The organism is Ideonella aquatica (assembly GCF_018069755.1).
Lineage (GTDB): Bacteria > Pseudomonadota > Gammaproteobacteria > Burkholderiales > Burkholderiaceae_C > Ideonella > Ideonella aquatica.
This window is the reverse complement of the sequence record NZ_JAGQDE010000015.1, coordinates 1-55,976: the sequence shown is the minus strand read 5'-3', so window position 1 is coordinate 55,976 and position 55,976 is coordinate 1. Positions and strand designations below refer to the sequence as shown.

General features: G+C 71.3%; 53 protein-coding genes and 1 pseudogene (1 of these 54 running past the window's edge). 25 read left to right on the top strand and 29 right to left on the bottom strand.

Going from position 1 to position 55,976, the window contains the following annotated elements; genetic code table 11:
- Positions 1–488 carry the end of a malate synthase G gene (locus tag KAK06_RS16410; protein ID WP_210803217.1) on the top strand. The gene continues 1,705 nt to the left of window position 1, outside the view, so only the last 488 of its 2,193 coding nucleotides appear in the window; its start codon lies beyond the left edge, outside the window; its stop codon occupies positions 486–488.
- Positions 489–560: 72 nt separating this feature from the next.
- Here KAK06_RS16410 and KAK06_RS16405 read toward each other — a convergent pair whose 3' ends face one another.
- Positions 561–1,055 carry a hypothetical protein gene (locus tag KAK06_RS16405; protein WP_210803216.1) on the bottom strand — a complete coding sequence of 165 codons (495 nt, stop codon included), beginning with the start codon at positions 1,053–1,055 and terminating at the stop codon, positions 561–563.
- A gap of 137 nt (positions 1,056–1,192) precedes the next feature.
- Positions 1,193–1,675 carry a hypothetical protein gene (locus KAK06_RS16400; RefSeq protein ID WP_210803215.1) on the bottom strand — a complete coding sequence of 161 codons (483 nt, stop codon included), beginning with the start codon at positions 1,673–1,675 and terminating at the stop codon, positions 1,193–1,195.
- Between the two features lie 500 nt (positions 1,676–2,175).
- On the opposite strand from KAK06_RS16400, the gene KAK06_RS16395 reads away from it, so the two are divergent.
- The 3 genes from KAK06_RS16395 to KAK06_RS16385 all read left to right on the top strand — a co-directional run bounded on the left by KAK06_RS16395 (position 2,176) and on the right by KAK06_RS16385 (position 4,022).
- Positions 2,176–2,607 (top strand): hypothetical protein, encoded by a 432-nt coding sequence (locus tag KAK06_RS16395; RefSeq protein WP_210803214.1) that lies wholly within the window; start codon positions 2,176–2,178, stop codon positions 2,605–2,607.
- A complete protein-coding gene (locus KAK06_RS16390) occupies positions 2,604–3,056 on the top strand; it encodes a hypothetical protein (RefSeq protein ID WP_210803213.1) in 453 nt (150 codons plus the stop codon). The genes KAK06_RS16395 and KAK06_RS16390 overlap by 4 nt, the downstream gene beginning before the upstream one ends.
- Before the next feature lie 111 nt (positions 3,057–3,167).
- Complete coding sequence (locus tag KAK06_RS16385; RefSeq protein WP_210803212.1) at positions 3,168–4,022, top strand: TIR domain-containing protein; 855 nt, start codon at positions 3,168–3,170, stop codon at positions 4,020–4,022.
- A 234-nt stretch (positions 4,023–4,256) separates the two neighbouring features.
- On the opposite strand, the gene KAK06_RS16380 is transcribed toward KAK06_RS16385, so the two are convergent.
- The 3 genes from KAK06_RS16380 to KAK06_RS16370 form a co-directional block, all read right to left on the bottom strand.
- Positions 4,257–4,466, bottom strand: coding sequence for a hypothetical protein (locus KAK06_RS16380; RefSeq protein ID WP_210803211.1), 210 nt, complete (start codon positions 4,464–4,466; stop codon positions 4,257–4,259).
- Positions 4,467–4,530: 64 nt separating this feature from the next.
- Positions 4,531–5,817: a serine hydroxymethyltransferase gene (gene glyA / locus KAK06_RS16375; protein ID WP_210803210.1), complete on the bottom strand. Its 1,287-nt coding sequence runs from the start codon at positions 5,815–5,817 to the stop codon at positions 4,531–4,533.
- Positions 5,818–5,842: 25 nt separating this feature from the next.
- Entirely contained in the window at positions 5,843–6,457 is a 615-nt protein-coding gene (locus tag KAK06_RS16370) for a chalcone isomerase family protein (RefSeq protein ID WP_210803209.1), read from the bottom strand.
- Between the two features lie 376 nt (positions 6,458–6,833).
- On the opposite strand from KAK06_RS16370, the gene trpE reads away from it, so the two are divergent.
- On the top strand, positions 6,834–8,309 hold the full coding sequence (gene trpE, locus KAK06_RS16365; protein ID WP_210803208.1) for an anthranilate synthase component I: 1,476 nt from the start codon (positions 6,834–6,836) through the stop codon (positions 8,307–8,309).
- Positions 8,310–8,330: 21 nt separating this feature from the next.
- Here trpE and KAK06_RS16360 read toward each other — a convergent pair whose 3' ends face one another.
- Genes KAK06_RS16360 through chlG form a run of 5 tightly spaced genes read right to left on the bottom strand, consistent with a single transcriptional unit; the run spans position 8,331 to position 12,479 of the window.
- A complete protein-coding gene (locus KAK06_RS16360) occupies positions 8,331–8,576 on the bottom strand; it encodes a hypothetical protein (protein ID WP_210803207.1) in 246 nt (81 codons plus the stop codon).
- Positions 8,576–9,058, bottom strand: a complete 483-nt coding sequence (locus tag KAK06_RS16355) for a TspO/MBR family protein (protein ID WP_210803206.1) — start codon at positions 9,056–9,058, stop codon at positions 8,576–8,578. The genes KAK06_RS16360 and KAK06_RS16355 overlap by 1 nt, the downstream gene beginning before the upstream one ends.
- Complete coding sequence (locus KAK06_RS16350) at positions 9,055–10,230, bottom strand: geranylgeranyl diphosphate reductase (protein ID WP_210803205.1); 1,176 nt, start codon at positions 10,228–10,230, stop codon at positions 9,055–9,057. The genes KAK06_RS16355 and KAK06_RS16350 overlap by 4 nt, the downstream gene beginning before the upstream one ends.
- A complete protein-coding gene (locus KAK06_RS16345; protein WP_210803204.1) occupies positions 10,227–11,564 on the bottom strand; it encodes a BCD family MFS transporter in 1,338 nt (445 codons plus the stop codon). The genes KAK06_RS16350 and KAK06_RS16345 overlap by 4 nt, the downstream gene beginning before the upstream one ends.
- 30 nt (positions 11,565–11,594) lie before the next feature.
- Positions 11,595–12,479: a chlorophyll synthase ChlG gene (gene chlG, locus KAK06_RS16340; RefSeq protein ID WP_210803203.1), complete on the bottom strand. Its 885-nt coding sequence runs from the start codon at positions 12,477–12,479 to the stop codon at positions 11,595–11,597.
- An 87-nt stretch (positions 12,480–12,566) separates the two neighbouring features.
- On the opposite strand from chlG, the gene KAK06_RS16335 reads away from it, so the two are divergent.
- Positions 12,567–12,755, top strand: a complete 189-nt coding sequence (locus KAK06_RS16335) for a hypothetical protein (protein WP_210803202.1) — start codon at positions 12,567–12,569, stop codon at positions 12,753–12,755.
- A 22-nt stretch (positions 12,756–12,777) separates the two neighbouring features.
- On the opposite strand, the gene ppsR (KAK06_RS16330) is transcribed toward KAK06_RS16335, so the two are convergent.
- Positions 12,778–14,244 (bottom strand): transcriptional regulator PpsR, encoded by a 1,467-nt coding sequence (ppsR, locus tag KAK06_RS16330; protein WP_310741108.1) that lies wholly within the window; start codon positions 14,242–14,244, stop codon positions 12,778–12,780.
- Positions 14,241–15,113 (bottom strand): cobalamin B12-binding domain-containing protein, encoded by an 873-nt coding sequence (locus KAK06_RS24590; RefSeq protein ID WP_210803201.1) that lies wholly within the window; start codon positions 15,111–15,113, stop codon positions 14,241–14,243. The genes ppsR (KAK06_RS16330) and KAK06_RS24590 overlap by 4 nt, the downstream gene beginning before the upstream one ends.
- Before the next feature lie 358 nt (positions 15,114–15,471).
- Here KAK06_RS24590 and bchF point away from each other — a divergent pair, with 358 nt between their 5' ends.
- The 14 genes from bchF (at position 15,472) to bchJ (ending at position 32,454) form a co-directional block, all read left to right on the top strand.
- Entirely contained in the window at positions 15,472–15,981 is a 510-nt protein-coding gene (bchF, locus tag KAK06_RS16320; protein WP_210803200.1) for a 2-vinyl bacteriochlorophyllide hydratase, read from the top strand.
- Complete coding sequence (locus tag KAK06_RS16315) at positions 15,978–17,252, top strand: ferredoxin:protochlorophyllide reductase (ATP-dependent) subunit N (protein ID WP_210803199.1); 1,275 nt, start codon at positions 15,978–15,980, stop codon at positions 17,250–17,252. Before bchF ends, KAK06_RS16315 begins: the two co-directional genes overlap by 4 nt.
- A gap of 13 nt (positions 17,253–17,265) precedes the next feature.
- A complete protein-coding gene (gene bchB, locus KAK06_RS16310; RefSeq protein WP_210803198.1) occupies positions 17,266–18,837 on the top strand; it encodes a ferredoxin:protochlorophyllide reductase (ATP-dependent) subunit B in 1,572 nt (523 codons plus the stop codon).
- Positions 18,812–22,651 carry a magnesium chelatase subunit H gene (locus KAK06_RS16305; RefSeq protein WP_210803197.1) on the top strand — a complete coding sequence of 1,280 codons (3,840 nt, stop codon included), beginning with the start codon at positions 18,812–18,814 and terminating at the stop codon, positions 22,649–22,651. The genes bchB and KAK06_RS16305 overlap by 26 nt, the downstream gene beginning before the upstream one ends.
- A complete protein-coding gene (gene bchL, locus KAK06_RS16300) occupies positions 22,648–23,568 on the top strand; it encodes a ferredoxin:protochlorophyllide reductase (ATP-dependent) iron-sulfur ATP-binding protein (RefSeq protein WP_210803196.1) in 921 nt (306 codons plus the stop codon). The genes KAK06_RS16305 and bchL overlap by 4 nt, the downstream gene beginning before the upstream one ends.
- 11 nt (positions 23,569–23,579) lie before the next feature.
- On the top strand, positions 23,580–24,305 hold the full coding sequence (bchM, locus tag KAK06_RS16295; RefSeq protein ID WP_210803195.1) for a magnesium protoporphyrin IX methyltransferase: 726 nt from the start codon (positions 23,580–23,582) through the stop codon (positions 24,303–24,305).
- Complete coding sequence (locus tag KAK06_RS16290; RefSeq protein WP_210803194.1) at positions 24,302–25,744, top strand: BCD family MFS transporter; 1,443 nt, start codon at positions 24,302–24,304, stop codon at positions 25,742–25,744. Before bchM ends, KAK06_RS16290 begins: the two co-directional genes overlap by 4 nt.
- 23 nt (positions 25,745–25,767) lie before the next feature.
- The gene (puhA, locus tag KAK06_RS16285; protein WP_210803193.1) at positions 25,768–26,541 is read left to right on the top strand and encodes a photosynthetic reaction center subunit H; all 774 of its coding nucleotides are present in this window, start codon (positions 25,768–25,770) and stop codon (positions 26,539–26,541) included.
- On the top strand, positions 26,538–27,212 hold the full coding sequence (gene puhB / locus KAK06_RS24435; RefSeq protein ID WP_210803192.1) for a photosynthetic complex putative assembly protein PuhB: 675 nt from the start codon (positions 26,538–26,540) through the stop codon (positions 27,210–27,212). The genes puhA and puhB overlap by 4 nt, the downstream gene beginning before the upstream one ends.
- A 7-nt stretch (positions 27,213–27,219) precedes the next feature.
- Positions 27,220–27,732, top strand: a complete 513-nt coding sequence (gene puhC, locus KAK06_RS16275; RefSeq protein WP_210803191.1) for a photosynthetic complex assembly protein PuhC — start codon at positions 27,220–27,222, stop codon at positions 27,730–27,732.
- Positions 27,733–27,765: 33 nt separating this feature from the next.
- Positions 27,766–28,842 carry a magnesium-protoporphyrin IX monomethyl ester (oxidative) cyclase gene (gene acsF / locus KAK06_RS16270; RefSeq protein WP_210803190.1) on the top strand — a complete coding sequence of 359 codons (1,077 nt, stop codon included), beginning with the start codon at positions 27,766–27,768 and terminating at the stop codon, positions 28,840–28,842.
- A 15-nt stretch (positions 28,843–28,857) separates the two neighbouring features.
- On the top strand, positions 28,858–29,658 hold the full coding sequence (puhE, locus tag KAK06_RS16265; protein ID WP_210803189.1) for a putative photosynthetic complex assembly protein PuhE: 801 nt from the start codon (positions 28,858–28,860) through the stop codon (positions 29,656–29,658).
- 568 nt (positions 29,659–30,226) lie between these two features.
- Positions 30,227–31,861, top strand: a complete 1,635-nt coding sequence (gene bchE, locus KAK06_RS16260) for a magnesium-protoporphyrin IX monomethyl ester anaerobic oxidative cyclase (protein ID WP_210803188.1) — start codon at positions 30,227–30,229, stop codon at positions 31,859–31,861.
- Positions 31,858–32,454 carry a bacteriochlorophyll 4-vinyl reductase gene (gene bchJ / locus KAK06_RS24240; RefSeq protein ID WP_310741107.1) on the top strand — a complete coding sequence of 199 codons (597 nt, stop codon included), beginning with the start codon at positions 31,858–31,860 and terminating at the stop codon, positions 32,452–32,454. The genes bchE and bchJ overlap by 4 nt, the downstream gene beginning before the upstream one ends.
- 173 nt (positions 32,455–32,627) lie before the next feature.
- On the opposite strand, the pseudogene ispH reads toward bchJ, so the two are convergent.
- The 13 genes and pseudogenes from ispH to KAK06_RS16195 form a co-directional block, all read right to left on the bottom strand.
- Positions 32,628–33,470 (bottom strand): annotated as a pseudogene (ispH, locus tag KAK06_RS16255) (4-hydroxy-3-methylbut-2-enyl diphosphate reductase); the annotation flags it as partial.
- Positions 33,471–33,515: 45 nt separating this feature from the next.
- A complete protein-coding gene (pufC, locus tag KAK06_RS16250; RefSeq protein WP_210803186.1) occupies positions 33,516–34,586 on the bottom strand; it encodes a photosynthetic reaction center cytochrome PufC in 1,071 nt (356 codons plus the stop codon).
- Positions 34,587–34,655: 69 nt separating this feature from the next.
- On the bottom strand, positions 34,656–35,618 hold the full coding sequence (gene pufM, locus KAK06_RS16245; RefSeq protein WP_210803185.1) for a photosynthetic reaction center subunit M: 963 nt from the start codon (positions 35,616–35,618) through the stop codon (positions 34,656–34,658).
- A gap of 41 nt (positions 35,619–35,659) precedes the next feature.
- Positions 35,660–36,484 carry a photosynthetic reaction center subunit L gene (gene pufL, locus KAK06_RS16240; protein ID WP_210803184.1) on the bottom strand — a complete coding sequence of 275 codons (825 nt, stop codon included), beginning with the start codon at positions 36,482–36,484 and terminating at the stop codon, positions 35,660–35,662.
- Between the two features lie 178 nt (positions 36,485–36,662).
- Complete coding sequence (gene pufA / locus KAK06_RS16235; RefSeq protein ID WP_210803183.1) at positions 36,663–36,845, bottom strand: light-harvesting antenna LH1, alpha subunit; 183 nt, start codon at positions 36,843–36,845, stop codon at positions 36,663–36,665.
- Between the two features lie 15 nt (positions 36,846–36,860).
- Positions 36,861–37,082 carry a hypothetical protein gene (locus KAK06_RS16230; RefSeq protein ID WP_210803182.1) on the bottom strand — a complete coding sequence of 74 codons (222 nt, stop codon included), beginning with the start codon at positions 37,080–37,082 and terminating at the stop codon, positions 36,861–36,863.
- Positions 37,083–37,118: 36 nt separating this feature from the next.
- Complete coding sequence (pufB, locus tag KAK06_RS16225; protein ID WP_210803181.1) at positions 37,119–37,268, bottom strand: light-harvesting antenna LH1, beta subunit; 150 nt, start codon at positions 37,266–37,268, stop codon at positions 37,119–37,121.
- Between the two features lie 117 nt (positions 37,269–37,385).
- Positions 37,386–38,864, bottom strand: coding sequence for a chlorophyllide a reductase subunit Z (gene bchZ / locus KAK06_RS16220; protein WP_210803180.1), 1,479 nt, complete (start codon positions 38,862–38,864; stop codon positions 37,386–37,388).
- 3 nt (positions 38,865–38,867) lie between these two features.
- Positions 38,868–40,394 carry a chlorophyllide a reductase subunit Y gene (gene bchY, locus KAK06_RS16215; RefSeq protein ID WP_210803179.1) on the bottom strand — a complete coding sequence of 509 codons (1,527 nt, stop codon included), beginning with the start codon at positions 40,392–40,394 and terminating at the stop codon, positions 38,868–38,870.
- A 7-nt stretch (positions 40,395–40,401) separates the two neighbouring features.
- A complete protein-coding gene (locus tag KAK06_RS16210) occupies positions 40,402–41,409 on the bottom strand; it encodes a chlorophyllide a reductase iron protein subunit X (protein ID WP_210803178.1) in 1,008 nt (335 codons plus the stop codon).
- A complete protein-coding gene (gene bchC / locus KAK06_RS16205) occupies positions 41,406–42,350 on the bottom strand; it encodes a chlorophyll synthesis pathway protein BchC (RefSeq protein WP_247652924.1) in 945 nt (314 codons plus the stop codon). The genes KAK06_RS16210 and bchC overlap by 4 nt, the downstream gene beginning before the upstream one ends.
- Positions 42,351–42,416: 66 nt before the next feature.
- Positions 42,417–43,604, bottom strand: coding sequence for a methyltransferase (locus tag KAK06_RS16200; RefSeq protein WP_210803176.1), 1,188 nt, complete (start codon positions 43,602–43,604; stop codon positions 42,417–42,419).
- Positions 43,574–44,455, bottom strand: a complete 882-nt coding sequence (locus tag KAK06_RS16195) for a polyprenyl synthetase family protein (RefSeq protein WP_210803175.1) — start codon at positions 44,453–44,455, stop codon at positions 43,574–43,576. Before KAK06_RS16195 ends, KAK06_RS16200 begins: the two co-directional genes overlap by 31 nt.
- Before the next feature lie 151 nt (positions 44,456–44,606).
- Between KAK06_RS16195 and crtD the strand changes: the two genes are divergently transcribed.
- Together crtD and KAK06_RS16185 are read left to right on the top strand one after the other, a co-directional pair.
- Positions 44,607–46,172 (top strand): 1-hydroxycarotenoid 3,4-desaturase CrtD, encoded by a 1,566-nt coding sequence (gene crtD, locus KAK06_RS16190; protein ID WP_210803174.1) that lies wholly within the window; start codon positions 44,607–44,609, stop codon positions 46,170–46,172.
- 23 nt (positions 46,173–46,195) lie between these two features.
- Complete coding sequence (locus KAK06_RS16185; protein ID WP_210803173.1) at positions 46,196–47,038, top strand: carotenoid 1,2-hydratase family protein; 843 nt, start codon at positions 46,196–46,198, stop codon at positions 47,036–47,038.
- Between the two features lie 96 nt (positions 47,039–47,134).
- Here KAK06_RS16185 and KAK06_RS16180 read toward each other — a convergent pair whose 3' ends face one another.
- Together KAK06_RS16180 and KAK06_RS16175 are read right to left on the bottom strand one after the other, a co-directional pair.
- Complete coding sequence (locus KAK06_RS16180; RefSeq protein ID WP_247652923.1) at positions 47,135–48,211, bottom strand: phytoene/squalene synthase family protein; 1,077 nt, start codon at positions 48,209–48,211, stop codon at positions 47,135–47,137.
- Positions 48,192–49,706, bottom strand: coding sequence for a phytoene desaturase (locus tag KAK06_RS16175; RefSeq protein ID WP_210803172.1), 1,515 nt, complete (start codon positions 49,704–49,706; stop codon positions 48,192–48,194). Before KAK06_RS16175 ends, KAK06_RS16180 begins: the two co-directional genes overlap by 20 nt.
- A gap of 261 nt (positions 49,707–49,967) precedes the next feature.
- On the opposite strand from KAK06_RS16175, the gene ppsR (KAK06_RS16170) reads away from it, so the two are divergent.
- Together ppsR (KAK06_RS16170) and KAK06_RS16165 are read left to right on the top strand one after the other, a co-directional pair.
- Positions 49,968–51,434 carry a transcriptional regulator PpsR gene (ppsR, locus tag KAK06_RS16170; protein ID WP_210803171.1) on the top strand — a complete coding sequence of 489 codons (1,467 nt, stop codon included), beginning with the start codon at positions 49,968–49,970 and terminating at the stop codon, positions 51,432–51,434.
- Between the two features lie 16 nt (positions 51,435–51,450).
- On the top strand, positions 51,451–53,688 hold the full coding sequence (locus KAK06_RS16165) for a GAF domain-containing protein (RefSeq protein WP_210803170.1): 2,238 nt from the start codon (positions 51,451–51,453) through the stop codon (positions 53,686–53,688).
- Positions 53,689–53,705: 17 nt separating this feature from the next.
- On the opposite strand, the gene KAK06_RS16160 is transcribed toward KAK06_RS16165, so the two are convergent.
- Positions 53,706–54,353 (bottom strand): biliverdin-producing heme oxygenase, encoded by a 648-nt coding sequence (locus KAK06_RS16160; RefSeq protein ID WP_210803169.1) that lies wholly within the window; start codon positions 54,351–54,353, stop codon positions 53,706–53,708.
- A 62-nt stretch (positions 54,354–54,415) separates the two neighbouring features.
- Between KAK06_RS16160 and bchO the strand changes: the two genes are divergently transcribed.
- Entirely contained in the window at positions 54,416–55,240 is an 825-nt protein-coding gene (gene bchO, locus KAK06_RS16155; RefSeq protein WP_210803168.1) for an alpha/beta fold hydrolase BchO, read from the top strand.
- Here the strand turns inward: bchO and KAK06_RS16150 are convergent.
- On the bottom strand, positions 55,216–55,976 hold a 761-nt coding region (locus KAK06_RS16150; RefSeq protein WP_210803167.1), incomplete at its 5' end, for a VWA domain-containing protein. The two genes, bchO and KAK06_RS16150, sit on opposite strands and share 25 nt — an antisense overlap.

Below are 55,976 nucleotides of genomic sequence, written 5' to 3'. Positions count from 1 at the left end.
AAAAGACCGATGTCGATGCGGTGCGCGAAGAGATCCTCACCGGCCTGCTGACCATCCCCGTGGTGAAGAAGGCCAAGTGGAGCGATGCCGAGAAGCAGCAGGAGCTGGACAACAACGCCCAGGGCATCCTGGGCTACGTGGTGCGCTGGGTGGACCAGGGCGTGGGCTGCTCCAAGGTGCCCGACATCCACAACGTGGGCCTGATGGAAGACCGCGCCACGCTGCGCATCTCCAGCCAGCACATGGCCAACTGGCTGCTGCACGGCGTGGTCACCAAGGACCAGGTCAAGGCCACGCTCAAGCGCATGGCCAAGGTGGTGGACCAGCAGAACAAGGGCGACAGCGCCTACACGCCGATGGCCAAGAACGCCAAGGGCGCCGCCTACCAGGCCGCCTGCGACCTGGTCTTCAAGGGCGTGGCCCAGCCCAGCGGCTACACCGAGCCGCTGCTGCACGCCTGGCGCCTGAAGGTGAAGGCCGGCGCCTGATCACGGCGGCGACCTGAGCACGACAACGGCGCCCTGCGGGGCGCCGTTGTGCTTGGGCGATGGCCCAGGCCGTCAGGGGGCGACCGAGCAGGTCGAGCCCAGCACGCCCTGGCCCTCGCCACCGTCCAGCACCACGCTGGCGATGCGCTCGGTGGCGGGCGGCACCAGGATCACGTCGAAGACGTTCTCGTTGTTGACCAGCTCGCTGCTCAGCGTCTGGCCGGCATCGTTGAGCGCGCGCACCCGCACCACCTCGGTGGGCGACAGCAGCAGGCGCATCCGCACCCGCATGCCGGCCACATGCGACTCGGGCATCGTGATCACCAGCCCGCGCGGGTCGAAGCTGAAGCCATGCAGCACCTGGCCGTTGACGGCCGTGAGGTCGCGCACCGTCGGGGCGACGCCGCCGCTGCGGTCCTTGAAGCGAAAGCCCTTGATCCTGAACTTGTCGGGCATCACGGTGCCAGCGTCGACGGCGTCCACGTTGGCGCAGCGGGTGGCGGCCTGGGCAGGCGCCAGCGCGGACAGGGCCAGCAGCGTGGCGGCGAGCAGGGCGGGGCGGATCATCGGCATCTCCTCATGCGTGGGTGGGTGATACCTCAGAGAACGTGATCCGAGCGCCGATCCGGACACGCGGCGGCCAGCGCCACAGCCCGAAAAGACACAGGCGCCCCGCAGGGCGCCTGGGCGGGGGGCAGCCGGGCTCAGCGCATGGCGCAGACGCCGTTGACCACGCCCTCGTTGGCGCCGCCCTTGACCTGCACCATCGTGATCGGCGCGGACACGGCGCTCAGCGTCACCGTGTGCATGATGTCGTCGCTGGGCAGGATCAACACGTCCTGCACGCCGCCCGCGGCGTCCAGCGCCTCGATCTGCAGACCCGCGCCGGCAAACGCGCCGATGCGCAGCTCCACGGCCAGCGACGGACCGGGCAGCGTGATGCGCAGACCGCGCGGGTCAAACTGCATGCCGTGCACCGGCTGGCCGATCAGGTCGCTGAACACGTTGACGAAAGGCGCGAAGCCGCCGCTGCGATCCTGGAACTTGAACTTGTTGAGCTTGAACTTCTCCATCAGCGGGAAGTTGTCGGGGAAGGCGAGGAAGTCGGTGCAGCGCACCGCCGCCTGGGCGGTGGGCAGCGCAGCCAGGGCGAGCAGGGCGGCGGCGATCAGGGTGCGGCGGGACATGGCGGACTCCTCAAGAAGTGGGTGGATACCTCAGAGAACGCGATGGGAGCGCGGATCCGGACATGGGGCCAGCGGGGTGATCCACCGTGCCCCCAAATTTGCAGGTGCCATTGGGGGCGATGGCGCTACCGCGTGGGCGGAGCCGTCTGGCGCGGCGGTCAAGCTTAGGACTCGAGAGAGAGCCAGGCGATTGGGGGCGATCGCGATGTCTTTTGGCAGGCTGGCTCCTCGCGATGCGAAGACGTCATTCATGGATCGCCACCCCTTGGCAAGAGCCGCTTAGCGCCGCCACAATCAGCTGCAACAGACATCCGGTTTTCCGGGAAGAATGAACTGCATGGGGATGCAGTTCGCGAGGAAAGAGTCATGTGCGACAACGGCCGCTCGACGGATGACCGCTAAGTGATAAAACGGAAGCGATCAGCGATCGCAGGATGCTGCGCCCTATGACAAGACGTTTTGCCCCTTTCGGCGGGACGCGCCGCTAAACTTGCCGAGTCATGTCCGATTCTCACCGTGTGATTGAAGGCGAACGGTTTGACTCACCACTGATGCTGCGTGGTGCGATCGATGCCGAACCAGAGCGCTACATCGCCGAGAAGCCCTACGAACTAACGAAGTTCGAATTCGCCGTGCTTCGTCGACGTACGTCCTCTGAATTTTGGTTCACCCTGTGCGCCGGCGCGACTGCGGGTGTTGTCATATCGATCGCGGGCAAGGCTCTTTCGGCGCTTCTTGACAAGAAGGCTCCCACGATTGAATCGTGGGAACTCTGGGCAATTGCAGCCGGCGTGCTTGCCTCGCTCGTTATTAAGTTCGTCCACTCGCAGGAAGATAGTGATCGGTTCAAACTCGAAGAAGTTATCGACGGCCACTTCACAATTAATAAGCTTCGCCGGGTACACCTCACTGCGAACCCGGATTTACAATGACGCCCCTCGACCTGCCATCGCAATACGAGCCGTTCACTAGGGTGCGCATCGGCTCGAACATGCTTGAGAACGTGAAGGCGCTCGCCACGGTGGGCGGCAACGTCCCTTTGCTCATCGGCAACGGGGCTACTCCACGTGTCTGGCTTTCCATACCAGCAGACAGAACGGGTTCGCGCTGGTATCCACTAGTTAAGGACAACTTCTCATCGCATCCTGACGTCAAGGTTGAGGCATTCCCAAAGAGAATCGTTGTCCGCACACCGCAGGGAGTTGTGCTTAGCGCCCTACGCGGAAACGAAACGGTACTCAATGTGCAGAAATTGGATCTTCGACCCTTCGGATTGAACATTTACTCCGACGAGAGTGCACTCTACGTCATGGGGAACACATTGGCGAAGAATCAATTCCGCAATGTGTCTGTTGTCATCGGTGTCGAAACAGGGGCATGACACCTCAGTCGAGGCGAAGAATTTCAGCAAGCTGCAATTTGCACGTCACCTCGAACGTCAGGCCCAAAATTAGAAGTGGCGCTCCATCTCAAAATACTCACACCACAAACCATGAAAATATTTATCTCTTGGTCGGGCGAAAAAAGCAGACAAATTGGCGAGGCATTCAGAAATTGGTTGCCAGAAGTAATTCAGTCGGTGCGACCATACTTCACCCCTGATGATGTGGCAAAAGGCCAACGCTGGGCAACAGAGATTGCGGAGAATCTGCACAATAGCCAGTTTGGTCTATTCTGCCTTACTGCCGAAAATCTCACGGCGCCTTGGCTGTTATTTGAGGCGGGTGCAGTATCGAAGGATAGTCGAAATGGAAAGGTCTGCCCTCTGCTCTTCGGGGTAGATTCAGCGCAATTGGCTGGGCCATTGCTGCAATTCCAAGCCACGCCATACTCAAGAGACGAGGTGTTCAAGTTTATGAAGGTGGTGAACGCTGAGACTGCCACTCCATTAACCGAGGTGCAATTGGAGAGAGCCTTTGATCGATGCTGGAACGAGCTCGACGATAACATTCAAAGCATCCTTAGCTCAAAATCACCGGACCTAACTCCGGCCCCTCGAAGCCTCCAGGATATGGTCGAGGAAACATTGAGCATCGTTCGATCCATATCCTTTAACCCCGCCCCTCCAGTAGATGACGGGTCGGTCAATCACTGGCTTGTATTGCTACAGAATGCAATAGATTATGGCTACAATACACTGAGGGTAACTGAAAAAGCAGAGCAGGCTGTAGTATTGGATCAACTCAACTGTTTACAGGCGTACTTGAGGCTAACAGCGAACCTAATAACTCCAAAAATCAAACCTGCAAAGACATTTCCAAAATACTCGGCTCAAATGACCAAATTAATGGCAAGTCTTGATGAGCGCATAAAGAGTCTGACGATTGCGCTAGATATTCCCTTTTAGGAAGGTTTTGAGGGTGTGCCATCAAGGCCTGACAGGCCGTTCAACGCGGAGGCCAATATGGTCCATGCTTCCGGACGGACCAAAGTTACTCCGAAGGAACTGCCTGAAGTGCTGGGTGGTCTGATGCGTAACACGACATCATCTTGTGCTCACGGCGCGACCACCCTCCCCATCTGCCTGACCACCAAGCCCAGCACCCCCACCGTCAGCACGTTACACATCAGCGCCGGGGCATCAGCACTTCCACCGCGTCCATGACCTCGGCGCCCAGCACGCGGCCCAACAGCGTGCTCTGAGCCTCACTGGCAGCAACAGCTGGCAGGCCAGTTCGCCGAGGGTGCTGAGCAGCTGCAGCAGCGGGATCAGCGACACGGCCAGCACCATCAGGCTGGCGCCGGCCTGGGCCTCCTTGACGCCGCGGCCGTGGATTGCCAGGGCCATCATCACGGCGGCCGGCAGGCCCGCCAGCGGCAGCAGCAGGGTCAGGAAGGCGGCAGCAGCAGCCCGCTCAGCCGTAGGTCGGAAACGGCGCCACGATATCCCGCACGGCGGCGCGCACCCGCGACTCGGTCGCTGCCTGGTCGTCGGATCGGCTGCGCAGGCCCTCCAGCACCTCGGCGATCAGGTCGCCGACCTGCTCGACCTGCGCCTGCCCCAGGCCCCGCGTGGTCGCGCCCGACAGGCCGAAGCGCAGCCCCGACATCACCTTCAGATCGGCCGCGTCCGAGGGGATGGGGTTCATGTTGGCGATGATGCCGGCGCGCTCCAGGCTCTGGGCGGCGGGTGCGCCGGTCAGGCCCTGGGCGCGCAGGTCCACCAGCATCAGCGGCGTGTCGGTGCCGCCGCCCACCAGATCGAAGCCGTGCTGCTGCAGCCGCCGCGCCAGCGCGCGCGCATTCGCCAGCACGGCCTGGGCGTAGTGGGCGAATGAGGGCTGCAGCGCCTCGCCCAGCGCCACCGCCTTGCCGGCGACGATGTGCAGCGAGGGCGTGCCCTGCAGGCCGGGGAACACCGCGTTGTTGATCGGCTTGCGCAGGGCCTCGTCGTTCCACAGGATGATCGCCCCGCGTGGACCGCGCAGCGACTTGTAGGTGGTGGTCGTGACGATGTCGGCGTGGGGGAAGGGACTCTCGTGCGCGCCGCCCGCCACCAGGCCCGCGAAGTGCGCCATGTCCACCAGCAGCTTGGCCCCACCGGCGTCGGCGGCGCGCCGCAGCGCCGCGAAATCCAGCGCCCGCGGGTAGGCCGAGCCCCCGGCGATCAGCAGCCTGGGCCGGTGCTGGCGCGCCAGCGCGATGACCTCGTCGTAGTCGATCAGGCCGTCGTTGGCGCGCACGCCATAACTGACGATGCGGAACCACTGGCTGCTGGCGTTCGCGTCGGCGCCGTGGCTGAGGTGGCCGCCGGCGTTCAGGTTCATCGACAGGATGGTCTCGCCGGGCCGGGCCACGGCATGCAGCACCGCATGGTTGGCCTGGCTGCCCGAATGCGGCTGCACATTGGCAAAGCGACAGCCGAAGAGCTGGCAGGCGCGGTCGATGGCCGCCTGCTCGATGACGTCGACGTTCACGCCGCCCGCGTGGTAGCGCTTGCCGGGATAGCCCTCGACGGTCTTGTTGGTCAGGATCGAGCCCTGCACCTCCAGCACCGCCCGGCTGACGATGTTCTCCGAGGCGATCAGCTCGATCACATCGCGGGTGCGGGTCTTCTCGCGGGCGATGGCCTGGGCGATCAGCGGATCGGTCTGCTCGACCCCGGCGCTGAAGTAGCCGTCGGGCAGGAGGGCGGGCGGCATGGCGGGGTGCTCCGGGGGATGGGCCTCAGGCGCCGAAAGCGCGGCCCTTCAAGCCCAGCAGGGCGTCCTTCAGGCCCGCATCGGCCGGCGCCTGGCCCAGCCAGATGCTCATCAGCACGTTGAAGAACTCGGGCTCCTTGATCGGCTCGATCTCGGGCTTGCCGTTGACCACCACCACCGTGCCCTGGCCGGGCAGGAAGTCGACGCTGAAGGAATCGCCGGCCGCCAGCTTCTTCTTGCGGGCGAACAGCTCGGCCAGCTTCAGCGTGCCCGGGATGGACTTGGCGAACTCCTGGCGCGAGGCGTTCTTCTCCATGCCCTGGGTGAAGAGCTTGCCCAGCTCGTTGGCGTCGATCTCGCGCAGCATCACGATGTGCAGGCGGCGCGGGCCGGGCGTGGTGTAGACCGCCTCTGGCGTGGTGGCCGGCCGGCCCAGGTACAGGCCGGCGGTGTAGACCTTGAAGATGGCCTTGTAGCGGATGCCCGCGCCGTTGAGCTGCAGCCGGCTGCCGGCCACGGTCTCGAAGGCGTCGTAGCGCACGCCGGCGAGCTCCACCGGCGGCGGATCGGCCGCGCGGACGCTCCAGGGGGACAGGGCCAGCGCCGCCGCCAGGGCGGGCAGCATCGAACGACGTCTCATGGTGGGCACTCCTCGGGTACTGCCGGTGCTCTGTGGTGGCCGCGGGCCCGGTCGGCCTGCAGCGGGCGCGAGTGTCGCCAATGCCGGGCGGCCTGTAAACCGGGGGAACGCAAGAGACCCTGGGAGTCGCTGCGCTACACTCGGGCGCATGTTCACCTCGCGCACATGGATGGCGTCGTCGATCGACCGGGGAGCCTGGCCCTGGCGTCGCTGGCTGGCCTGATCCTTTGCCGCCTGCCTGAGCGCCCGTGACCGGGCCCGCCAGCGCGCCGGTTTCCTGCCGCGGCCCCGCACGCCGCCGCCCCCGACACCTCTGCCCGAGCCGTTACCTGCTGCCGCCTGCGCAGCCGGCCGGGCCCCGTCAAGGACCCGACCCGTGATCACCGAACTCGAATTCAAGAGCCTGGCCGACGAGGGCTACAACCGCATCGCGCTGATCGCCGAGGCCTTTGCCGACCTCGAAACCCCGCTGTCGCTGTACCTGAAACTGGCCGGCGGCCACAAGCACAGCTTCCTGCTCGAATCCGTCGTGGGCGGCGAGCGCTTCGGCCGCTACAGCTTCATCGGCCTGCCGGCCCGCACCCTGCTGCGCGCCACCGACGGCGTGACCGAGGTGGTCACCGACGGCGCCGTGGTCGAGCGCCATGAGGGCAACCCGCTGGACTTCGTGGCCCAGTACCAGCAGCGCTTCAAGCCGGCGCTGCGCCCGGGACTGCCGCGCTTTTGCGGCGGCCTGGCCGGCTACTTCGGCTACGAGACCGTGCGCTACATCGAGAAGAAGCTGGCCGGCGTGAAGAAGCCCGGCGGCATCGGCACGCCCGACATCCTGCTGCTGCAGACCGAGGAGCTGGCGGTCATCGACAACCTCTCGGGCCGGCTGTACCTGATCGTCTGGGCCGATCCGTCGCAGCCCGAGGCCTACTTCAAGGGCAAGAAGCGCCTGGCCGAGCTGAGCGACAAGCTGCGCTACAGCGTCACCGCACCCCAGGTGAAACGCGGCGCCAGCCACGCGGTGGAGCGCGAGTTCGCCAAGGCCGATTTCGAGCGCGCGGTGCTCAAGGCCAAGGAGTACATCGCCGCGGGTGACTGCATGCAAATCGTCATCGGCCAGCGCCTGAAGAAGCGCTACACCGAGAGCCCGCTGTCGCTGTACCGCGCGCTGCGCTCGCTGAACCCCAGCCCCTACATGTACTACTACGACATGGGCGACTTCCAGATCGTCGGCGCCAGCCCCGAGATCCTGGTGCGGCAGGAAGCGCGGCCCGAAGGCCAGGTGGTCACCATTCGTCCGATCGCCGGCACCCGCCCGCGCGGCGCCACGCCCGAGCAGGACCGCCAGCTCGAGGCTGATCTGCTGGCCGACATGAAGGAGCGCGCCGAGCATGTGATGCTGATCGACCTGGCGCGCAACGACGTGGGCCGCATCGCCCAGACCGGCAGCGTCAAGGTCACCGAGGCCTTCGGCATCGAGCGCTATTCGCACGTGATGCACATCGTCAGCAACGTCGAAGGCCTGCTGCAGCCGGGCCTGAGCGCGCTGGATGTGCTCAAGGCCAGCTTCCCGGCCGGCACGCTCAGCGGCGCACCGAAGATCCATGCGATGGAGATCATCGACGAGCTGGAGATCTCGCAGCGCGGCATCTACGGCGGTGCCTGCGGCTACCTCAGCTTTGCCGGCGACATGGACGTGGCCATCGCCATCCGCACCGGCATCGTCAAGGACAACACGCTGTACGTGCAGGCCGGCGCCGGCGTGGTGGCCGACTCGGTGCCCGAGCTGGAATGGAAGGAAACCGAGGCCAAGGCGCGCGCGGTGATCCGCGCGGCGGAGCTGGTCGAAGAAGGCTTCTGATTGCCGGGCGCGGTGGTGCGCTCAGCGCCACCACCAGGCGCGCAGGTGCGACAGCCCGGCGGCGCCCAGGCAGGCCGCCACCACCAGCGGCGCGGCACCGGCTTCGTGCAGTCGCCAGGCCAGCACCAGACCGGCGCCGGCCAGCACCGAGCGCAGGCGCTGAGGCGGCGCGGGTGAGCGCCACAGCAGCCACGCGGCCTCAGCGGCCATCAGCACCAGGATGAGGTTGAGCAGCCAGGGCAGCCAGAGCGCGGGCAGGGCGGGCATCACGGGCCGAACGGCGGATTCAGATCCACCACCGCGCGGTTGAGGGTGGCGGCAAAAGCCACCCAGGCCAGGTAGGGCAGCAGCAGCAGCGCCGCCCGGCGCGAGCGCGGCCAGCTGATCACCACCAGCAGCGCGATCGAGGCCCACAGCCAGCCCACCTCGGCCAGCGCCCAGTCGGGCCGGCGCAGGCGGAAGAACAGCAGGCTCCACCCCACGTTCAGGCAGGCGTTCAGGCTCCAGGCCAGCAGCAGGTTCAGGCGCTGCGCGCGGGTGCTGCTGGCTTGCCAGACCTCGGCGGCAGACAGCGCGCACAGCGCGTAGATCAGCGTCCAGACCGGGCCGAACCAGGCGTCGGGCGGCTGCCAGGGCGGGCGCTGCAGGCTGGCGTACCAGGGGCCGATGTCGGTGGACAGCCCGCCCAGCGCGGCCACAGCCAGCGCAGCGGCGGCGGCGGCCAGCCGCGCGCGGGTGACAGGACTCATACGCGCGCCAGACCCAGCAGGTGCGCCACGTCCTTGGCAAAGATGCGCAGATGCGCCATGGGCTTGGCGCGCACCAGGCGCTTGTTCATGTAGGCGTCAAAGGTGAGTTGCTGCACGTCGCGGTCGCGGCAGATGCTGACGAAGCGCTCGCGCAGGCGGTCGTTGCGGTACCAGAACCACTGCATCGCCCCCAGCACCCAGAACACCCGGCCGTGCTCGCGCAGGAAGCGCGCGCGCGCCTGGCGCAGGTCGCGCACGTCGCCACTGGCCAGGAAGGCCAGCGCCGCCTCGGCCGCCAGGCGCCCGCCCAGCATCGCGTAGTAGATGCCCTCGCCTGAGGCTGGCGCCACCACGCCAGCGGCGTCGCCGGCCAGCAGCACGTCCTGGCCGTCGTCCCAGCGCGGCAGCGGCTTGAGCGGCAGCGGCGCGCCCTCGCGGCGCAGGGTGGCGGCCGCGGCCAGGCCGCTGGCCTCGCGCAGCCGGCCCACCGCAGCGCGCAGCGAGAAACCCTGCTCGGCACTGCCGGTGCCCACGCTCATCGTGCGGCCGTGCGGGAAGATCCAGGCGTAGAAATCGGGCGACAGGCTGCCGCGGTAGATCACGTCACAGCGCTCGGGGTCGACGCCCGGCGGCGTGTCGATGATCTCGTGGTACGCGAAGACGAAGCGACCGCGGTCCCAGCCCGGCACCGTGCCGCGCGCCACCGCCGAGTTGGCGCCGTCGGCACCGATCACGCAGCGGGTGCGAAAACGCAGGTCGGCGCCACTGGCACTGCGCGCGTGCACCACGCGCACGCCGTCGCCGTCGCGGCCCAGGCTCTCGAAGCGGGCGGTGCAGCGCTCGGCACCCGCGGCCTCGGCGCGCTGGCGAAGCCATTCGTCGAAGTGCTCGCGGTCGACCAGGCCCACATAGCCGTTCTCGATCGGGATGTCGACATGCTGGTTCGAGGGGGCCACCATGCGCGCGCAGCGCGCCTTGGCCACCAGCAGCGATTCGGGGATGTCGAAGTCGCGCATCAGGCGCGGCGGGATCGCGCCGCCGCAGGGCTTGATGCGGCCGGCGCGGTCGATGAGCAGCACGCGCTTTCCGGCGCGCGCGGCCTCATGGGCCGCGGTGGCACCGGCCGGGCCGCCGCCCACCACCACCAGATCCAGCGGGCGCGGCGCGTTCATCGCGGCACCTGCGCGGTGGTGGCGCCGGGCAAGGCCGTTGGCGCGGGCGCGGCACGGGCGCGGCGCCGTCCGGCAGCGATGCCGGCGGCGGCCACGAACATCGCCGCCTCCAGCGCGAAGACGCTGGCGTAGGCGCTGCCCGGCTGCCCGAAGACCCAGCGCGCCAGGTCGCTGGCGCCGGTGCCGACCAGACCGCCCAGGCCGAAGGCGATGCCCTGCGCGGCACCGAACAGGCCCATGCGCACGCCCTCGCGGCCGCCGCCCTGGGCGCCCGCCAGGTGCATCATCGAGCCGATCGCGGCGATCGAGAACGCCCCATTGGCCGCCCCCAGCAGCCACACATTCAGGCGGAACGGCCACTCGGGCCCGACCAGCGCCGCCATCACCAGGCCGGCCATGGCCAGGGCCGAGGCGATGCAGCCACCCACCGTCCAGCCGCGCAGGCTGCCCAGGCGCAGGCCGCGCCACTGGCTGCCGGCGAAGGCCGCGGCCAGCATGCCCACCAGCACGCCGCCGTGCTGCAGGCCCGCCAGGCTGGTGGTCTGGCCCGGCGTGTAGCCCAGCACCTGGCCGGCAAAGGGCTCCAGCACCAGGTCTTGCGCCGCATACGCCAGCATCGACAGGAAGACGAAGACCGAGAAGCGGCGCGCGTCGTCGTCGGCCCAGACCTCACGCAGCGCGTTGCGAAAGGCCTGCGCGTCGGGCTGGGCCGCGTCGGGTTCGGTGCGGGGCGCGGCGTGGCCCTCCAGGCCCCACAGCGCCAGCACCGTGATCAACACCGCCAGCAGCGCCACGCCGCTGGTCACCTGCACCAGGCGTGCGGGGCTGTAGGGGTCGAGCAGCCGGCCGGTGACGCCGGCCGTGACGGCAAAGCCGACGATCATCATCAGCCAGACCACGGTGGCCGCGCCGGCACGGCGCGCCGGCGCCACCCGCTTGGCCAGCAAGGTCAGCAAGGCGGTGCCGCACGCGCTGACGCCCAGGCCGATCAGCACAAAGCCCAGCGCCGCCAGCGCCGCGCCCGGCCCGGGCTCGGTGCCCATCCAGGCCGTGGCCAGCGCGGCCAGCACGCCACCCAGCGCCAGCACCAGCATGCCGCCGATGATCCAGGGCGTGCGGCGCCCGCCCACATCGCTGCCATGGCCCATGCGCGGGCGGGTGATCTGCACCGCGTGGTGCAGCGCCACCAGCAGGCCCGGCAGCAGCGCGGGCAGGGCCAGCTCCACCACCATCACGCGGTTCAGCGTGGAGGTGGTCAGCACCACGATCGCGCCCAGCGCGGCCTGCACCAGACCGAGCCGGGCCACCTGGGGCCAGCCGAAGAAGGGGTTCATCGCGGGAGTCCTTTCATGCGTGCCGGGCGCTCACACCAGGCCGCGCAGCGCGAACGCGCTGACCAGCATGCCCAGCACGAACAGCGGCACGCCAAAGCCGCTGTACCAGGTGGCCTGGGCGCGGGGATTGGCCAGGAAGCGCTGCATCATCCGCGCCTGCGCCAGGATCAGGCCGCCCACTGCCGCTGCATGCCAGGGCGCCTGCCACAGCAGCAGCAGGCCCACCACCACGGCCTGCGGCAGCAGCATCGTCAGGCAGGCGGCGCGCGCCGCACCGCGCACGCCCAGGCGCACCGGCAGCGAGCCGATGCCGGTGGCGCGGTCGCCCTCAATGGACTTGAAGTCGTTGAGCGTCATGATGCCGTGCGCGCCCAGGCTGTAGAGCAGGGCCAGCGCGACGGAGCGGCCGTGCGGCATCGTGCCCCAGGCCATCACCGCGGCCCCGGTGACCCAGGCCAGGCCCTCGTACGACAGCGCGCAGGCGGCATTGCCCCACCAGCCATTGCGCTTCAGGCGCAGTGGCGGCGCGCTGTAGGCCCAGGCCAGCGCCAGGCCCATGACCGCAGCCCCAAAGCCCCAGTCGCCCAGCGGCAGCGCGGCCAGCAGCGACAGCCCGGTCCAGATCAACGCCACATACAGGCCCCAGCGGCCGGGCATGCGGCCCGAGGGGATGGGGCGTTGGGGCTCGTTGATGGCGTCGACCTCGCGGTCGAACCAGTCGTTCACCGCCTGGCTGGTGGCACAGACCAGCGGCCCGGCCAGCAGCACCCCCAGCAGCACCAGGCCCCAGCGGCCGTCCAGCGGCAGACCCGAGGCCACGACGCCGCAGCCGAAGGCCCACATCGGCGGGAACCAGGTGATCGGCTTGAGCAGCTCGGCCACGGTGGCCAGGGAGGGACGGCTGGCAGCAGGCATGTCTGCATTCTTTGATTGACACGTTGTGGTGTCAAGAGTAATTTACAGGGTGAGGGCGCCGTCCCGGAGCCGCACCGAGCCATCACGATGAACCACCCCGCCCCGCTGCGCCTGTGGCGCGCCCTGCCGCCCCAGCGACGCTCGCCCGCCGGCCCGGCGGTCTGGCGCGCGCCGGTGTCGGTGATGGGGGAACAGGTGCGGTGGTGGGAGCGTCTGCTGCCCTGGGTGCCGTCGGGCGCTGCGGCGCCGCGGCCGCCAGGCTCGTTCTACGGCTGAGGGCCGGGCGGCCCGGGCCGGATCAGCGCGCGGCGCTGTCGGCGCCGGCTTCGGCCATGCCGTAGCGGCGCAGCTTCACGTACAGGCTCTGGCGCGACAGGCCCAGCATCTCGGCGGCCGAGGCCCGGTTGCCCTGGGTCAGCTGCAGCGCGGCTTCAATGCACAGCTGCTCGATCAGGTCGGTGGACTCGCGCACCAGGTCGCGCAGCGGCATGCGCCCGACCAGCTGGGTGAGCTGCTCGACCGAGCGCGGCATGCCCTTGGTGGTGGTTTCTTCCTGGCCCAGCCGACGGCCGACATGGCGGATGTTGAAGGCCACGCAGGGCGGTTCGGCCTCGGGGGCGGTGACGGCGGAGATCTCGACATCGGCGTCCACGCCCAGCTCGCCATGCACCACGGTGTTGAACAGGCGCAGCGTGCCCTGCTGGCGCAGCGCGGCCAGCATCACGTTGAGGTCGACACCGGGGCGGCCCAGCCAGCGCTCGATCGACTCGCCGATCAGGTGCTCCTCGCGGGTCATCTGGGCCAGCTCGACGAAGGCCTTGTTGGCCATCAGCACGCGGCCGTCGGGCGAGGTGACGACAAAGCCGTCCGGCAGGCCCTGCACCAGCTGCGACAGCGCCAGCTCGCGCGCGCCCTCGACGCCGCCGGCCTGCAGCGGCCGCATGCGCACCAGGATCATCGTGCGCTCGTCCTGCGTGAACAGGCTGGCGCTGACCACCACGTCCAGGCGGCGTGGCGTGGTCACGCGCAGGCGCTGGTCCTCGCCGCGGCCACTGGAGCGCACGCGGTCGAGCAGGGCATCGAGCTCGCGCACCACGCGGTCGGGCAGGCCCACGCCCAGCACCTGGCCCACCAGGCGGCGCGAGGGCTGGCCCAGCAGCTCCAGCGCCATCGGGTTGGCTTCCAGCACGCGCAGGTCGCTGGCGTCGACGATCAGGATGGCGTCGGTGGCGCGCTCGAACAGCAGGCGGTAGCGCGCCTCGACATTGCGCAGGCGCAGGTAATCGCGCTCGACCGCGTGTTGCGCGTCGACCAGGCGCTGCTGCAGCTTGGCCACGCTGCGCAGGTCGCGGCCCAAGGCCAGCACGCGGCCTTGCTCGCCCACCGGCATCGCGCGGTACATGACCGGGAAATCGCCGCCCTGGCCCAGCGGGTGGTTCACATGGCGCCACTGCGGATTGCCGGTCTCGCTGAGCAGCGACTCGACCTTGGTGCGGCTCTCCGGGGTGACCACATCCACCCAGGGCCGGCCGACCCAGCCGCCCGGTACGTCGTGGGGCAGGCCGTTGACACTGGTGGAGACGTCCTCGACCACGCCCTGGTGGTCAACGATCAGCGCGATGTCCGAGGCGGTCCAGATCAGCGACGCCGCCGCATCCGGCGCGAGCGCCTGCAGCGAGCGTTCGGGTTGGTCGAAGGTGTGTCCGACGGCCGCGGTGGGCTTGGAGCTTTTGCCGGCGCGTGTCAACGGGCGTCGTGTGCTCACCGGTTCGAATCCCGCGCGGTCATCAGGGCGTCAGCAACAAAAAGGGCTTGTCGGGCATCAGTGGCACCGGCGTCTGCACCCAGCGCCTGTGCCAATTCGGGACGGGATAATACCAGCGGCCCACCGAGGAGAACGATCAGCGGGTAACGGGCTTCTTGGCGCAGCCGCGCGATCAAGGCCTTGAGGCTGTCGGCCTGGCGATCGCTGCCGATGGAAAAGCCGATCACATCGAAGCTGTGGCTGCGCACCAGCGACAGCAGGCCGGCCTCGGCCTTGGGTTCATCGGCGCAGACATCCCAGCCCGAAGCGCGGAAGAAATCGCGCACCATCGACAGGCCCAGCGTGTGCTGCTCGCCCGGCGCCGGCGCGAACAGCGCGCTGCGGGTGGGGCGGGCGGCCTGCGGCGAGGCGGGCAGGCGCTCGGCGATGCTGCGCAACAGGCCCTGCAGCCGGCCCAGGCCGATCGTGACCTGGGTGAAGTCGCACTGGTCGGCCGACCACAGATCGCCCAGCCGCCGCGCGGCCGGGGCCAGCAACTCCAGGCACAGCGTGGGCGCAGGCACACCGTGGTCCAGCAGGTACAGCGCATGCTGCATGGCCTGCTCGTAGCCCTGCAGCACGTGCTCGGTGAATCGTTCGACCTCGTGGCCATCCAGCGTCATGCCGCTGCCCGGCAGCGTCGACGACATCAGCGCGTCGTGCTGCCGATGCAGCAGCATCAGGCGCGGAATGATCTGGTGCTCGACCGTGTCGAGCAGGGCAGCCGAATGGGCTGACAGCAGGTCATCGGCCCGCACACCCAGACAGCTGTCGTCCCCCAGTGGCGGCCGGGTGGGGGGCGGCGCGTGACCCCGGTTCCAGGAACCCATGCACATCTCCTCAACGCTGATGCTCGGCACAGCGACCCAGGTGCATTGTCGGGCTCTGTCGGTAGACCATCCCCCTAGATCAGAAGTCCCGGGGAGGGAGGGGCCGCGGGCCCCTGCGCTGCGTTGCACTGATTGCCGTCGTGTCGGTTCATATCAGGCGCCGACGCTCCAACCGAGCTTGTACGCCGCCTGAGGGTGGATGTCAAAGCAGGCGTACCGCTGCCCGCCGGGAGATCCGACCCGGGTGCAACCGTAGCGTCAATTTAAATTAACGTCAATCATCATTGACACCGCTGCTGCGGCGATCTAGATTGGGTCGCCTGCCCATTGCGGGCCCGATGCACCTGCCCCGCCCGCCGTGAGCCCCTCCCCCCTTCGCCCCCCCGTCGCAGCCCCGCTGTACACGCCCCAGGAGCGTCTGCGCCGCGACGCCTCGCCCTGGACCCTGGTGCAGGGCGTGCTGGCGCCGCTGCAGTTCGGCGTGTTCCTGGTGAGCCTGGCGCTGGTGTTGCGCTCGCTCGACAGCGGTGCCCACGAATCGGCCGCGCTGATCTCGGTGGGCGTGAAGACCGCGGTGCTCTACCTGATCATGGTCACCGGCTCGATCTGGGAAAAACAGGTCTTCGGCGTCTGGCTGTTCGCGCGCCCCTTCTTCTGGGAAGACGTGTTCAGCATGCTGGTGCTGGCGCTGCACACCGCCTACCTGCTGGCCTGGTCGCAGGGCTGGCTGGGCACACGCGGCCTGCTGCTGCTGGCGCTGGCGGCCTATGCCAGCTACCTGGTCAACGCCGGCCAGTTCGTCTGGAAGCTGCGCCTGGCGCGGCTGCAGGCGTCGCCCACGCTGGCTGTGGCGAAGGGGCTGTCATGAACGGTCCCGCCCCGGTGTTCCAGCTGCTGCCCGAGTCGGTGCTGCGCGAGCGTGGCCAGCGCGAGGTCTTCTGCGGCCTGACCGGCATCGTCTGGCTGCACCGCAAGATGCAGGACGCCTTCTTCCTGGTGGTGGGCTCGCGCACCTGCGCCCACCTGCTGCAGTCGGCGGCGGGGGTGATGATCTTTGCCGAGCCGCGCTTCGGCACCGCCATCCTCGATGAGCGCGACCTGGCCGGCCTGGCCGACGCGCACGACGAGATCGACCGCGTGGTGGCCGATCTGCTGGCGCGCCGCCCCGACATCCGCACGCTGTTCCTGGTGGGTTCCTGCCCGTCCGAGGTCATCAAGCTCGACCTGGCGCGCGCCGCCGAGCGGCTCAACGGCCGCGTCACGCCCGGCGTGCGCGTGCTGAACTACAGCGGCAGCGGCATCGAGACCACCTTCACCCAGGGCGAGGACGCCTGCCTGGCGGCGCTGGTGGCCGAGCTGCCGCGCGCCGCGGCCGATGCGCCGCCCTCGCTGCTGGTGGCCGGCGCGCTGCCGGATGTGGTCGAGGACCAGCTGAGCCGCCTGCTCAGCGCCATCGGCATCCCCGCCGTGCATTTCCTGCCGGCACGCCGCCGTGGCGAGCTGCCGGCGGTCGGTCCGTCGACCCGGCTGCTGCTGGCCCAGCCCTTCCTGGCCGACACCGCCCGCGCACTGTCCGCGCGCGGCGCGCGCCACCTGCCGGCGCCGTTCCCGTTCGGCATCGAAGGCACCACCGCCTGGCTCGAAGCCGCGGCCGCCGCCTTCGGCATCGGCCCCGAGGTGGTCGAGCGCGTCACCCGCCCAGCGCGCGAGCGCGCCCAGGCCGCGCTGGCACGCCACCGCCCGCTGCTGGCCGGCAAGCGCGTCTTCTTCTTCCCCGACTCGCAGCTGGAGGTGCCGCTGGCGCGCTTCCTGAGTCGCGAGCTGGGCATGGCACTGGTCGAGGTGGGCACGCCCTACCTGCACCGCCAGCACCTGGCGCCCGAGCTGGCCTGGCTGCCCGCGGGCACCCAGCTGTCGGAGGGCCAGGACGTCGACCGCCAGCTGGACCGCTGCCGCGCCGCGCAGCCCGACCTGGTGGTCTGCGGCCTGGGCCTGGCCAATCCGCTGGAGGCCGAGGGCCTGACCACCAAGTGGTCGATCGAGCTGGTCTTCACCCCCGTGCACGGCTACGAGCAGGCCGGCGACCTGGCCGGCCTGTTCGCCCGCCCCCTGGACCGCCGCCAGCGGCTGGCCGCCTGACAAGGACACCGCGATGCAGCTGACGCTCTGGACCTATGAAGGACCGCCGCACGTGGGCGCGATGCGCGTGGCCACCGCGATGCGCGACGTCCACTACGTGCTGCACGCCCCGCAGGGCGACACCTACGCCGACCTGCTGTTCACCATGATCGAGCGCCGCGACCAGCGCCCGCCCGTCACCTACACCACCTTCCAGGCGCGCGACCTGGGCGGCGACACCGCCGAGCTGTTCAAGACCACGGTGCGCGATGCCGTGACGCGCCACCAGCCGGCCGCGCTGCTGGTGGGCGCCTCCTGCACCGCCGAGCTGATCCAGGACGACCCCGGTGGCCTGGCCGCCACGCTGCAGCTGCCGCTGCCGGTGATCCCGCTGGAGCTGCCCGCCTACCAGCGCAAGGAGAACTGGGGCGCCGCCGAGACCCTGTACCGCCTGGTGCGCGGCCTGGCCGGCCTGCCGCCCGCGCAGTACGTGCGCCCGCCGCGCCCGGCCGAGCGCGCGCCGCGCGCCAACATCCTGGGCCCGATGGCGCTGGGTTTTCGCCACCGTGACGACCTGCGCGAGGTGCGCGAGCTGCTGGCGCTGCTGGGTATCGAGGTGAACGTGGTGGCCCCGCTGGACGCCCACGCGGCCGATCTGGCGCGCATCCCCGAGGCCGACTTCAACGTCGTCATGTACCCCGAGCTGGCCGGCACGCTGGCCGACTGGCTGGCACGCCAGTGGCAGCAGCCGCGCACCCGCCAGGTGCCGATCGGCCTGGGCGCCACCGCCGACTTCATCACCGAGCTGGCCACGCTGGCCGGGGTCGATCCGGCACCGGCGCTGCAGCGCATCGATGCGCGCGCCCGCTGGTTCGCCCGCTCGGTCGACAGCACCTACCTCACCGGCAAGCGCGTCTTCATCTTTGGCGATGCCTGCCACGCGGTGGCCGCCGCCCGGGTGGCCGCGCGCGAGATCGGCTTCACCGTCGCCGGCCTGGGCACCTACAGCCGCGAGCAGGCGCGCGAGCTGCGTGAGGCGGCCGCGCTCTACGGCGTCGAGCCGCTGATCACCGACGACTACCTCGAGGTGGAACGCCACATCGCCGCGCTGCAGCCCGACCTGGTGCTGGGCACGCAGATGGAGCGCCACATCGCCAAGCGCCTGGGCCTGCCCTGCGCCGTGATCTCGGCGCCGGTGCATGTGCAGGACTTCCCCGCCCGCCACGCGCCGCAGATGGGCCTGGAAGGCGCCAACGTGATGTTCGACGCCTGGGTGCTGCCGCTGATGATGGGCCTGGAAGAGCACCTGCTGGCGATGTTCCGCGACGACTTCGAGTTCTCGCCGCAGGCCGCGCCGTCGCACCTGGGCGCGACCGCGCCCAGCTCTTCGAACTTGGGCGCCAGCGCCCCCGCGCCGCTGCCCGCTCCGGCACCGGCCTCCAACGAGCCCAGCTGGGCGGTCGAGGCCGAGCGCGAGTTGCACAAGATCCCCTTCTTCGTGCGCGGCAAGGCGCGCCGCAACACCGAGCGCTTCGCGCGCGACCGTGGCGTGGCCCTGATCACTGTCGAGACCCTCTACGATGCCAAGGCCCACTTCAGCGCCTGAGTCGCGCGCCACCGTGCCACTGCGCGTGGTGCTGGTGACCATGGACAGCCACATCGCCAGCGCTGCCGAGCGCGCCGCGCGTGAGCTGGCCCGCGCGCTGCCCGGCCTGACGCTGGCGGTGCATGCCGCATCGGAGTGGGCCGACAAGCCCGCCGCGCTGGCGCGCTGCCATGAAGACATCGCTCAGGGCGACATCGTCATCGTCACGATGCTGTTCATGGAAGACCACTTCCTGCCGGTGCTTGACGCACTGCGCGCGCGCCGCGATCACTGCGACGCGATGGTCTGCGCCATGTCGGCCGCCGAGGTGATGAAGCTCACCCGCATGGGCCGCCTGAGCATGGACGGCCAGGCCACCGGCATCACCGCGCTGCTCAAGAAACTGCGCCACCGCCTGTCGGGCAAGGGCGAGAGCGAAGGCTCCACCCAGCCCAGCGCCGGCGCCCAGCAGATGGCGATGCTGCGCCGCCTGCCGCAGATCCTGCGCTTCATCCCCGGCACCGCCCAGGACCTGCGCGCCTACTTCCTGGTGCTGCAGTACTGGCTGGCCGGCTCGCAGGACAACGTGGCCAGCCTGGTCAAGCTGCTGGTGCAGCGCTACGCCAGCGGCCCGCGCGAACACTTCCGCGCCCGCGCCAAGCCTGACGCGCCGGTGGAGTACCCCGAGGTCGGCGTCTACCACCCGCGCCTGTCGCCCACGCTGGCCGAGAGCGCTGCCGGTCTGCCGCGCCGCTCGGCCGGCCAGGGCACCGTGGGCCTGTTGCTGCTGCGCAGCTACCTGCTGGCCGGCAACACCGCCCACTACGACGGCGTGATCAAGGCCCTGGAAGCCCGCGGCCTGCGCGTGCTGCCGGCCTTCGCCACCGGGCTGGATGCGCGCCCGGCGGTGGAAAAGTACTTCTTCGCCGACGGCCAGCCCTGCGTCGACAGCGTGGTCTCGCTGACCGGCTTCTCGCTGGTGGGCGGGCCGGCCTACAACGACGCCCGCGCCGCCGAGGACCTGCTGGCCCGGCTGGATGTGCCCTACCTGTCGGTGATGCCGGTCGAGTTCCAGACGCTGGAGCAGTGGGGCGGCTCCGAGCGCGGCCTGCTGCCGGTCGAAGCCACGATGATGGTGGCGCTGCCTGAACTCGACGGCGCCACCGGCGCCATGGTCTACGGCGGCCGCAGCGACAGCGCCGGCCACGCCTGCAGCGGCTGCGCCCGCCAGTGCACCTTCCAGGCTGCCGCCGACGCGCACGACATGCAGACCTGCCCCGAGCGGGCCGACATGCTGGCCGCCCGCGTGGCCCGGCTGGTGGCGCTGCGCCGCAGCCAGCGCGCCCAGCGCCGCGTGGCCTGCGTGCTGTTCAACTTCCCGCCCAATGCCGGCAACACCGGCACCGCGGCCTTCCTGTCGGTCTTCGAGAGCCTGCACAACCTGCTGCTGTCGCTGCAGCAGCAGGGCTACACGGTGGAGGTGCCGCCCACGCCCGATGCGCTGCGCGAGCGCATCATCTTCGGCAACGCCGAACGCCTGGGCGCGTCGGCCAATGTGCATGTCCGCATTCCCACCGACGACCACGTGCGCCAACAGCCCTGGCTGGCCGAGATCGAAGCGCAGTGGGGCCCGGCGCCGGGTCGCATCCAGAGCGACGGCAGCAGCATCCAGGTGCTGGGCGAGCGCTTCGGCAATGTCTTCGTCGGCATCCAGCCCGGCATGGGCTACGAGGGCGACCCGATGCGCCTGCTCTTCGAGCACGGCTTCGCCCCCACCCACGCCTTCGCCGCCTTCTACCGCTGGCTGCGCGAGGACTTCCGCGCCGACGCGGTGCTGCACTTCGGCACCCATGGCGCGCTGGAGTTCATGCCCGGCAAGCAGGCCGGCCTGTCCGGCGCCTGCTGGCCCGACCGGCTGATCGGCGAGCTGCCCAACTTCTACCTCTACGCCTCGAACAACCCGTCCGAGGGCACGATCGCCAAGCGCCGCGCTGCGGCCACGCTGATCAGCTACCTGACCCCGCCGGTCTCGCAGGCCGGGCTGTACCGCGAGCTGGGCGACCTGAAGGCCTCGCTGCAGCGCTGGCGCACGCTGGACCCGTCGGCCGATGCCGAGCGCACCGCACTGGTGGCGCTGGTGCAGGCCCAGGCCCAGGCGCTGGAGATGGCCGCCGCGCAGCCCGACTGGGCCGAGCTGGACGCTGACGCCCAGGCCGCGCAGGCCGACCGCCTGTGGCGCCTGCTGCTGGAGACCGAGACCACGCTGATCCCCCACGGCCTGCATGTGGTGGGCCGCGCGCCGTCACCCAGCGAACGGCTGGACTTCCTGCAGGCGATGAGCGCCGCCTCGGCCGCCGGGGGTGGCCAAGCCGCGCTGCCGCGCGAGGTGCTGCAGGCCCTGGTCGACGGCCGCAGCCCCGCGCAGGCCCTGGCCGACGCCGGCCTGCCGGCCGACGATGCGCGCCGCGAGCGGCTGGAGGAACTGGCCCGCGCCGAGCGCCTGCTGGCCCAGGACCACGAGATCGGCGCGCTGCTGCACGCGCTGGACGGCGGCTATGTGCGCCCCGCGCCCGGCAGCGACGTGGTGCACGACCCCGCGGTGCTGCCCACCGGCCGCAACCTGCACGGCTTCGACCCCTTCCGCCTGCCCAGCGCCTTCGCGGTGATCGACGGCGCGCGCCAGGCCGAGCGCCTGCTGGCGCGCCACCAGGCCGACGGCCACCCGCTGCCCGAGACCGTGGCGCTGGTGCTGTGGGGCACCGACAACCTGAAGACCGAAGGCGCCCCGATCGCCCAGGCGCTGGCCCTGCTGGGCGCCAAGCCGCGCTTCGACGGCTACGGCCGCCTGGCCGGCGCCGAGCTGCGCCCGCTGGCCGAGCTGGGCCGCCCGCGCATTGACGTGGTGGTCACGCTCTCGGGCATCTTCCGCGACCTGCTGCCGCTGCAGATCAAGCTGCTGGCCGAGGCCGCCTTTCTGGCCGCCAGCGCCGACGAGCCGCCCGAGCTGAACTTCGTGCGGCGCCACGCACTGGCCTTCCAGCAGGCGAACGGCGGCTCACTGGAGGACGCTGCGCTGCGGGTGTTCGGCAATGCCGAGGGTGCCTATGGCGCCAACGTCAACATGCTGATCGACAACAGCCGCTGGGACGGCGAGGACGAGCTGGCCGAGACCTACACCCGCCGCAAGGGCTTCGCCTACGGCCGCAGCGGCCGCCCGGCCAAGCACCCGGCGTTGCTGGGCAGCGTGCTGGCCGATGTCTCGCTGGCCTACCAGAACCTCGACTCGGTCGAGCTGGGCGTCACCACCATCGACACCTACTTCGACACCCTGGGCGGCATCAGCCGCGCGGTGGCCCGTGCCAAGCGCGAGGCCGGCCGCGCCGAAGCGGGTGAGGCCACCGCACCGGTCTACATCGGCGACGCCACGCGCGGTGAGGGCACGGTGCGCACCCTCAACGAGCAAGTGATGCTCGAGACCCGCACCCGCATGCTCAACCCCAAGTGGTACGAGGGCCTGCTGGCTCACGGCTACGAGGGCGTGCGCCAGATCGAGACCGCGATCACCAACACCATGGGCTGGTCAGCCACCACCGGTCAGGTCGCGCCGTGGGTCTACCAGCAGCTCACCCGCACCTTCATGCTCGACGAGGCCATGCGCGACCGCCTGGCCACCCTGAATCCCCACGCGTCGGCCAAGGTGGCCCAGCGTCTGCTGGAGGCGCACTCGCGCCGCTACTGGACGCCCGACGCGGACATGCTGGCCGCCTTGCAGCGCGCCGGCGAAGAGCTGGAAGACCGGCTCGAAGGCATCTTCCCTGAAAGGGCCGCCGCATGAACGACATTTCCGTGCCCGTCCACCTGCTGCGCCGGGCCGCCGGCCGCGATGGCGAGGGCAGCGTGCAGGTCCACATGGACCCGCTGGCCGACCCCTCGCTGCAGATCGGCACCGCCAAGGTGTTCGCGGTCTACGGCAAGGGCGGCATCGGCAAGAGCACCACCAGCTCCAACCTCAGCGTGGCCTTCAGCAAGCTGGGCAAGCGGGTGCTGCAGATCGGCTGCGACCCCAAGCACGACTCCACCTTCACGCTGACCAAGAAGCTGATGCCCACCGTCATCGACGCGCTGGAGTCGGTGAACTTCCACGCCGAGGAGCTGCGCACCGAGGACTTCGTCTGGCAGGGCTACAACGGCGTGATGTGCGTCGAGGCCGGCGGGCCGCCGGCCGGCACCGGTTGCGGCGGCTACGTGGTGGGCCAGACCGTCAAGCTGCTGAAAGAGCACCACCTGCTCGACGACACCGACGTGGTGATCTTCGACGTGCTCGGCGACGTGGTCTGCGGTGGCTTTGCCGCGCCGCTGCAGCACGCCGACCGCGCGGTGATCGTCACCGCCAACGACTTCGACTCGATCTTCGCGATGAACCGCATCGTGCAGGCGATCGGCGCCAAGGCCAAGAACTACAAGGTGCGCCTGGGCGGCGTGGTGGCCAACCGCTCCAACGCCACCGACCAGATCGACCGCTTCAACGCCCAGGCCGGGCTGAAGACGCTGGCCTGCTTCCCCGATCTGGACGCGATCCGCCGCAGCCGCCTGAAGAAGGCCACGCTGTTCGAGATGGACGACAGCCCCGAGGTGCGCGCGGTGCAGGACGAGTACCTGAAGCTCGCCGCCCGCCTGTTCGCCGGGGGCGAGCCCTTCCAGGCGGTGCCGCTGAAGGACCGCGACCTCTTCGACCTGCTGGGCTACGACTGAGCACCATGGACATGCCCACCCGATTCCCCGTGGCCGAGCGGCCCGCCGCCTACGCCCACCGGCGCGGCCAGATCGAAACCTACTTCGACCGCACCGCGGTGCAGGCCTGGGCGCGGCTGACCTCGGACGCCCCCGTGGGCCGCATCCGCGCCACGGTGCGCGCCGGCCGCGGCCGCATGCGCGCGCGCCTGCTCGACTGGCTGCCGGCCGACCTGCGCGGCCAGCGCCTGCTGGACGCCGGCTGCGGCACCGGCGCGCTGGCGGTGGAGGCCGCGCGCCGCGGCGCCGAGGTGGTGGCGATCGACCTGTCACCCACGCTGATGGCGCTGGCGCAGGAGCGCCTGCCGGCCGACCTGGGCGAGGGCCGCATCCGCTTCCTGGCCGGCGACATGCTGGACCCGGCGCTGGGCCACTTCGACCATGTGGTGGCGATGGACTCGCTGATCCACTACGAGACCATCGATACCGTGCAGGCGCTGGCCGCGCTGGCTGAGCGCACGCGCGCCTCGATGCTGTTCACCTTCGCGCCGCGCACCCCCGCGCTGGCGGCGATGCATGCGGTGGGCCGCTGGTTCCCGCGCAGCGACCGCGCGCCGGCCATTGTGCCGGTGGCCGAGGCCGATCTGCACCAGCGCCTGCAGCAGCGGCTGGGCGGCCAGGGCTGGGCGCTGGCCGGCACCGAGCGCGTGGCCTCGGGCTTCTACACCTCGCAGGCCATGGCCTGGAGACGCGGATGAACGGCCGCGCGCAGCAAAAGATCCTGTCGCTGTGGCGCCAGGTCGGGCTGCGCTTTCTGCCTTTTGCCGATGCCGCCACGCCCGAGCTGCCGCTGGGGCGGCTGCTGCGCCTGTCGCTGTTTCAGGTCTCGGTGGGCCTGGCGCTGGCGCTGCTCAATGGCACGCTGAACCGGGTCATGATCGTCGAGCTGGCGGTGCCGGCCTGGCTGGTCTCGCTGATGGTGGCGCTGCCCATCGTCTTTGCACCGGTGCGGGCGCTGATCGGCCACCGCAGCGACCACCATGCCTCGGCGCTGGGCTGGCGCCGCGTGCCCTACATCTGGTTCGGCTCGCTGCTGCAGTTCGGCGGCCTGTCGATCATGCCTTTCGCGCTGCTGGTGCTGACCGGTGAGGGCACCGGTCCCGCCTGGGTGGGTCAGCTGGGCGCGGCGCTGGCCTTTTTGCTGGTGGGCGCCGGCCTGCACACCACACAGACCGCCGGCCTGGCGCTGGCCACGGATCTGGCCACCCCCGCGCAGCGCCCGCGCGTGGTGGCGCTGCTGTATGTGTCGCTGATGCTGGGCATCCTGGGCAGCGGCGTCGTGCTGGGCCTGCTGCTGCAGGACTTCAGCCCGCTGCGCCTGGTGCAGGTGGTGCAGGGCGCGGCACTGCTGACCATGCTGCTCAACGGCGTGGCCTTGTGGAAGCAGGAGGCCCGCCAGCCGCGCCGCAGCGCGGCCGATCGGCCCCACTTCCGCAGCGCCTGGGCCGCCTTTGCCGGCCGCGCGCCGGTGCGCCGCCTGCTGTGGGCGGTGGGCCTGGGCACCGCGGCCTTCAGCATGCAGGACATCCTGCTCGAACCCTATGGCGGCCAGGTGCTGCACCTGCCGGTGGCGGGTACCTCCTTGCTGAGCGCACTCACCGCGGCCGGCGCGCTGGTGGCCTTCGCGCTGGCCGCGCGCGCGCTGCAGCAAGGCCGCGACGCGGTGCGCCTGGCGGCTGGCGGCGCGCTGGTGGGCGTCTGGGCCTTTGCCGCGGTGGTGTTTGCCGAGCCGCTGGCGTCGGTCGCGCTGTATGCCGCAGGCGCCACGCTGATCGGCCTGGGCAGCGGCCTGTTCAGCGTGGCCATGCTCAGCGCGGTCATGGCCCTGGATGACAGCGGCGACGGCGCCGTGCCGCATGGCCTGGCGCTGGGCGCCTGGGGCGCGGTGCAGGCCACGGCGGCCGGCCTGGCGATTGCGCTGGGCGGTGCGTTGCGAGATGCCGTCTCGGCCCTGGCCGTGACCGGTTGGCTGGGGCCTGCGCTGAGCAGCCCCGGCGTTGGATTCAGCGTGGTCTATCACCTCGAGATCGCGCTGCTGTTCGCCACCCTGGTGGCATTGGGACCGCTGGTGCGACGCCCGCGGCCCGGGTCCGGGGCACCGGTGGGCCGTTTCGGCCTGGCCGAGTTCCCCGGCTGAAGGATCACTGAAGGAGCAAGCCCATGTCTCATCTTGGCGCCATCACCCACAACATCGACATCGCCCAGGTCGTGCTGTACATGTTCTGGATCTTCTTTGCCGGGTTGATCTACTACCTCCACCGCGAGAACAAGCGCGAGGGCTACCCGCTGGAGTCCGACGGCCGCGGCGGCCGCGTGGTCATCCAGGGCTTCCCGGCGGTGCCGGCGCCCAAGACCTTCCTGCTGCGCGACGGCAGCACCCGCCAGGCCCCCGGCCCGAACACCGCCCGCGAGCCGCTGACCGGCGGCGAGGCCACCTCGCGCGTGCCCGGCTCACCGATCGTGCCCATCGGTGACCCGATGCTCGCCGGTGTGGGCCCCGGCGCCTACGCCAACCGGCCCGACACGCCCGACCTGACCTGGGACGACCGCGGCCCGCGCCTGCAGCCGCTGCGCGTGGCCGCCGGCTTCGACATCGCCCACGGCGGCCCTGACCCGCGCGGCATGCCGGTGCTGGGCGCTGACGGCGCCCAGGGCGGCACCGTGGTGGACGCCTGGGTCGACCGCAGCGAGGTGCTGCTGCGCTACCTGGAAGTGGAAGTGGCCGGTGGCCGCCGCGTGCTGCTGCCGATGACGCTGGCCAAGGTGGGCGACCGCGCCGTCCGGGTGCAATCGATCCTGGGCCACCAGTTCGTGGGCGTGCCCGGCACCCGGCTGCCTGACCAGGTCACGCTGCTCGAGGAAGAGCGCATTGGTGCCTACTACGGTGCCGGCACGCTGTACGCCGAGCCCTCGCGTCAGGAGCCGCTGCTGTGAACCCCGGGCGCGCCCGCGAGCACCACAGCGAGCCGCAGCGCGGCCTGCCTGAGCGCCTGCCGGCGGGCGAGCGCCTGCTGTGGCAAGGCGCGCCGAACGCCCGTGTGCTGGCCCGGCGCGGCTTTCACCTGGGCGGCTTTGCGCTGTACTTCGGCGTGCTGCTGGTCTGGCGCATCGCCAACCTGTGGACCGATGGTGCCGGCGCCACGGCCCTGCTGATCGGCACGGCGCCACTGCTGGGCCTGGCCGCGCTGGCGCTGGGCTTCATCGCCGTGCTGGCCTGGCTGGTCGAGCGCAGCACGCTCTACACGCTGACCGACCGCCGCCTGGTGCTGCGCATCGGCATCGTGCTGACGGTGAGCTTCAACCTGCCGCTCACGCGCATCGAGGCCGCCGAGCTGCGCCGCCACCCGGATGGCAGCGGCGAGCTGGCGCTGCGCTTGCTGGGCGACGACCGCATCGGCGTGATGCACCTGTGGCCGCACTGCCGTCCCTGGCGCTTCGCCCGCGCCGAGCCCATGCTGCGTGCGCTGCCCGAGGTGGACCAGGTGTCCGCCTTGCTGGCCGCCGCGTTGAACGCCTCCCTGCAACCCGACCAGCGCGCCACCAGCGCCGCGCCCGTCACCACCGAACCCGCGACGCTGCCCGGCCACCTGCCGCACGCCGCCTGAGACTGTCATGAGCACCTCCGCCCCGCCCCTTGAGCACGACGACCATGTCGAGGTCCCCCGCGGCGCGCTGCGCGCCGTGGCCGCACTGATCCTGGCCACCCTGGTGGCCGTGGCCTGGGTGCAGCTCAGTGGCGGTGCGCCGTCCAGCGCCAGCGCCGCGCCGGTGGTGACCGAGCGCTGGCTGCAGTTCCGCGACCTGCCCAATGGCCAGGTCGAGGTGCTGGAGTCCGGCCGGCCGCTGGCCACGCTGTCGGCCGGTGCGCATGGCTTTCTGCGTGGCGCGCTGCGCGCGCTGGCCCGCGAGCGCCGCCTGTCCACCGCTGCCACCGTCACGCCCGCGCTGGCGCCGGCCAGCGGCCAGGCCTCACCCGCCTACCGGCTGCGGGCCCACGCCGACGGCCGCCTCAGCCTGGACGACCCGGCCACTGGTGTGCGCATCGACCTGGAGTCCTTCGGCCAGACCAACGCCGCCGACTTTGCCCAGCTGCTGCACCTGCCCGCGCTGGCGCCGTCGCGCTGAGCCCCTTCACCCCGCCTTCATCCGGAGCGCGTCATGGACATCGCCGATACCGCCCTCACCCCGCTGCAGAACCCCGACGACGCGATCGCCCGCGCCCGCCGCCAGACGCTGCTGACCCCGCGCTTCTACACCACCGACTTCAAGGCCTTTGACCGGCTGGACCTGTCCTCGGTGCAGGCCGAATGGGACGCGGTGATGGCCGAGTACGAGGGCGACAACAACCACGACCACTTCCAGCGCGACGAGGCTTTCGCGCAGGAGATCCGCGAGCTGCCGCCGGCGCTGCACCAGGAGTTCCTCGACTTCCTGGTCAGCTCGCTGACGTCAGAGTTCAGCGGCTGCGTGCTCTACAACGAGATCCGCCAGCAGATCGAGCACCCCGAGGTCAAGCAGCTGATGGCCTACATGGCGCGCGATGAATCGCGCCACGCAGGCTTTCTGAACAAGGCGCTGAAGGACTATGGCCTGGGCGTGGACCTGGGTGCCCTCAAGCGCACCAAGGCCTACACCTTCTTCAAGCCCAAGTACATCTTCTACGCGACCTACCTGTCGGAGAAGATCGGCTACGCGCGCTACATCACGATCTTCCGCCAGCTCGAGCGCCACCCCGAGCGCCGCTTCCACCCGATCTTCCGGTGGTTCGAACGCTGGTGCAACGACGAATTCCGCCACGGCGAGAGCTTCGCGCTGATCATGCGCGCCAACCCGGGCCTGCTGCAGGGCGGCAACCGCTGGTGGATCCGCTTCTTCCTGCTGGCGGTGTTCGCCACCATGTACGTGCGCGACCATACCCGCCCCGAGATGCACCAGGCCATGGGGCTGGATCCGTCGGCCTACGGCTTCGAGGTGTTTCGCATCACCAGCGAGATCTCGCGCCAGGTCTTCCCGCTGTCGCTGGACATCGACCACCCGGCCTTCCGCCGTGGCCTGGACGCCCTGTGCGCGTGGTCGCGCCGCATGGACGCCGCCAAGGCCCGCGGCGGCCTGATCGGCCGGCTGCAGCAGGCCTGGTGCGGTGCCGGCGCCGCGCTGTGCTTTGCCCGCCTGTACCTGCTGCCAGTGAAGAACCACGAACTGCCGGCGCAGGTGCACATCGCACCGGCCTACTGAGCGCCGGGCCCGCCTGTGACCGAGATCGCGCTGGCCGTCGGCTTCACGCTGTTCCTGTGGTGGTTCAGCACCGGCGTCATCATCTACCTGGACGGCCTGCCCCAGCGCACCTTCGTCACCACGATGCGCTGGACCACCGCCGTGCTGGTGGCCGCGCTGTGGGGCCTGGTGCACACGCGCGATGATGTCTCGGCCAGCGGTGCCTACTGCGCCTTCACCTGCGCGCTGCTGGTGTGGGCCTGGCAGGAGGTGGCCTTTCTGCTGGGCATGGTCACCGGCCCGCGCCGCGAGGCCTGCCCGCCGCAGGCCACCGGCTGGCGCCGCGCCCACCTGGCGCTGCAGACCGTGCTGTACCACGAGTTCGCGCTGGTGGTGCTGGCCCTGACCGTGCTGGCCTGCGTGGGCCCGGGCAGCAACCGCGTGGGCGTGTGGACCTATGCGCTGCTGTGGGCCATGCGCCAGAGCGCCAAGCTCAACATCTTCCTGGGCGTGCGCAACCTGGGCGAGTCGCTGCTGCCGCCCCACCTGGCCTACCTGTCCAGCTACTTTCGCCGCCGCGCGATGAACCCACTGTTCCCCTTCTCCGCCCTGCTCATCGGCGCCGCCACCGTGCTGGCCTGGGGCCCGCTGCTGGACAGCGGCATGCCCGCCACCGGCGAAGGCGCGGCCCGCGTGCTGCTGGGCACCCTGCTGGCCCTGGGTGTGCTGGAGCATGTGCTGCTGGTGCTGCCGCTGCCCTCCGATGCGCTGTGGCGCTGGGGGCTGAGTTCGCACCGGGCGAAGGCGGCTGTGGTGGTGAGAGGGGATGGCGGGTAGGGCTGCGGCGCGGACAGCTCCGGGCCCCTACCCTTGCAGAACGCCAACGGTGGATTCAGCCAAGGGCTGAGTGGACTGGGGCTGGCGGCGCTGTCGGGGGCGCCGAGGAGCGCAGACGCCCCGGGGCGCGCGCCGCAGGCGCGCTTTGTGAACTGACTTGGTCGACACTGTTTGACCGCAGCGAGCCGCAGGCGAGCGCAGGGAGTTTGGCGACCACCCCGGGGTGGCGAGCACCCGAGGGGAGTCGGCGCAGCCGACCGCCACCGTCTGCGACGACAGACTCAGGCCGCTCAGGCCTTGGCTGTGCGCCAACCTCTGCAGTCAGAGCCCTTGGCGGCACGGTTGATGTAGCGCGTTGGCCCGGCGGCTGTTCGCCTTAGGGCCTGTTCCGTACGGAACGACGGTCGCGCGGAGGACAGCAGTGGCGGGCCGTCGTCAAACGTCAGTGACACTGGTAGATGTACTGAGATGTGGACACTTTGCGCGCCGACCTTGCCCCACCTCAAGTCCGCTCCAACCCACCTCGCTACGCTCATCCTCACCCGCGTCCCCCGCGGCGGAGGCTCGTATGCGCATCGTCCTGATCCACCCCAACTACCACTCCGGCGGCGCCGAGATCGCCGGCAATTGGCCGCCGGCCTGGGTGGCCTACCTGGCGGGCTACCTGAAGCACGCCGGCTACACCGATCTGTGCTTCATTGATGCGATGACGCACCACCTGACGGATGAGCAGGTGCGTGAGCGGCTGCTGGCCTTGCAGCCTGACATCGTGGGCTGCACCGCGATCACGCCGGCCATCTACAAGGCCGAGGCGCTGCTGAAGATGGCCAAGGAGGCGCTGCCGCAGGCGGTCACGGTGCTGGGCGGCATCCATGGCACCTTCATGTACCCGCAGGTGCTGAAGGAGGCGCCGTGGATCGATGCCATCGTGCGCGGCGAGGGCGAGCAGGTCTTTTTGAACCTGGTGCGCGCGGTGGACGATGGCCGCTGGCGTTCAGAGGGACCTGGCGTGGTGCACGGCATTGCCTACCGGCAGGACGGCAAGGTGGTGGCCACGCCGGCCGAGCCGCCGATCCAGGACCTGGACCGCGTGGCCCCTGACTGGGGCGTGCTGGAGTGGAACAAGTACATCTACATCCCGATGGGTGTGCGGGTGGCGATTCCCAACTTCGCCCGCGGCTGCCCCTTCACCTGCAGCTTCTGCAGCCAGTGGAAGTTCTGGCGCGACTACCGCGTGCGCGACCCGATCAAGGTGGTCGACGAGATCGAGACCCTGGTGCGCGAGCACCAGGTGGGCTTCTTCATCCTGGCCGATGAGGAGCCCACGATCCACCGCAAGAAGTTCATTGCCTTCTGCGAGGAGCTGATCCGGCGCGACCTGGGGGTGCTGTGGGGCATCAACACCCGTGTCACCGACATCCTGCGCGACGAGGCCCTGCTGCCGCTGTTCCGGCGCGCCGGCCTGGTGCATGTGAGCCTGGGCACCGAGGCGGCGGCGCAGCTCAAGCTGGACCGCTTCCACAAGGAGACCACGGTCGCGCAGAACAAGAAGGCCATCGCGCTGCTGCGCGAGGCCGGCATCGTCACCGAGGCGCAGTTCATCGTCGGCCTCGAGAACGAAACCGCCGAGACGCTGGAGGAGACCTACCAGATGGCGCGCGACTGGAACCCCGACATGGCCAACTGGGCGATGTACACGCCCTGGCCGTTCTCGGACCTGTTCCAGGAGCTGGGCGACAAGGTCGAGGTGTTCGATTTCGAGAAGTACAACTTCGTCACGCCGATCATGAAGCCCGATGCGATGGACCGCGCCGAGCTGCTGGACCGGGTGATGCACAACTACCGCCGCTTTTTCATGAACAAGGCCTTTCTCCAGTACCCCTGGACCAAGGACCGCACGCGGCGGCGCTACCTGATGGGTTGCCTCAAGGCCTTTGCCAAGAGCGGCTTCCAGCGCAGCTTCTACGACCTGGGCCGGGTGGGCTACTGGGGCCCGCAGAGCAAGGGCAAGGTCGACTTCGGCTTTGCTGGCGAGCGGGTGCACGCGCGGCCCGATGCCGAGGCGATTGCCGCGGCCGACGAGGGCTGGGTGACGATGCACGGCCCGAAGATCGCCAAGCGTCGGCGCGAGGGCGAGGCGATTGCCGCCGAGGCGCTGGCCCGCATGACCGAGGCGGTGGACGGGCCGGCGGCCACGCCGTGAGCGCCGTCGCCGGCCGCATCGGCCCCAACGCCATCCTGCAGGTGATGGCGGTGCTGCGCGCCGGCCCCGGCGAGCGCGCCTGCCGCGCGGTGCTGGCCCAGGCCGGACTGGCCGCGTATGCCGATGCGCCGCCGCAAGGCATGGTGGACGAAGCGCAGGTGCAGGCGCTGCACCGCGTGCTGCGCGAGCAGGGCTCGGTGGCCGAGGCGCGGCGCATCGGCCGCGAGGCCGGGCGGGCCACGGGCGACTATCTGCTGGCCCACCGCATTCCGAGGCCCATGCGCTGGCTGCTGCCGCGCCTGCCGGCGGTGTGGGCGGCGCGCGTGCTGCTGGTGGCGATCCGCCGCCATGCCTGGACCTTCTGCGGCAGCGGTCAGTTCAGTGCCCGGGTGCTGCGGCCGGGCCGCGTGCAGCTGCGCCTGCAAGGCAGCGCCACCAGCCGTGGTGCGCACGCGGATGAGCCGCTGTGCGACTACTTTGCCGCCACCTTCGAGCGCCTGTTCCAGGCGCTGGTGTCGCCTTCGTCCAGCGTGCTGGAGGTGGCCTGCGCGGCGATGGGCGCCCCCGCCTGCGAGTTCGAGCTGGACTGGTGAGCGCCCAGCGCGCTCATCACCGCCGGCGGGCCCGGGTGCAGGCGCGGCGGAGCACGGGGTTGCTCGGGCAGCGCTGGCGTGTCCAGGCCGGCCGGTAGCCTGAAGCGCACCCGCTCGACCTCGCCGGGCAGCGCGCGCGGTGCCGAGGCGCCCAGCGCCACCAGCCGATCGCACAGTGCGTCCACCAAGGACGGCGGCGTGGACGCAGCGGCGGTGATGCCCACACGCTGCAGCCCGTCCAGCCAGGCGGGGTTCAGTTCGCCCACGTGTTCGATCAGCCAGGCGGGCACGCCGGCCTGCTCGGCCACTTCGCGCAGCCGGGCGGCGTTGGCGCTGTGGCGGGCGCCCACCACCAGCACCGCGTCGACCTGGCGCGCCAGCGCGCGCACCGCGAACTGGCGGTTCTGCGAGGCGTAGCAGATGTCCGAGGTATTGGGCCCCTGCAGATCAGGCCAGCGCTGGCGCAGCGTGTCGATCAGGCCAGCGGTGTCGTCGATCGACAGCGTGGTCTGCGTCACATAGGCGGCGCGGGTGTCGGCGGGCCAGTTCAGCGCGGCAATGTCGGCGGCGCTGCCCACCACCTCCAGGGGCTCGGCGGCCGCCACGCCGCGCGTGCCCTCCACCTCGTCGTGGCCGGCCTGGCCGATCAGGATCACGCGGCGGCCGTCGGCGCTGTACTGGCGCACCTGCTGGTGCACCTTGCTGACCAACGGGCAGGTGGCGTCGATCACGCGCAGGCCGCGCGCCTGGGCGGCGTCCAGCACGCTGTCGGCCACACCGTGGGCGCTGAACACCAGCACCTCGCCGCGCGGCACCTGGGCCACGTCGTTCACAAAGACCACGCCGCGGCCGCGCAGATCGTCCACCACCTGGCGGTTGTGGACGATCTCGTGGAACACGTGCAGCGGCGCACCGAAGCGCGCCAGCGCCCGCTCCACGCTGTCAATCGCTCGCTCCACGCCCGCGCAGAAGCCGCGCGGCTGGGCCAGCAGGATCTGCAGGGGCTGCGTGGCCATGGCGCTGTGAAGGCAGGTGAAGGGGGCGGGGTACGACGGGTGGCGTCAGTTGGGCGCGGCCACGGTGGTCGCCGCGGGCGGTGCGGCGGTGGCCGGGCTCATCGACACCACACCCAGCGCCGGATGGTCCTTCAGCATCGACTGGCCGGCCAGCGGCTTGTTGACACCCTGGTGGCAGGTGGCGCAGCTGATCTTGGCCACATCGCCGCCCGGGCCCTTGCGGTGGTCCGGGAAGACCGAGGTCAGCGGCAGCAGGTACTGGTTGTTCAACTCGCGCGCCATGCGGATGCCGTGGAAGGCCTGGGTGCGCGCCAGCGGGCTTTGCGCCCAGTCGGTGTGCGAGCGGGTGTTGTGGCAGTGGGTGCAGTTCACGCCCAGCGACTGGCTCATGTGGATCATCAGGCCGAAGCTGTTCTCGGTCTGGCGGATCGTCGTGGTGCTGCCCATGGGCAGGGCCTGCGGCGTGGCGGTGCGGATGGTCTCGGCGCCCACCAGGTAGCGCGACAGCACATTCACATCCAGTGACGTCAACCCGGCCTGCACCGACGGATGGTTCTGGCCATAGCCCAGCGCCGAGGCGCCGCCGGCGTGCTTGCCGCCGTCCTGGTTGAACCACACCTGCGCCGGCACCGGGTTGCCGCGGTGGCAGGTGTAGCAGGTCACCCCGGTCTGCTTGACGTGGCTTTGCCAGTCGGCATTGAGGTGGCGCGTCATCGACAGCATCTGCCGCGCCACGACCTTGGTGTAGAGCGTGTCGTCGGACAGCTCGGCGCCCTGGGCGTGGCAGTAGGCGCAGCCCTGCTGCGGCGACACCCAGTTGGTGATCGCCTGCATCGTGCGGACGAACTCGCCCACCGGCAGATCGCCCAGCACCTTGACGTTCTTGAAGGTGTCCTTGGCCAGCGGCGAGCCGGGCGGCGCCGGCACCGCGGCCAGCGGCTCGGGCACGGTCTGGGCGGCCAGCAGCGGCTCGGTCAGGCGCGGGTTGCTGACCTGGCCCATGGCGGTGCCGCGGTAGCCGGTCTGCGTGCTCTCCATCGGCGGGCGCTCGCAGCCTGCCAGCAGGGCGCAGAGGCTCAGGGCGGCGGCCAGCAGGCCGCGTTGAGGCATGTTCATGTGGGTTGCTCCTGCGGGATCAACGGGCCGCCGACGGCGTGGGGTGCGGGCGCATCAGCGGACATCGGTTCATTGCGGGGCCAGGGCCGGGTCCGGTGCGACCGGGTAGGCCGCCGGGTAGCTGGGCGCCACGCCGTGCTGGACCGCCCACAGGTACCAGTTGTCGACCACGGTGCCGGTCAGCAGGATGCCGATGCCGCCGCACAGCGGGCACAGCACCGCGAACCACCAGGCCCAGCGGTGGATGGACTCCATCGTCGCGTTGAAGCCCATGGTCCAGCGCCAGAACAGCGCGGCGCGCTCGCTGGCGGTGCCGCGGTCCAGGATCTGCTCGATCTCGCGCTCGCCGCCGAAGCGGGTGACCGCCAGGATCGTCGCCCCGTGCATCGCGAACAGCAGCGCCGAGCCGTACAGGAAGGCGATGCTGAGCATGTGGAAGGGGTTGTAGAACAGGTTGCCGTAGCGCAGCGAGAAGGCCGCCGTCCAGTCCAGGTGCGGGAAGATGCCGAAGGGCACCGCCTCGCTCCAGTGGCCCAGCATCACCGGGCGGATGAAGCCCAGCACCAGGTACAGCCAGATCGCCGCCGCAAAGGCCCACGCCACATGCGTGCCCAGGCCCAGCGCGCGCGCCCGGCGGTACATGCGCACCCACCACAGCAGGATGGCCATGGTCAGGCAAAAGCCCGCCATCAGCCACCAGCCGCCCTTCTCGAGCGGCGGGATGCTCAGACCGTACTCGGCCGCCGGCGGCTCCAGCGCCAGCCAGGGCAACTGGCGCACGAACTCGATCGGGTTCCAGTTGACCGAGGCCAGCATGTTCAGGCCGATGATCTCGAAGGCCGCGAAGCCCAGGATCAGCGCGACCACGCCCAGCCAGCCCAGGTAGATCGGGCCGATCTGCGCGTCGCCGAAGCGGCCCAGCAGATGCACATGCACCGGGGTGCCGGCGCGCTTGTCCTCGGCCAGCGCCACGCCCGGGTAGGCGGGCGCGTGGACCTGGACGCGGGTGAAGAGGTTCTGGTACTCGGCCATGGGGACTCCTGTTGTTGTCTAGGGGCCGTGGGTGGGGATGTTCAGCGCCAGACGGGCAGGCTCAGCCACCAGTTCCACCACTCGGGCCAGCCGCGGGTCCAGAACGGGCCGCTCAGCACGATGCAGATCGCGCTCCAGAAGGCCGCCGACAGCGCCAGGAACAGGCCCAGGCGGTGGATGCCCAGCGAGCCGATCGAGTAGCCGATGGTGTCGCGGAAGAAGGTGTTCTCGTGCTCGGGCGCCTTGACCGGCTCGCCCTTGCCCGGGTTGGTGGCCGACAGGATCAGCGAGCCGTGCAGCGCCAGCGCGAAGCAGGTGGCGAAGAAGAAGCTCACGCCCAGCATGTGCGCCGGGTTGTAGTGGAAGTGCAGGTACTGGTAGCCGGTGTTGGACACCCAGTCCAGGTGGCTCATGATCCCGTAGGGGAAGCCATGGCCCCAGGCGCCCAGCAGCATCGGGCGGATCACCACCAGCGTGAAGTAGGCAAAGATCGCGAAGCTGAAGGCCACCGGCACATGCAGGCCGATGCCCAGTTTTCGGCAGATCTCGACCTCGCGCAGCGCCCAGGAGACGAAGGCCCCGAGCGCGCAGATCGTGATCAACTGCCACAGCCCGCCTTCGGCCAGCGGCGCCAGGCGCAGGCCCCAGCTCAGGTCGGGCGGCGCAATGCTGATCTGCCACAGGTTCCAGGTCGGACCCAGGGCGGCGCCGTAGAGGATCAGCGCGGTGCCCAGCGTCGCGAAGAACGCAGTGGTGACGCCGAAGAAGCCCACGTAGAACGGACCGACCCAGAAGTCGAACAGGTCGCCTCCGATCAGGGTTCCTCCGCGGACGCGGTATTTGCGCTCGAAGCTGAGCATGGCCATGGCCGACTCCCATGCAGACGCAGCTCGTCAAAAAGGGGCTGCGCCGATCAGGTGTTGGGTCGGCATGCGGCCGGTCGCTTGCCCGTGGGCAGGCGGCAGGCTCGGATGCCGAGGGACGGTGAACAAGGGGGTCTCCGGCCCGGACCCTGCACCCGAAGGCGCAGGGTGGGTGCCGGGACTAGCCCTTGGGCGGTGCCTCGACCTGGACGGTCGCCGCCTTGGTTTTCTTGGCGCCGTCGAGCCAGTTGAACTTGTCGGTGCTCAGCAGGATGAAGTGAATGAGCAGCGCCAGTCCGAACAGGAAGGTGAACAGCGCGATCAGGACCCGTCGCGGGTCGAACAACAGCCACAATCTCCACATGTCTTGTCTCTCCAGTCAAGGGATGTTGGACAACAGGGTGTAGACCGCCGACCTGACGCCGCCGATCAGCGAGCGATGGTCCTCGGCACCGGTCAGCCAGCTGCGCCAGGGAATGAACAGCAGCTGGGCGATCACGGCGATCACCAGGAACATCGCAAAGCACACACAGAACACCAGGCGCGAGGACTCGGCGCCCCGGGTGTGGCCAAGGTCGGACTTCAGGGTGGAAGCGGTCATCTCTTGCTCCTCAGGAGCGTTGAAGGCGGGCCTGGCTCAGAGCCAGGGACGCCAGTTCCACACGAGGATGTGGGCGACGATCGCGATCGCAGTGAACGCGATGAAGCTGGTCACAAACATGCCGTGAAACTCGCGTGCTTCCTGCTCGGTCAGTCCGGACAGGGAGCCCTTACGGTCATCAGCCATAGTGGGGGTTCCTTTTCTCAATGGCCTTGCGGCCGATACCGCGGCTCCATCCCGCGCGGCAAGGGCGCCCGGTGGCAGGGCTGCCAGCCGGAACGTGGGGTCGGGGTGGCAGCGGCCTCATGCCGGCACTCCCGTGGTCAGGGTGTCTCGCACGCGCGCCATGCGCTCGGCGGTGACACGGTCTTCGCCGGCCTGCTGGGCCTCGTGCTCGGCACGGTCGCGCAGGCGCTTGGCGGCCGAGATCTGCACCAGCACCGGCTGCGCGCGCACCAGCTCGTCGAGCAGGCGCTGCGCCTCGTCGTCCCAGGCGCGCGGGCGCTCGGGCGCCAGACGGGCGGGCGTGGGCTCGACCGCATCCAGCGCCGAGGCCAGCGGCAGCACATGAAACAGCGCGTCGAAGAAGGCGTTGCAGACCTCCTGCAGCACATAGGTGGCGCCGGCATAGCCCATGAAGGGCGTGCCGGTGGCGCGGCGGATGATGGCGCCGGGGAACGAGGCAGGGATGTAGCTGGGCCGCGGACCATGGCCGCCGGCCAGCTCGGCCAGGTACATGCGCTCGTTGAAGGAGCCGAACATCACCAGCGGCGTGCGGCTGTGCGTGAGGCGGCGCACCTCGGCGTTGTCGGTCTTGGCGCCCGGCACGCGCGGCACCGCGAACTGGCAGGGCAGGCCCAGCTCCTCGCCCAGGTAGCGCTGCAGGCCGCGGGTGTAGGTGGCGCCGGCCACCACCGCGAAGCTGGCGGTGGCGAAGAAATCCTGCGTCACCGAGCGCCACAGGTCCCACACCGGCTTGAGCGTGGTGTGCTTTTCCTGCTCGATGAAGGGCTCGGGGTCCAGGCCCAGCATCTCGCCCAGCGTGCGCAGGAAGCGGGTGGTGCTGTGCACACCGATCGGCGCATGCAGCCAGGGCCGCTCCAGCTGCTCGCACAGCGCGGCGCCGAACTCGCGGTACAGGCAGACGTTGGCGTCGGCCTCGGCCAGGCGCGGCACGTCTTCCAGGTGGCTGCCCAGCGGGAAGCTGAGGTTCACCTCGGCGCCGATGCCCTCGACCAGGCGGCGGATCTCGGCCAGATCACTCGGGCCGTTGAAGACGCCGTAGCTCGGGCCGATCAGGTTGACCTTGGGGCGCTGGCCGGCGGGTCGCTCGGCCGCGGGCGTCGCGGCCCGGATGCGCTTGCTGCCGTACTGCGTCCACAGCCAGCTCATCGCGCGGTTGGCGCACTGCCACTGGTCTTCGTCGATCGTGCGTGGCAGGAAGCGCAGCAGGCCGGTGCCTTCGGGGGTGACGCCGCCGCCGATCATCTCGGCGATCGAGCCGGTCACCACCACCGCGGGCAGGTCGGGGTCCAGGGCGCGGTGGGCGCGGCGCATCGCGCCCTCGGTGCCTTCGCGGCCCAGTTGCTCTTCGGCCAGGCCGGTGACGACGATCGGCAGCTCGTGCGGTGGCAGCGCGTCGGTGTAGTGCAGCACGCTGGTGACCGGCAGGTTCTCGCAGCCCACCGGGCCGTCGATCACCACCTGCAGGCCCTTGATCGCGGTGAACACGTACACCGCGCCCCAGTAGCCGCCTGCCCGGTCATGGTCCAGCACCAGCATGGTCTACACCCCCACCGGCGCGTTCGCCGCCTGCTGGATCTTGATGACGCGGCGACGGAAGTCGGCGCGGAAGGCCGGCCGCTCCTGCGGCGCCTGCTGCCAGACGCCGCTGCGGTCGCCCTGGCCGACACCCGAGGCGCCGAAGAAATCGTCCATCGCCTCGAAGCGCGCGCGGTTGGCGATCGCGGCGTTGATCACCGTGGCCAGCGAGCCGGCACCGGCCGGGCCCATCAGCGGCCGCGCCGAGATCAGGTTGGTGAAGTACAGCGCTGGTGTGCGGGCCTGCTTGGCCGCCTGCACCAGCGGCGTGGTGCCGATCGCCAGGTCGGGCTTGAAGGCGCGCATCGCGGCCAGGTCCTGCTCCAGCGAGGCGCGGCACTGCACATGCACGCCGTGCGCGGCCAGCCAGGCGCGGTCCTCGGCGTTCCAGGGCGTGGCGGGGGCGGCGGTGCCGCAGTAGCGCAGGTCGGCGCCGCTCTCCACCAGCAGCCGGGCCACCAGCAGCTCCGAGCCTTCGTAGCCGCTGAGCGTCAGCCGGCCGCGGATCGGCTGCGCCGCCAGCGCGCCGCGCACCGCGGGCACGAAGCGGTTGCGGGCGGCGTCGATCATCGCCTGCGGCACGTTGGCGCTGCGCCCGATGGCCTGCAGCCAGGCGTCGGTGCCCTCGGCACCCACGGGCGCCGAGCCGACGATGGGCCGGCCAGCGGCCTGGAACTCGCGCACGCTGGCGGTGTAGAAGGGGTGGATCGCGGCCACCACGCTGGCGTCCAGCGCCGCGTACAGCTCGCGCCATTCGCGGGTGGGCACCACCGGGCCGGCGGCCAGGCCCAGCGGATCAAGCAGCGCGCCCAGCACCACCGGGTCGGCCGGGAACATCTCGCCCAGGAAGGCCACGCTGGGTCGCTCGGCGCGGCCGCCGCGCGGGGCCTGCACCGGGCCGGACTCGGCCTCGGCGCGGGCATAGCGCAGCATCGCGCCGGCCAGCACGTCCTTGGCCTCGGCATGGGTGGGCACGCCGAAGCCGGGCACGTCGATGCCGATCACGCGCACGCCGTCGATCTGCCGGGGCAGCAGCTGCAGCGGCACGCCGCTGGCGGTGGGCACGCACAGGTTGATCACCACCACCGCGTCGACCTTCTCGGGGTCAGCCAGGCCAAAGACCGCCTCGCGGATGTCCTCGAAGAGCTTGCCGGTGACCAGGGTCTCGCTGTTGAAGGGCACGTAGCCCACGCTGCGGCGCGCGCCGTAGAAGTGCGAGGTGAAGCTCAGGCCGTAGACGCAGCAGGCCGAGCCCGACAGCACGGTGGCCACGCGGCGCATGCGCAGGCCCACGCGCAGCGAGCCGAAGGCCGGGCACATGCTTTGCGGCTGGTCGTGCGGGCCCTGCGGGTAGTCGCGGGCGTAGCGCGCCAGCGTGTCGGCGGTGGACTCGGGCAGCTGCTGGGCCAGCGCCGCGACCTGTTCGGCCGAGGCGTGGCAGCCCAGCGCCTCGGGGGCGCCGTCGTGCAGGGGCAGGGTGGACACGGTCATCGCTGGCTCACTCGGGGTCGTAGACCACCTCCAGCGAGGGCTTGGCCACCACGGCGCGGCCCATCATGTCGGCGTCGGTGGCCGGCTGCAGCACCACGTCGCGGCCGACCGCGCTGCCCGAGAACAGCGCCAGCAGGCCGTCCTGGCTGAGCGGGCGGGGCTGCTGCGGCGGGGCCTCGGCCACGGCGTCGGCCAGCTGGCCGAACAGCGGACCCCAGGCGCCGTCGGGGCGGCCGATGATCTCGTAGGCGGCGCTCTTGCGGCGGATGTCCTCGTGCGCGGGAATGCTGGCCAGCACTGGGATGCCGGCCTGTGCGGCAAAGGCCTGGGCCTCGCCGGTGCCGTCGTCCTTGTTGACCACCAGGCCGGCCACGCCGACGTTGCCGCCGAGCTTGCGGAAGTACTCGACCGCCGAGCAGACGTTGTTGGCCACGTACAGGCTTTGCAGGTCGTTCGAGCCGACGACGATGACCTTCTGGCACAGGTCGCGGGCGATCGGCAGGCCGAAGCCGCCGCAGACCACGTCGCCCAGGAAGTCGAGCAGCACGTAGTCGAAGCCCCAGTCGTGGAAGCCGAGCTTCTCCAGCGTCTCGAAGCCGTGGATGATGCCGCGCCCGCCGCAGCCGCGGCCGACCTCGGGGCCGCCCAGCTCCATCGCGTAGACGCCGTCGCGCTTGAAGCAGACATCGCCGATCGCCACCGCCTCGCCAGCGGCCTTGCGGCGGCTGCTGGTCTCGATGATGGTGGGCGTGGCCTTGCCGCCGAACAGCAGGCTGGTGGTGTCGCTCTTGGGGTCGCAGCCGATCAGCAGCACGCGCCGGCCCTGCTGGGCCATCATGTAGCTGAGGTTGGCCAGCGTGAAGCTCTTGCCGATGCCGCCCTTGCCGTAGATCGCGATGATCTGCGTGCCCTGCTTGACCGGGCCGGTGGACGGGGCGTCGGGCTCGATCGCGGCCTCGGCGCGCAGCTGGAGATCTCGCAGCACCTGCACAGGCACCTCGGTGGGAGAGTTCATGCGCTGTGTCTCCAGTCCAGGATCATCTTCAGGCAGGCTGCGTCGCCAAAGGCGGTGCGGTAGGCCTGGTCGGCCTCGGTGGCCTCGCAGTGGTGGGTGACCAGGCCGTCGAGCGGCAGCACGCCGGACTCGATCAGCGCCTTCACCGCCAGCAGGTCGGGGCGCTGCCATTCGGCCGCCACGCGGATGCGCGCCTCGCGCATGAACGCGGGCGGGAAGGCGAAGGACACGCGGTCCGGGTAGAAGCCGGCCAGCACGATCTCGCCGCCGGGGGCCAGGCGCTGCATCAGCACGTCCAGCATCGCCGCATCACCGCTGACGTCGCAGACGCTCTTGTAGTCGCGCCGCGGGTCGTCATCCGGGTGCAGCACGGTGTAGCCGCGGGCGCCGTCCTGACGGCGGGCGTCGGTTTCCCAGACGACCGTGTTGGTGCAGCCGGCGGCCACGTTCAGGCGCGCCAGCAGGCGGCCCAGCACGCCGTGGCCGACGATCAGTTCGGGCGGCTCGGGGTGCTCGCAGTGGCCGCCGCGGGCCACCGCGTGGTAGGCGGTGGCGGCCAGGGCCATCAGCACGGCGTCTTCGCCCAGGGCCTCGTCCACGGCCACCACGCGGCGCGCCGGCACCACCAGGCGGCGCGCGGCGCCACCGAACAGGCCGCGCACCGGGCCGAAGCAGTTGGCACCGGGCACGAAGACGCGGTCACCGGGGCGGAAGGCGCTGTTGGCGGCAGCTTCGGCCACGCGGCCCACCGACTCATAGCCCGGCACCAGCGGATAGCCCATGCCGGGGAAGGGCGGCATGCGGCCGCTCCACAGCAGGCGCTCGGTGCCGGTGGAAATGCCGCTCCATTCCACCTCGACCAGCAGGTCGTCCTCGCCGCGCGGCGACAGGGCCAGGCGCTCGAGCTGCAGGTGCTCGGGCGAGGCGAGGACAACGGCCAAGGTGTCAGTAGAAATTGACATGTTGAGTGTCACTGTACGCTGACATGTCGAGTTGTCAAGGGTGATTTACGCCCGGGCGCCGGGGACGTTGGCGACCGGCTTGAGCGCCATCAGGACCCGCGTCTGCAGCGGCTGGCGCGTGGCGTGTTCATGCGGCGCCTGGAAGCCAGCGGCCTGCAGCATCGCGGCCAACTGCGCGGCGCTGCGCGGTCGGCCGCTGCGCATGGCCAGCAGGTAGAAGCCGAAGTAGGCGTCGCCCATGCGGGCGGCGCCGGGCGTGTCGGCCATCGGCTCGGCCAGCAGCAATCGGCCCTCCGGCGGCAGCGCGGCGTGGACGGCGCGCAACAGCGCCTGTGCAGCTTCGTCATCGTGGTCGTGCACCACGCGCACCAGCGAGACGATGTCGGCCCCGCCGGGCAGCGGCTGGCGCAGGAAGTCGGCGCCATGCACGCTGGCGCGCGCGCCCAGCGCCTGCCACTCGGGCTGGCGCTGCGCGCGCTCAACCACCGCTGGCAGGTCCAGCAGGCGCAACGCCAGCGATGGGGCGCGCCGGCCGGCCTCGATCAGGAATCGCCCCTGGCCACCCCCCACGTCCATCAGGCAGGCAAAGCGCCGCAGGTCCACGGCGTCCAGCACCTGCTCGGCCACCAGCGGCTGCGAGGCGCTCATCAGTTCGCTGTAGGCGCCCACGTCGGCGTCGCCCAGCTGGCCTGGCGCGCTGGTGGTGGCGTAGGGCCAGAAGGCCGCCAGGTGGCTGTCGCGGGCCTGGCCGCGCAGCAGCGCCACCGGATCGGCCAGGTCGGCGTAGAGCGCGCCGTGGTGTTCGACCATCGCGCTGATCGCGCGGTCGCCGGCCATCACCGCGCCCAGCGGGCCCAGGCCCCAGCGGCCGCCATGGCGTGCCTCCACCAGTTGCAGCGCTTGCGCCGCCTGCAGCAGGCGCAGCGTGGCGGCGGCGTCCAGCCCCAGGCGCGGCTGCAGCGCGGACACCGTCAGCGGGCCGTCGGCCAGGTGGTCGAACAGGCGCAGCTGCACACAGGCCAGCAGCACCTGCGAATAGACGAAGCCGGCCACCAGGTCAAACAGCGACTGCGCGCGGCGGTGCGCCACCCAGCGCGTCAGCGGAAAGCCGGCCGCCCATTGGCGAAAGCGCGGACTGGCCAGCAGGCGGTCACGCCAGAGCGACCAGCGGTCGCGCCAGGGGGCCACCGTGGTGGCGGCGCTCAGGCCGCCTGGCGCAGCAGATCGGCGCACAACGCGGTGGGCACCAGGCGCTCGCCCTCGGCGCGCACCAGGGCCTGCAGGTGATGGCGGCCCGGGCAGGCGGGGATGGACGCGGCGGCCTCGTCGAGCAGCTCGGCGAAGTGCCGCGTCGCATCCAGCAGGCCGTGCATGCGGGCCGAGCTGGGGCGGTCGTGCATCTCGTCCTGGCCCACCGGCTTGCCCAGGGCCTGGGGGTCAGAGACCACGTCGCGGATGTCGTCGGCCACCTGGTAGGCCTCGCCCAGGCAGGCGCCCAGCGCGCGCCAGGGGGCGCCCGGCACGCCCGCGGCCTCGGCCCCGGCCACGGTGGCCGCCACGAAGAGGGCGCCGGTCTTGGCGCGCTGGTAGTCGCTCAGCACCACCTGCGGCTCGCACTCCTGGGCCTGACCGGCGACGATGCCGTGGGGCATGCTGATGCCGCGTGTCACCGCCGCCCACACCGCGGGCTGGCGTTGCGGCGCGCGTGCACCCACCGCGCCCAGGCCTTGCAATGCCAGCACGATCAGCGCGTCGCCGCTGAGCACCGCCAGCCGCTCGCCATAGGCGGCGTGCACCGAGGGGCGGCCGCGCCGCAGGCGGGCGTTGTCAAAGCAGGGCAGGTCGTCGTGGACCAGCGAGGCGCAGTGCAGCAGCTCGATCGCTGCGGCGGCCGCGTCGGCCAGCAGCGGGTCGTCGTCGCCGCAGGCCAGCGCCACGGCCAGGCACAGGCGCGGCCGCACGCGGGCGCCGCCCGGCCACACCGCGTGCCGCACGGCAGCCGCCAGGCGCGGCGGCGCGTCGTCGACCAGGGCGCCTTCCAGGGCCCGCTGCAGCGAGGCCTCGATCCGGTTGCGAATGTCCATCAGGCTCCCCGGTGTGACGCCCGGCCGACCGAGGAGCGGCCGGCCTGACGCGGTTGTCAACAGCATCAAGTGTCAAGCAGAATAGACACATGAGCTGTCAACGTCAATACACACTGACGACCCCCCACGGTCGCCGCCGGGCCTGAAGACCATGGCGGGCGAGGACCGGGTGATCGTGGTCGGCGGCGGCATCGGCGGCCTGGTGGCCGCGGCGCGGCTGGCCCACGCGGGCCGAGCCGTCACCGTGCTGGAGCGCGCCGCGCACTGGGGCGGCAAGCTGCGCAGCCAGGCGGCGGGAGCGGCCTGGGTGGACGCGGGCCCGACGGTGTTCACGCTCAAGCCCTGGTTCGAGGCGCTGTTCGCCGAGCTGGGCGAATCCTTCGACGCGCGGGTGCCCACCCGGCCGCTGCCGGTGCTGGCGCGCCACGTCTGGCGCGGCGGCGACACGCTGGACCTGCTGGCCGATGCGCGCCAGACGGTGGACGCGATCGGTGCCTTCGCCGGGCCCGACGAAGCGCGCCGCTACCAGGCCTTCTGCACGCGCGCCGAGCGCATTTTCCGCGCGCTGGAGCACACCCACATGCGCGCGCCGCGGCCCACGCCCTGGAGCCTGGCCTGGCGCAGCTGGCGCGCCCAGGGCCTGCCGGGGCTGGCGGCGCTGGCCGGCATCGCGCCCTTTGCCACGCTGATGGACACGCTGGCGCAGCAGTTCCGCGACCCGCGGCTGCGCCAGCTCTTCGGCCGCTACGCCACCTACTGCGGTGCGTCGCCCTTTGCCGCGCCGGCCACGCTGATGCTGGTGGCGCAGGCCGAGCGCGCCGGCGTGTGGCGCATCCCCGGCGGCATGCAGCGCCTGGCCCAGGCGCTGGCCGAGGTGGCCGCAGCCCGCGGCGCCGTGCTGCGCACCGGTGCGCATGTCAGCGAGTTGCTGATCGAGGGTGGTCGCATCGGCGGCGTGCGTCTGGCCGATGGCGAGTGCCTGCGCGCCGATCAGGTGCTGTGGAACGGCGACGCGGCCGCGCTGGCCCGCGGCCTGGCGGGCGAGTCCGCGCGCGCCGCCACACCGTCCGACGCCGCCACCGCGCCGCGCTCGTTGTCGGCGCTCACCTGGACCGCGCTGGCCGAGGCCCAGGGCCTGGCGCTGGCCCACCACACCGTGTTCTTCAGCAGCGACGGCGCGAGCGAGTTTGCCGACATCTTTGGCGCCGGCCGCCTGCCGCGTCGTCCCACCGTCTACCTCTGTGCCCCCGACCGCGACGACACCGCGCCGCCGCCCGAGGGCCTGGAGCGGATGTTCTGGCTGGTCAATGCACCCGCCCAGGCGGACGGCCAGGGCCTGTCCCCACAGGAGATCGAACCATGCGAACTGCGCAGCCTGACCCATCTGAGACGCTGCGGCCTGCGCCTGCGCTGGCAGCCCGAGACGGTGCTGCGCACGACGCCCGCGGACTTCGCGGCGCGCTTTCCGGGGACGGGCGGAGCGCTGTATGGCCGGGCGACGCACGGCTGGCAGGCCTCGTTTCGCCGACCGGGCTCGGCCAGCCGGATCCCGGGCCTGTGGTTGGCGGGGGGCAGTGTGCACCCGGGGCCGGGGCTGCCGATGGCGGCCACCTCAGGCTGGCTGGCGGCGCAGGCCATGCTGCGGGCGCCTTCGGCCCGGGTTTCGATCACCCTGTCGCGCCCGGCGGCTATGCCTGGTGGTACCTCGACGCGCTGAGCGCCGACCGCCGTGATGCGCTGGTGCTGATCGGTTTCGTCGGCAGCGTCTTCTCACCCTATTACGCCCGCGCCCGGGCCCGCGGGTTGGCCGATCCGCAGGCGCACTGCGCGATCAACGTGGCGCTGTACCGCGACGGCCGGCCGCTGTGGGCGATGACCGAGCGCGGCGCCACGCAGCTGCAGCGCGGGCCCGATCACCTGCAGGTGGGGCCCAGCGCGCTGCACTGGGACGGCGAGGTGCTGGAGGCGCAGATCCATGAATGGGCCGTGCCCTGGCCGCGCCGCCTGCGCGGCCGGGTGCGGTTGCGGCCGAGGCCCTGTCCCACCGCGCCGATCGATCTGGACGCGGGCGGCCGCCACCAGTGGTGGCCGCTGGCGCCGCTGGCCGATGTCGAGGTGGACTTCGACGCGCCCGGCTGGCACTGGCGCGGCCAGGGCTACCTGGACTGCAACCGCGGCAACGAGCCGCTGGAGCAGGGCTTCTCGCACTGGCACTGGGCGCGCGCCCATCTGGATGAGCGGCGCTGCATGGTGGTCTACGACACGGTGGAGCGCGACGGCCAGACCCGCGCGCTGGCGCTGGAGCTGCGTGAAGGCCAGCCGGTGCAGCATCTGCCGCTGATGGCCAGCGCCGATCTGCCGCGCGGCGCCTGGGGCGTGGCGCAGCAGGTGCGCCAGGACGCGGGCTGCGTGCCGCAGCGCCTGCGGCAGCTCGAGGACGGGCCGTTCTACACGCGCTCACTGCTGGGCCTGCGCTGGCACGGCCTGTCGGTGTGTGCGGTGCAGGAGAGCCTGGACCTCAGGCGCTTTGCTCGTCCGTGGGTGCAGGCGATGCTGCCGTTCCGGATGCCGCGGCGCGCTTGAGCGCTTCATCGCGCTGACGCAGCCGGCGCAGCGACCACAGCTCCCACAGGCCCCAGGCGATCGGCACGCCGAAGCCCAGCACGATCTCGAGCCAGATCAGCGACACGCCGCCGCCCCGCGCGCGCGTTCGCGCTCCAGACGCTCGAACAGCGCCAGCACGCGCAGGCCGCGCGTCTGCCACTGCCACCAGGCGGGCGAGGTGTTGGCCAAGGGGCGCGGCAGGGCCTGCACCAGGAAGGCGGTGGCGGCCAGCGGCGGCTCGTGCAGCGCCTGCAGCGAGGGCCGCAGCGAACACGCGGCCTGACCCAGGCCCAACAGCTTGCGCCGCGCCGAGACCACGGCGCGCTGATCCACCGAGTTGCCGCCGTTGCGCTGCACCTGGCGGCCGATCTGCCGGTACAGCAGCCGCGCGGCATTGATGCCGGGCCGGCAGGCCAGCGGCAGCGCGGCCACACCGGCACCGGCGCGGGTGTACAGCCGCTCGGCCTCGGCCAGCAGCCGCTCGACGACCTCGCGCAGCGCGGGGCTGAACACCGGCGCGGCCAGGAAGGCCTCGGGGTCGATGCCGGCCTCGCGCAGCCATTGCTGCGGCAGGTAGAGCCGGCCCATGGCGGCGTCCTCGCCCACGTCACGGGCGATGTTGGACAGCTGCATCGCCACGCCCAGGTCGCAGGCGCGGGCCAGCGCGGCCTCGGCGTGCTCACCCTGGGTGGCGCCCATCAGCGCGGCCATCATCGCGCCCACCGCGCCGGCCACGCGGGCACCGTAGGCCAGCACCTCGTCCAGCGTCTCGTAGCGGCGGCCGGTGGCGTCCCACTCGAAACCCTCGATCAGCGCCAGCGGCCAGGCGATCGGCAGCATGCCGCCGCGCACCACCGCGGCCAGCGCGCGGTCGGCCACGTGCGGGCCGGGCTGGCCGGCGTACAGGCGCGCCAGGCGATCGCGCAGCTCGGCCACGGCGTCGGCGGCACGCTCGCCGCGGGCAGCGGCGCCATCGACCAGGTCATCGGCCATGCGGCAGAACGCGTAGAGCGCGCAGGCCGGCTCGCGCACCGCGCGCGGCAGCAGCCAGGACGCGGCCAGAAAGGTGCGCGAGCCGTTGGCCAGCGCCACGCGGCAGGCGGCCAGGTCGGCGCGGTCGGCGGACCGCAGGTCAGGCAGCGGCGCGGACATGGGCGGCGGCCGGGGCCAGGTAGTGATCCAGCACGCGCGCCGAGCTGAGCACGCCCGGCAGCCCGGCGCCCGGGTGGGTGCCGGCACCCACCAGGTACAGGCCGGGGATGTCCTCGCTGCGGTTGTGCGGCCGGAACCAGGCGCTTTGCATCAGCGTGGGTGCCAGGCCGAAGGCGGCGCCCTGCTCGGACGACAGGCGCTGCGCGAAGTCCAGCGGCGTGGTCACGCGCGAGGTCACGACCTCGGCGCCCAGGCCTGGCAGCAGCGTGCTCTCCAGCCGCCGCTGCACCGCCTGCCGGAAGGGCTCGGCCTGCTGCGTCCAGTCGACGCCGCTGCCCTGGTGCGGCACCGGCGCCAGCGCGTAGAAGGTGTCGCAGCCCGGTGGCGCCAGCGAGGGGTCGGTGGCGGTGGGACGGTGCAGGTACAGGCTGAAGTCCTCGGCCAGGTGCTGTCGGTGGAAGATGTCGGCCAGCAGCTCGCGGTAGCGCGGCCCCAGCGCGATCGTGTGGTTGGCCACGCCGGGGTACTGGCGCCGCGTGCCGAAGTACCAGACGAACAGGCTCATCGAGTAGTTCGCCCGGTCCAGCTTGCGGTCGGTCCAGCGGTGGCGGTGCTCAGGGGCCACCAGGCGGCGGTAGGTGAAGGCCGAGTCGGCGTTGGAGATCACCGCGTCGGCGTCCAGCCGCTCGCCGCCCTGCAGCATCACGCCCCGGGCGCGGCCGCCCTCGACGATGATCTGCTCGACCCGGGTGTTCAGCCGCAGCTGCCCGCCCTGCTCCTGTATCAGCGTCACCAGGCCGCTGACCAGCGCGCCGGTGCCGCCCATCGCGAAGTGCACGCCCCAGTGGCGTTCCAGGTGGGCGATCAGGCAGTAGACCGCGGTGGTGTCAAAGGGGTTGCCACCCACCAGCAGCGACTGGAAGGTCAGCACCACGCGCAGCCGCGGGTCGCGCACGTGGCGGCTGGCCAGGCCCCAGACCGAGCGCCAGCCTTGCAGGCGCAGCAGGTCGGGGGCGACCTTGAGCATGTCGGTGGCGCTCTCGAAGGGCACGTGGCCCAGCTGTTCGAAGCCGACCTTGAAGATGTCCTGGCTGGCTGCCAGGTAGCGCTCGTAGCCGGCCACGTCATCCGGCGCCAGGCGGGCCACCTCGCGGCGCATGGCCTCGGGGTCGCCGCTGTAGTCGAACAGCGTGCCGTCGTCGAAGCGGATGCGGTAGAACGGCGCCACCGGGCGCAGGTCGATGTCGTCGGACAGGCGCTTGCCGCACAGCGCCCACAGCTCCTCGAGCAGGAAGGGGGCGGTGATGACCGTGGGCCCGGCGTCGAAGGTGAAGCCGTCCTGCCGGTGCACGTAGGCGCGGCCGCCGGGGGCGTCGAGCTGCTCGACGACGGTCACCCGCCAGCCACGGGCGGCCAGCCGGACCGCGGCGGCGAGGCCACCGAAGCCGGAGCCGATCACCACGGCGTGCGGCACGCCACTGTCGAGTGTCAACATTTGGTGATTGTAGGAGTGTCAAGTTAGAATGACAACACGATCCGTACTCCTCCTGGCCGGCCCCACCTTCCCCTGCGCTGCGGCGCCCGGGCAGCCGACCTCAAAGAGCCCGACTCGCCGGCCCTGGTCCTCTCGGCAGCGTCATGGACAGGGCCCCTGTGGTATCGTGGTTTGATCATTCCAGGCCCTGTGCGTCGACACCTGCGCCTGGCGGATCATTCCGCCCTTGGTGCAAGTCGTGCGCTGCAGTGGAGAAGTCGCGTGAGCAACGCCCCGAATCGCCCGACCGAGCCACCTGACCTGGGTGCGCTGTCCGAACTCGCGCCCCAGTTGGCGCAGACCTTTGTCTCCATCGCCAGCGACATCGCGCTGGTGATTGACGACGACGGCGTCATCCGCAACGTCGCCCAGGGCGCCGAGCCGCTGACCGGTGGCGCCGCCCACTGGGTGGGCCGGCACTGGGTGGACACCGTCACCGGCGAGACCCGGCGCAAGGTCGAGATGATGCTCAGCGAGGCCCGCGCCGGCCGCGTGACGCAGCGCCGCGAGGTCAACCACCAGGCCGACGGCGGCACCGAGATCCCGGTGGCCTACTCGGCCGTGCGCCTGGGCGCCAAGGGCCCGGTGCTGGCGGTGGGCCGCGACCTGCGCTCGGTGGCCGCCATCCAGCAGCGTTTCGTCGAGGCCCAGCAGGCGCTGGAGCGCGACTACTGGCGCCGTCGCCAGGCCGAGGCCCGCTACCGCATGCTGTTCCAGGTGGCCACCGACGGCGTGCTGGTCATTGACGCCCACAGCTACGCCATGGTCGAGGCCAACCGCGCCGCCGCCGAGCTGTTCGGCCGCGTGATGGCGCACTGGGCCGGGCAGAGCGTGCTGGCCAGCATCAGCAGCGTCTCGCGCGCGGCGGTCGAGGAGCTCTTCGTCACCGCCCGCACCAGCGGTCGCCCGGGCGAGATCCGCGCGCTGCTGGCGCCGGGCGAGGGCCTGGCGGTGGCGCCGGTGCCGGCCGACCTGTCGGCCACGCCCTTCAGTGCCGACGGCACGCTGCTGCTGCTGGTGCGCGTGCGCGTGGCCGAGGTGGCGGCCGAGCCGGGTTCGGCCAGTCTGCGCCTGGCCAGCTTTGTCGACCGCACGCCCGACGCGGTGGTGATCACCGATTCGCAGGCCCGGGTGCTGATGTCCAACACCGCCTTTGACCTGCTGTGTCAGGATGCGGCGCCCATGCCCGGCATGCCCATGCCCAGCACCGGCCAGAACCTGACCGATCTGCTGGGCGACGCCAAGGGCTGCCTGCCGGCCATCCTGGCGCAGGCGCGCCACCTGGGCATCGTCGACCAACAGCTGTGCACCATCGGTCGCAATGAGGCGGTGATGATCGACGTCGAGGTCTCGGCCGCGCTGCTGGCCGAGGGCGACCAGGAATGCATGGGCCTGACACTGCGCCGCATCGACCACCGCCAGGGCACGTTGCCGCCGCAGGTGCGCCAGCTGGCCAGCGCGATCGATCGGCTGGCGGCGCAGGTGGGCCTGATGTCGCTGGGCGACCTGCTGCGCGAGACCAGTGAGCTGGCCGAGCGCCACCTGCTGGAAGAGGCCATTGCGCGCCACCCGGCCGATCTGTCGCAGGCCGCGGCACTGCTGGGCATCTCGCTGGATGATCTCTGGGCGCGCATGCGCCACCATCGGCTCGAAGCGGGCAAGCCGCCGGGCCCGGGGCTGCTGAACTGATCTGCGGAGCACGGACGTGCAAGGCGAGAGTCCCCGCTTCGGTCAGGCCGATCTGACCAACTGCGAACGCGAGCTGATCCACCTCGCCGGCTCGGTGCAGCCGCATGGCGTGCTGCTGGTGCTGGAGGGCGAGGGCCTGCGGCTGGCCGCGGCGTCCGAGAACGTCGCGCTGTTGCTGGGCGTGCCGGGCAGCGCCTGCCTGGGACGGCCCCTCGAGGCGCTGGCGCCGGGCCTGGCGCAGGCGGTGCAGGCCACGCTGCCGGCGCTGCGTGCCGACGAGCCGGTGCCGCTGCAGGCCACCCTGGCGGGCGGTGCGGCCAGCGCCCCCGACTGGGAAGGCGCGCTGCACCGCAACACCGCCGGCGCGCTGGTGCTGGAACTGGAGCCGCTGGCGCCCGCCGCCGCGCCCACCGTGGGCCATCACCGCGACACGCTGATGTCGCTGGTGGCGCAGACCGTGCAGCGCATTGGCGAGGCCGCCAGCCTGGGCGTGCTGGCCGACGCCACCGCGCGCGGCGTGCGCGAGCTGATCGGCTACGACCGGGTGATGGTCTACAAGTTCGACCCCGAGGGCCACGGCGAGATCATTGCCGAATCGCGCGACCCGCGCCTGTCCTCGCTGCTGGGCCACCACTACCCGGCCACCGACATTCCGCAGCGTGCCCGCGAGCTCTACCTGCGCAACCGTGTGCGGGTGTTGGTCGATGTGCACTACCAGCCGCAGCTGCTGCTGCGCGAGGACGGCCAGCCGGTGGGCGACCAGCTCGACATGTCGATGAGCTACCTGCGCAGCATGTCGCCGCTGCACCTGCAGTACCTCAAGAACATGGGCGTCACCGCCACGCTGGTGGTGTCGCTGGTGCACGAGGAACGGCTGTGGGGCCTGATCGCCGCCCACCACGACTCACCGCGCAATGTGCGCTATGCGGTGCGCGCCGCCTGCGACCTGATCGGCGAGGTGGTCTCCACCCGCATCGCCGCGATTGAGAACTACGCGCACGCCCAGGTGGCGGTGCTGGTGCGCCGGCTTGAGCAACGCCTGGTGGAGGCCACCTCCACCGAGGGCGACTGGCGCCAGGCGCTGTTCCGCAACCCGTCCACGCTGCTGCAGCCGCTGAATGCCACCGGCGCGGTGCTGTTCGCCGAGAACGAGTTGCTGACCACCGGCGAGGTGCCGTCCACGCCCGAATTGCGCGCGCTGCGCGACTGGGTGGTCGAGCAGACCGCCAGCGACATGCTGTTCGCCAGCTCCGCGGTGGGCAAGGCCAACCCGGCGCTGGCCTCGCTGACGCCCACCGCCAGCGGCGTGCTGGGTGTGCGCTTGTCAGCCCAGCGGCCCGACCTGCTGCTGTGGCTGCGCAAGGAGCAGATGCGCACCGTCACCTGGGCCGGCGACCCGCACAAGCCGATGATCGGCGACGACCCGATGAGCCTGTCGCCCAGGCGTTCGTTCGCCGCCTGGTCCGAGCTGGTGCGCGGCACCGCGATCGCCTGGACCACCGCCGAGCTGGCGCTGGGCCGCGCCTTTGGCGGTGCGCTGGTCGACATCATCGTGCAGGTCCAGGCGGTGCGCCTGCTGGTGGCCGAGCACCAACTGGCCACGGTGCGCGAGACGGTGCGCAACGCGGTCGAGGCCGTGCTGGTGGCCGGCCCCGACGGCAGGCTGCTGTTCATCAACGAGGCCTGCAGCCAGCTGCTCGGCCCGGCCGCGGCACTGGCCAGCGGCACCGTGTCGACCGACCTGGAGCACCTGGCCGATGCCTTCACCAAGCCGGCGCTGCTGCGCGACGCGCTGGCCGCGCTGCGCACCGGCCAGGCCCACTGGCGTGGCGAGATGCTGCTGCGGCCGCAGGCCGGTGACGCCGAGCGGCCGGTGACCGTGCGCGCCGAGGTCGTGCCCGGCCGCGACGGCCGTCCGCTGGGCTATGTGCTCACCTTGTTCGACCGCAGCCAGAGCTGGCGCGCCACCCAGGCCCGCGCCCACCTGGAGGCCTCGCTGGCGCGGGCCATGCCGGCGGCCGCGCCCGCCGAGGGCCTGTCGGCCGGCGCCGCGGCCACGCGCGAGATCGACCCGCTGCTGGGCGCCATCCTCACCAACGCCAGCCTGGCGGCGATGGACATCGCCGATTCCAGCGCGTCGGTACCCACCGCGCCGATGCTCGAAGAGCTGGAAAGCGCCACCCGCCGGGCCACCTCATTGGTCGAGCGCATCCGCCGGCTGAGCACGCCGCCGGGTGCGGACGGCGGCCCGTGAGCACAGGAGCGCGCGGCTCAGGCCGGGCCGCGCCCGTCGAACCAGTCGCCGTGGCGGTCGAAGGCTGCGCAGGCTTCGTCTTCCAGCGCTTGGGCCTCGGCCTCGCTGTGCGCCAACTGGTCCAGGCCGCTGCGAAAGCGCGCCGCCAGCGCGCCCACGCGCTCGGGCCCGCCAAAGTCATAGAAGGCCAGGCCAGGCCCGTCGCCCAGGCCCAGGCTCTGGGCCACCACGCGCGCCAGCACCTGGCCGCCGGCCAGGTCGCCCAGGTAGCGCACATACGCGTGCGCCGCCAGGCCCAGCGGCTGCGTACCCAGGCTGTGCAGGTGCCGGGCATAGGCCTGGGCCGGTGGGCTGGGCTGCAGGGTGGTGGGCCAGTCGGGGCCGTGCAGCTGTGTCAGGTCCTGCGCCAGCGCGTGGCTGCGCGCCAGGGCCGGGTCCAGCAGCGGCGCCAGGCGCTGCTGCACGGCGGGGGCGGCCAGGCCATCCTCCAGTGCGCTGTACAGGGTGTGCAGGTCGCGCAGCCAGTCGCAGTAGGCGGCGCGGCCCAGCTGGCCGCGCAGCAGGCGCTGCATCAGCGCGCTGCGCTCCACCTGGGTGTGGCGCGTCTGCGTGGCCTGACGCAGCCGGCGGGCCACGGGGTGGAAGGTGGGCGCGGCCAGACTCATGTGGGTCATCTTAGGGCCTGGCCCGCGGCCCGTGGGGGCGCGTGATGGGGGTAGGCACCACGATGGTGTCTGCCGGCGGCTTGCGCTGGCACCTGGCGCGCTGGGGCGACGGACCGCGGCGGGCGCTGTGGTTGCACGGCACCGGTGCCTGCAGCGACAGTTTTCACACCCTGGCCCAGGCCTGGCTGGCGCGCGACGCCGGTTGGACCCTGCTGGCCCCCGACCTGCCCGGCCAGGGCCGCAGCGCGCCACTGCCGTCCGGGCGGCGCGGCATGGCGGCCATGGCCACGGCGCTGCGCGCGCTGCTGGCCACGCAGGCGCCGCCACCCGAGCTGGTGCTGGGCCATTCGGCCGGTGGCGCGCTGATGCTGCGCCTGGCCCTGGACGGTGGCCTGCCCGCCGACACCCGGCTGGTCGGCCTGAACGCCGCGCTGCAGCCCTTTGACGGCCTGGCCGGCTGGACCTACCCGGCGCTGGCCCGCCTGCTGGCCTGGAACCCGCTGGTGCCGCCGCTGGCCGCCTGGCGGGCGCGCGATCTGTCGGCGGTGCGCCGCCTGATCACCGCCACCGGCTCGACGCTGGACGAGGCCGCGGTCGCCCGCTACGGCCACTGGCTGCGCCAGCCCACCCACCTGGCGGGCGTGCTGTCGATGATGGCCGACTGGGACCTGCCCGGCCTGCAGCGCGACCTGCCGCGCCTGACGCACCCGCTGACGCTGGTGGTGGGCGAGCGCGACGCGGTGGTGCCGCCGGCCCAGGCGGCGCGGCTGCGCCGACCGGGTGTGCAGGTGCAGCGCCTCGACGGGCTGGGCCACCTGATGCATGAGGAAGACCCGCCGCGGCTGGCCGCGCTGCTGCTGGATCAGCCCAGCGCGGCGTGCAGCTGACGCGCGTCGGCGTGCGGCAGCGGCAGGTAGCGCGCGCCCATCGCCTGGGCCAGCTCGCGCGCCTGGGCCTGGGGCTGCGGCGCGGTGTCCAGCCACAGCAGATCGAGGGACTGGCCAGCGAAGGCGCGCGCCGACACCAGCGCATCGGCCGCGGCCTGGGTGCGACCGGGGCGGCCGTCGCGCGCCAGGTTGGCGCGGCCGTCGGACAGCACCACCACCACCGGCGTGGCGCCGCGGCGCAACTGCTCCTGGCTGGCCAGCCAGGCGGCGTCGAGCGCGGCCGCCAGCGGCGTGGCGCCGCCGCCGACCAGGCCGGCCAGGCAGCGCCGCGCCCGTGCCAGCGCGCGGGTGGGCGGCAGCAACCACTCGACCGACGGGCCGCCGGGCTGGCCGCGAAAGGCCAGCAGCGCCACCTGGTCGCGCCGCACATAGCACTCGGCCAGCAGCAGCTCGACCGCGCCCTTGGCCTCGGCCAGGCGGTGGGCCGCCGCTGAGCCGGAAGCGTCGACGACGAACATCGTCACCGTCTGGCGCGGCTGGATGCGGCGGGTGATGCGGAAGTCATCGCGCTGCAGCTGGACGCGCGCGGGGTGGGCCGGGCGCTCGCGGCGGCGCAGCGTCTGCCAGGGCGCGGCGGCACGCAGCGTCTCGACCAGGTTCAGCCGGGCGCCGCGGCGCGGGTCGCCCGGGCGGGCGCCGGCAGGCCGGCCGCGCTGCGGCTGCACTTGCCAGGCGC

Coding starts and splice junctions, on each gene's coding strand:
- KAK06_RS16370 (WP_210803209.1), bottom strand. CDS start 6,457: ATGAGACGTCGTTCGATGCTGCCCGCCCTGGCGGCGGCGCTGGCCCTG.
- pufM (WP_210803185.1), bottom strand. CDS start 35,618: ATGGCCGAGTACCAGAACCTCTTCACCCGCGTCCAGGTCCACGCGCCC.
- bchE (WP_210803188.1), top strand. CDS start 30,227: ATGCGCATCGTCCTGATCCACCCCAACTACCACTCCGGCGGCGCCGAG.
- KAK06_RS24590 (WP_210803201.1), bottom strand. CDS start 15,113: ATGGGTTCCTGGAACCGGGGTCACGCGCCGCCCCCCACCCGGCCGCCA.
- KAK06_RS16355 (WP_210803206.1), bottom strand. CDS start 9,058: ATGAGTCCTGTCACCCGCGCGCGGCTGGCCGCCGCCGCCGCTGCGCTG.
- bchZ (WP_210803180.1), bottom strand. CDS start 38,864: ATGCTGGTGCTGGACCATGACCGGGCAGGCGGCTACTGGGGCGCGGTG.
- KAK06_RS16160 (WP_210803169.1), bottom strand. CDS start 54,353: ATGAGTCTGGCCGCGCCCACCTTCCACCCCGTGGCCCGCCGGCTGCGT.
- KAK06_RS16290 (WP_210803194.1), top strand. CDS start 24,302: ATGAACGGCCGCGCGCAGCAAAAGATCCTGTCGCTGTGGCGCCAGGTC.
- puhA (WP_210803193.1), top strand. CDS start 25,768: ATGTCTCATCTTGGCGCCATCACCCACAACATCGACATCGCCCAGGTC.
- KAK06_RS16380 (WP_210803211.1), bottom strand. CDS start 4,466: ATGATGGCCCTGGCAATCCACGGCCGCGGCGTCAAGGAGGCCCAGGCC.
- KAK06_RS16385 (WP_210803212.1), top strand. CDS start 3,168: ATGAAAATATTTATCTCTTGGTCGGGCGAAAAAAGCAGACAAATTGGC.
- KAK06_RS16345 (WP_210803204.1), bottom strand. CDS start 11,564: ATGAACCCCTTCTTCGGCTGGCCCCAGGTGGCCCGGCTCGGTCTGGTG.
- pufL (WP_210803184.1), bottom strand. CDS start 36,484: ATGGCCATGCTCAGCTTCGAGCGCAAATACCGCGTCCGCGGAGGAACC.
- KAK06_RS16315 (WP_210803199.1), top strand. CDS start 15,978: ATGAACGGTCCCGCCCCGGTGTTCCAGCTGCTGCCCGAGTCGGTGCTG.
- KAK06_RS16360 (WP_210803207.1), bottom strand. CDS start 8,576: ATGCCCGCCCTGCCCGCGCTCTGGCTGCCCTGGCTGCTCAACCTCATC.
- bchY (WP_210803179.1), bottom strand. CDS start 40,394: ATGACCGTGTCCACCCTGCCCCTGCACGACGGCGCCCCCGAGGCGCTG.
- KAK06_RS16350 (WP_210803205.1), bottom strand. CDS start 10,230: ATGAACGCGCCGCGCCCGCTGGATCTGGTGGTGGTGGGCGGCGGCCCG.
- KAK06_RS16175 (WP_210803172.1), bottom strand. CDS start 49,706: ATGTTGACACTCGACAGTGGCGTGCCGCACGCCGTGGTGATCGGCTCC.
- glyA (WP_210803210.1), bottom strand. CDS start 5,817: ATGCCGCCCGCCCTCCTGCCCGACGGCTACTTCAGCGCCGGGGTCGAG.
- KAK06_RS16405 (WP_210803216.1), bottom strand. CDS start 1,055: ATGATCCGCCCCGCCCTGCTCGCCGCCACGCTGCTGGCCCTGTCCGCG.
- pufA (WP_210803183.1), bottom strand. CDS start 36,845: ATGTGGAGATTGTGGCTGTTGTTCGACCCGCGACGGGTCCTGATCGCG.
- KAK06_RS16210 (WP_210803178.1), bottom strand. CDS start 41,409: ATGAACTCTCCCACCGAGGTGCCTGTGCAGGTGCTGCGAGATCTCCAG.
- KAK06_RS16230 (WP_210803182.1), bottom strand. CDS start 37,082: ATGACCGCTTCCACCCTGAAGTCCGACCTTGGCCACACCCGGGGCGCC.
- KAK06_RS16335 (WP_210803202.1), top strand. CDS start 12,567: ATGAACCACCCCGCCCCGCTGCGCCTGTGGCGCGCCCTGCCGCCCCAG.
- chlG (WP_210803203.1), bottom strand. CDS start 12,479: ATGCCTGCTGCCAGCCGTCCCTCCCTGGCCACCGTGGCCGAGCTGCTC.
- KAK06_RS16305 (WP_210803197.1), top strand. CDS start 18,812: ATGCCAAGGCCCACTTCAGCGCCTGAGTCGCGCGCCACCGTGCCACTG.
- puhC (WP_210803191.1), top strand. CDS start 27,220: ATGAGCACCTCCGCCCCGCCCCTTGAGCACGACGACCATGTCGAGGTC.
- KAK06_RS16400 (WP_210803215.1), bottom strand. CDS start 1,675: ATGTCCCGCCGCACCCTGATCGCCGCCGCCCTGCTCGCCCTGGCTGCG.
- bchM (WP_210803195.1), top strand. CDS start 23,580: ATGCCCACCCGATTCCCCGTGGCCGAGCGGCCCGCCGCCTACGCCCAC.
- bchB (WP_210803198.1), top strand. CDS start 17,266: ATGCAGCTGACGCTCTGGACCTATGAAGGACCGCCGCACGTGGGCGCG.
- KAK06_RS16390 (WP_210803213.1), top strand. CDS start 2,604: ATGACGCCCCTCGACCTGCCATCGCAATACGAGCCGTTCACTAGGGTG.
- pufC (WP_210803186.1), bottom strand. CDS start 34,586: ATGAACATGCCTCAACGCGGCCTGCTGGCCGCCGCCCTGAGCCTCTGC.
- pufB (WP_210803181.1), bottom strand. CDS start 37,268: ATGGCTGATGACCGTAAGGGCTCCCTGTCCGGACTGACCGAGCAGGAA.
- KAK06_RS16195 (WP_210803175.1), bottom strand. CDS start 44,455: ATGGACATTCGCAACCGGATCGAGGCCTCGCTGCAGCGGGCCCTGGAA.
- bchL (WP_210803196.1), top strand. CDS start 22,648: ATGAACGACATTTCCGTGCCCGTCCACCTGCTGCGCCGGGCCGCCGGC.
- KAK06_RS16395 (WP_210803214.1), top strand. CDS start 2,176: ATGTCCGATTCTCACCGTGTGATTGAAGGCGAACGGTTTGACTCACCA.
- bchO (WP_210803168.1), top strand. CDS start 54,416: ATGGTGTCTGCCGGCGGCTTGCGCTGGCACCTGGCGCGCTGGGGCGAC.
- KAK06_RS16180 (WP_247652923.1), bottom strand. CDS start 48,211: ATGTCCGCGCCGCTGCCTGACCTGCGGTCCGCCGACCGCGCCGACCTG.
- acsF (WP_210803190.1), top strand. CDS start 27,766: ATGGACATCGCCGATACCGCCCTCACCCCGCTGCAGAACCCCGACGAC.
- crtD (WP_210803174.1), top strand. CDS start 44,607: ATGGCGGGCGAGGACCGGGTGATCGTGGTCGGCGGCGGCATCGGCGGC.